The 56,077-nt window shown below is 73.1% G+C and carries 52 protein-coding genes (1 of these 52 cut by a window edge); 22 read left to right on the forward strand and 30 right to left on the reverse strand.

Features of this window, described 5'->3' with window-relative positions:
- Positions 1-340: 340 nt before the first annotated feature.
- Positions 341-1,204, reverse strand: a complete 864-nt coding sequence (locus ABZX30_RS01510) for an LLM class F420-dependent oxidoreductase (RefSeq protein ID WP_355927392.1) — start codon at positions 1,202-1,204, stop codon at positions 341-343.
- Positions 1,205-1,364: 160 nt separating this feature from the next.
- On the opposite strand from ABZX30_RS01510, the gene ABZX30_RS01515 reads away from it, so the two are divergent.
- From ABZX30_RS01515 to ABZX30_RS01525, 3 genes are all read left to right on the forward strand, one after another.
- Positions 1,365-2,930 carry a CehA/McbA family metallohydrolase gene (locus tag ABZX30_RS01515; protein WP_355927395.1) on the forward strand — a complete coding sequence of 522 codons (1,566 nt, stop codon included), beginning with the start codon at positions 1,365-1,367 and terminating at the stop codon, positions 2,928-2,930.
- A gap of 381 nt (positions 2,931-3,311) precedes the next feature.
- Positions 3,312-3,464: a Scr1 family TA system antitoxin-like transcriptional regulator gene (locus ABZX30_RS01520; protein WP_355927397.1), complete on the forward strand. Its 153-nt coding sequence runs from the start codon at positions 3,312-3,314 to the stop codon at positions 3,462-3,464.
- 10 nt (positions 3,465-3,474) lie between these two features.
- Positions 3,475-3,675: a DUF397 domain-containing protein gene (locus ABZX30_RS01525; protein ID WP_355927399.1), complete on the forward strand. Its 201-nt coding sequence runs from the start codon at positions 3,475-3,477 to the stop codon at positions 3,673-3,675.
- On the opposite strand, the gene ABZX30_RS01530 is transcribed toward ABZX30_RS01525, so the two are convergent.
- The gene (locus tag ABZX30_RS01530) at positions 3,603-4,406 is read right to left on the reverse strand and encodes a TIGR03943 family protein (RefSeq protein WP_355927913.1); all 804 of its coding nucleotides are present in this window, start codon (positions 4,404-4,406) and stop codon (positions 3,603-3,605) included. The two genes, ABZX30_RS01525 and ABZX30_RS01530, sit on opposite strands and share 73 nt — an antisense overlap.
- Positions 4,407-4,426: 20 nt before the next feature.
- Positions 4,427-5,458: a permease gene (locus tag ABZX30_RS01535; protein WP_355927401.1), complete on the reverse strand. Its 1,032-nt coding sequence runs from the start codon at positions 5,456-5,458 to the stop codon at positions 4,427-4,429.
- Positions 5,459-5,555: 97 nt separating this feature from the next.
- Between ABZX30_RS01535 and ABZX30_RS01540 the strand changes: the two genes are divergently transcribed.
- Positions 5,556-5,951, forward strand: a complete 396-nt coding sequence (locus tag ABZX30_RS01540; RefSeq protein WP_355927404.1) for a nitroreductase/quinone reductase family protein — start codon at positions 5,556-5,558, stop codon at positions 5,949-5,951.
- A gap of 42 nt (positions 5,952-5,993) precedes the next feature.
- Here ABZX30_RS01540 and ABZX30_RS01545 read toward each other — a convergent pair whose 3' ends face one another.
- The 6 genes from ABZX30_RS01545 to ABZX30_RS01570 all read right to left on the reverse strand — a co-directional run bounded on the left by ABZX30_RS01545 (position 5,994) and on the right by ABZX30_RS01570 (position 13,566).
- Positions 5,994-7,445, reverse strand: coding sequence for an aldehyde dehydrogenase family protein (locus tag ABZX30_RS01545; RefSeq protein WP_355927407.1), 1,452 nt, complete (start codon positions 7,443-7,445; stop codon positions 5,994-5,996).
- Entirely contained in the window at positions 7,442-9,172 is a 1,731-nt protein-coding gene (locus tag ABZX30_RS01550) for a D-aminoacylase (RefSeq protein WP_355927409.1), read from the reverse strand. The genes ABZX30_RS01545 and ABZX30_RS01550 overlap by 4 nt, the downstream gene beginning before the upstream one ends.
- 11 nt (positions 9,173-9,183) lie before the next feature.
- Positions 9,184-10,302, reverse strand: coding sequence for an LLM class flavin-dependent oxidoreductase (locus ABZX30_RS01555; RefSeq protein WP_355927412.1), 1,119 nt, complete (start codon positions 10,300-10,302; stop codon positions 9,184-9,186).
- A 125-nt stretch (positions 10,303-10,427) separates the two neighbouring features.
- Positions 10,428-11,198 carry a glucose 1-dehydrogenase gene (locus ABZX30_RS01560; protein WP_355927414.1) on the reverse strand — a complete coding sequence of 257 codons (771 nt, stop codon included), beginning with the start codon at positions 11,196-11,198 and terminating at the stop codon, positions 10,428-10,430.
- Positions 11,199-11,206: 8 nt separating this feature from the next.
- Positions 11,207-12,148, reverse strand: a complete 942-nt coding sequence (locus tag ABZX30_RS01565; protein ID WP_355927417.1) for an LLM class F420-dependent oxidoreductase — start codon at positions 12,146-12,148, stop codon at positions 11,207-11,209.
- A gap of 134 nt (positions 12,149-12,282) precedes the next feature.
- On the reverse strand, positions 12,283-13,566 hold the full coding sequence (locus ABZX30_RS01570; protein ID WP_355927420.1) for an amidohydrolase family protein: 1,284 nt from the start codon (positions 13,564-13,566) through the stop codon (positions 12,283-12,285).
- Positions 13,567-13,745: 179 nt separating this feature from the next.
- Between ABZX30_RS01570 and ABZX30_RS01575 the strand changes: the two genes are divergently transcribed.
- Positions 13,746-16,712 (forward strand): BTAD domain-containing putative transcriptional regulator, encoded by a 2,967-nt coding sequence (locus tag ABZX30_RS01575; RefSeq protein ID WP_355927422.1) that lies wholly within the window; start codon positions 13,746-13,748, stop codon positions 16,710-16,712.
- A 205-nt stretch (positions 16,713-16,917) separates the two neighbouring features.
- A complete protein-coding gene (locus ABZX30_RS01580) occupies positions 16,918-17,109 on the forward strand; it encodes a hypothetical protein (protein ID WP_355927424.1) in 192 nt (63 codons plus the stop codon).
- A gap of 350 nt (positions 17,110-17,459) precedes the next feature.
- Here ABZX30_RS01580 and ABZX30_RS01585 read toward each other — a convergent pair whose 3' ends face one another.
- Positions 17,460-18,110 (reverse strand): ATP-binding protein, encoded by a 651-nt coding sequence (locus ABZX30_RS01585; RefSeq protein WP_355927427.1) that lies wholly within the window; start codon positions 18,108-18,110, stop codon positions 17,460-17,462.
- Between the two features lie 120 nt (positions 18,111-18,230).
- On the opposite strand from ABZX30_RS01585, the gene ABZX30_RS01590 reads away from it, so the two are divergent.
- The 3 genes from ABZX30_RS01590 (at position 18,231) to ABZX30_RS01600 (ending at position 20,275) form a co-directional block, all read left to right on the forward strand.
- Complete coding sequence (locus tag ABZX30_RS01590; RefSeq protein ID WP_355927428.1) at positions 18,231-19,136, forward strand: helix-turn-helix transcriptional regulator; 906 nt, start codon at positions 18,231-18,233, stop codon at positions 19,134-19,136.
- A complete protein-coding gene (locus tag ABZX30_RS01595; protein WP_355927430.1) occupies positions 19,063-19,266 on the forward strand; it encodes a DUF397 domain-containing protein in 204 nt (67 codons plus the stop codon). The genes ABZX30_RS01590 and ABZX30_RS01595 overlap by 74 nt, the downstream gene beginning before the upstream one ends.
- A 220-nt stretch (positions 19,267-19,486) precedes the next feature.
- A complete protein-coding gene (locus ABZX30_RS01600) occupies positions 19,487-20,275 on the forward strand; it encodes a hypothetical protein (RefSeq protein WP_355927433.1) in 789 nt (262 codons plus the stop codon).
- Between the two features lie 417 nt (positions 20,276-20,692).
- On the opposite strand, the gene ABZX30_RS01605 is transcribed toward ABZX30_RS01600, so the two are convergent.
- The gene (locus ABZX30_RS01605; protein ID WP_355927435.1) at positions 20,693-21,259 is read right to left on the reverse strand and encodes a cysteine hydrolase; all 567 of its coding nucleotides are present in this window, start codon (positions 21,257-21,259) and stop codon (positions 20,693-20,695) included.
- 936 nt (positions 21,260-22,195) lie between these two features.
- Positions 22,196-23,902, reverse strand: a complete 1,707-nt coding sequence (locus tag ABZX30_RS01610) for a fatty acid--CoA ligase family protein (RefSeq protein WP_355927437.1) — start codon at positions 23,900-23,902, stop codon at positions 22,196-22,198.
- An 84-nt stretch (positions 23,903-23,986) separates the two neighbouring features.
- Here ABZX30_RS01610 and ABZX30_RS01615 point away from each other — a divergent pair, with 84 nt between their 5' ends.
- The 3 genes from ABZX30_RS01615 to ABZX30_RS01625 are packed head-to-tail and all read left to right on the forward strand — an operon-like array spanning position 23,987 to position 26,344.
- The gene (locus ABZX30_RS01615; RefSeq protein WP_355927440.1) at positions 23,987-25,141 is read left to right on the forward strand and encodes a lipid-transfer protein; all 1,155 of its coding nucleotides are present in this window, start codon (positions 23,987-23,989) and stop codon (positions 25,139-25,141) included.
- A 7-nt stretch (positions 25,142-25,148) separates the two neighbouring features.
- Positions 25,149-25,556, forward strand: coding sequence for an OB-fold domain-containing protein (locus tag ABZX30_RS01620; protein WP_355927442.1), 408 nt, complete (start codon positions 25,149-25,151; stop codon positions 25,554-25,556).
- Entirely contained in the window at positions 25,553-26,344 is a 792-nt protein-coding gene (locus ABZX30_RS01625; protein WP_355927445.1) for an enoyl-CoA hydratase/isomerase family protein, read from the forward strand. The genes ABZX30_RS01620 and ABZX30_RS01625 overlap by 4 nt, the downstream gene beginning before the upstream one ends.
- Before the next feature lie 205 nt (positions 26,345-26,549).
- On the opposite strand, the gene ABZX30_RS01630 is transcribed toward ABZX30_RS01625, so the two are convergent.
- Together ABZX30_RS01630 and ABZX30_RS01635 are read right to left on the reverse strand one after the other, a co-directional pair.
- Positions 26,550-28,898, reverse strand: a complete 2,349-nt coding sequence (locus ABZX30_RS01630) for a serine/threonine-protein kinase (protein ID WP_355927447.1) — start codon at positions 28,896-28,898, stop codon at positions 26,550-26,552.
- Between the two features lie 179 nt (positions 28,899-29,077).
- Positions 29,078-29,800 carry a VOC family protein gene (locus ABZX30_RS01635; protein ID WP_355927449.1) on the reverse strand — a complete coding sequence of 241 codons (723 nt, stop codon included), beginning with the start codon at positions 29,798-29,800 and terminating at the stop codon, positions 29,078-29,080.
- Between the two features lie 122 nt (positions 29,801-29,922).
- On the opposite strand from ABZX30_RS01635, the gene ABZX30_RS01640 reads away from it, so the two are divergent.
- Positions 29,923-30,570: a TetR family transcriptional regulator gene (locus tag ABZX30_RS01640; protein WP_355927451.1), complete on the forward strand. Its 648-nt coding sequence runs from the start codon at positions 29,923-29,925 to the stop codon at positions 30,568-30,570.
- Between the two features lie 186 nt (positions 30,571-30,756).
- Here ABZX30_RS01640 and ABZX30_RS01645 read toward each other — a convergent pair whose 3' ends face one another.
- Together ABZX30_RS01645 and ABZX30_RS01650 are read right to left on the reverse strand one after the other, a co-directional pair.
- Positions 30,757-31,242 carry a nitroreductase/quinone reductase family protein gene (locus ABZX30_RS01645; protein ID WP_355927453.1) on the reverse strand — a complete coding sequence of 162 codons (486 nt, stop codon included), beginning with the start codon at positions 31,240-31,242 and terminating at the stop codon, positions 30,757-30,759.
- Positions 31,239-32,426, reverse strand: a complete 1,188-nt coding sequence (locus ABZX30_RS01650) for an acyl-CoA dehydrogenase family protein (protein ID WP_355927454.1) — start codon at positions 32,424-32,426, stop codon at positions 31,239-31,241. Before ABZX30_RS01650 ends, ABZX30_RS01645 begins: the two co-directional genes overlap by 4 nt.
- A 149-nt stretch (positions 32,427-32,575) precedes the next feature.
- Here ABZX30_RS01650 and ABZX30_RS01655 point away from each other — a divergent pair, with 149 nt between their 5' ends.
- Complete coding sequence (locus ABZX30_RS01655; protein WP_355927456.1) at positions 32,576-33,748, forward strand: acetyl-CoA acetyltransferase; 1,173 nt, start codon at positions 32,576-32,578, stop codon at positions 33,746-33,748.
- Between the two features lie 45 nt (positions 33,749-33,793).
- Complete coding sequence (locus tag ABZX30_RS01660; RefSeq protein WP_355927459.1) at positions 33,794-34,462, forward strand: pyridoxal 5'-phosphate synthase; 669 nt, start codon at positions 33,794-33,796, stop codon at positions 34,460-34,462.
- 57 nt (positions 34,463-34,519) lie between these two features.
- Here ABZX30_RS01660 and ABZX30_RS01665 read toward each other — a convergent pair whose 3' ends face one another.
- From ABZX30_RS01665 to ABZX30_RS01680, 4 genes are all read right to left on the reverse strand, one after another.
- Positions 34,520-35,413: a GNAT family N-acetyltransferase gene (locus tag ABZX30_RS01665; protein WP_355927462.1), complete on the reverse strand. Its 894-nt coding sequence runs from the start codon at positions 35,411-35,413 to the stop codon at positions 34,520-34,522.
- Positions 35,414-35,479: 66 nt separating this feature from the next.
- Positions 35,480-36,082: a GNAT family protein gene (locus ABZX30_RS01670; protein ID WP_355927464.1), complete on the reverse strand. Its 603-nt coding sequence runs from the start codon at positions 36,080-36,082 to the stop codon at positions 35,480-35,482.
- 27 nt (positions 36,083-36,109) lie between these two features.
- Positions 36,110-36,520 (reverse strand): Zn-ribbon domain-containing OB-fold protein, encoded by a 411-nt coding sequence (locus ABZX30_RS01675; RefSeq protein WP_355927466.1) that lies wholly within the window; start codon positions 36,518-36,520, stop codon positions 36,110-36,112.
- Positions 36,520-36,969: a DoxX family protein gene (locus ABZX30_RS01680; protein ID WP_355927469.1), complete on the reverse strand. Its 450-nt coding sequence runs from the start codon at positions 36,967-36,969 to the stop codon at positions 36,520-36,522. The genes ABZX30_RS01675 and ABZX30_RS01680 overlap by 1 nt, the downstream gene beginning before the upstream one ends.
- A 221-nt stretch (positions 36,970-37,190) precedes the next feature.
- On the opposite strand from ABZX30_RS01680, the gene ABZX30_RS01685 reads away from it, so the two are divergent.
- Entirely contained in the window at positions 37,191-38,393 is a 1,203-nt protein-coding gene (locus ABZX30_RS01685; RefSeq protein ID WP_355927472.1) for an NAD(P)/FAD-dependent oxidoreductase, read from the forward strand.
- Positions 38,394-38,397: 4 nt separating this feature from the next.
- On the opposite strand, the gene ABZX30_RS01690 is transcribed toward ABZX30_RS01685, so the two are convergent.
- Complete coding sequence (locus ABZX30_RS01690) at positions 38,398-38,781, reverse strand: signal peptidase I (protein WP_355927475.1); 384 nt, start codon at positions 38,779-38,781, stop codon at positions 38,398-38,400.
- Positions 38,782-38,967: 186 nt separating this feature from the next.
- Here ABZX30_RS01690 and ABZX30_RS01695 point away from each other — a divergent pair, with 186 nt between their 5' ends.
- The 3 genes from ABZX30_RS01695 (at position 38,968) to ABZX30_RS01705 (ending at position 42,716) form a co-directional block, all read left to right on the forward strand.
- A complete protein-coding gene (locus ABZX30_RS01695) occupies positions 38,968-41,196 on the forward strand; it encodes an acetate--CoA ligase family protein (protein WP_355927477.1) in 2,229 nt (742 codons plus the stop codon).
- A gap of 74 nt (positions 41,197-41,270) precedes the next feature.
- The gene (locus tag ABZX30_RS01700; protein WP_355927915.1) at positions 41,271-42,077 is read left to right on the forward strand and encodes an enoyl-CoA hydratase-related protein; all 807 of its coding nucleotides are present in this window, start codon (positions 41,271-41,273) and stop codon (positions 42,075-42,077) included.
- A gap of 42 nt (positions 42,078-42,119) precedes the next feature.
- Positions 42,120-42,716, forward strand: coding sequence for a flavin reductase family protein (locus ABZX30_RS01705; protein ID WP_355927479.1), 597 nt, complete (start codon positions 42,120-42,122; stop codon positions 42,714-42,716).
- Positions 42,717-42,735: 19 nt separating this feature from the next.
- Here the strand turns inward: ABZX30_RS01705 and ABZX30_RS01710 are convergent, their stop codons facing one another.
- Entirely contained in the window at positions 42,736-44,043 is a 1,308-nt protein-coding gene (locus tag ABZX30_RS01710; protein ID WP_355927482.1) for an MFS transporter, read from the reverse strand.
- 71 nt (positions 44,044-44,114) lie between these two features.
- Between ABZX30_RS01710 and ABZX30_RS01715 the strand changes: the two genes are divergently transcribed.
- Positions 44,115-45,110: a helix-turn-helix domain-containing protein gene (locus tag ABZX30_RS01715; protein ID WP_355927485.1), complete on the forward strand. Its 996-nt coding sequence runs from the start codon at positions 44,115-44,117 to the stop codon at positions 45,108-45,110.
- 24 nt (positions 45,111-45,134) lie between these two features.
- Here ABZX30_RS01715 and ABZX30_RS01720 read toward each other — a convergent pair whose 3' ends face one another.
- The 3 genes from ABZX30_RS01720 to ABZX30_RS01730 form a co-directional block, all read right to left on the reverse strand.
- The gene (locus tag ABZX30_RS01720; RefSeq protein WP_355927487.1) at positions 45,135-46,184 is read right to left on the reverse strand and encodes a Zn-dependent alcohol dehydrogenase; all 1,050 of its coding nucleotides are present in this window, start codon (positions 46,182-46,184) and stop codon (positions 45,135-45,137) included.
- A 13-nt stretch (positions 46,185-46,197) separates the two neighbouring features.
- Entirely contained in the window at positions 46,198-47,340 is a 1,143-nt protein-coding gene (locus ABZX30_RS01725; protein ID WP_355927490.1) for an acyl-CoA dehydrogenase family protein, read from the reverse strand.
- Positions 47,341-47,475: 135 nt separating this feature from the next.
- Positions 47,476-48,387, reverse strand: coding sequence for an SDR family oxidoreductase (locus tag ABZX30_RS01730; RefSeq protein ID WP_355927493.1), 912 nt, complete (start codon positions 48,385-48,387; stop codon positions 47,476-47,478).
- 84 nt (positions 48,388-48,471) lie between these two features.
- Between ABZX30_RS01730 and ABZX30_RS01735 the strand changes: the two genes are divergently transcribed.
- Positions 48,472-49,407 carry a cyclase family protein gene (locus ABZX30_RS01735; RefSeq protein ID WP_355927496.1) on the forward strand — a complete coding sequence of 312 codons (936 nt, stop codon included), beginning with the start codon at positions 48,472-48,474 and terminating at the stop codon, positions 49,405-49,407.
- A gap of 300 nt (positions 49,408-49,707) precedes the next feature.
- Here the strand turns inward: ABZX30_RS01735 and ABZX30_RS01740 are convergent, their stop codons facing one another.
- The 4 genes from ABZX30_RS01740 to ABZX30_RS01755 all read right to left on the reverse strand — a co-directional run bounded on the left by ABZX30_RS01740 (position 49,708) and on the right by ABZX30_RS01755 (position 53,885).
- Complete coding sequence (locus ABZX30_RS01740) at positions 49,708-50,172, reverse strand: ATP-binding protein (protein ID WP_355927917.1); 465 nt, start codon at positions 50,170-50,172, stop codon at positions 49,708-49,710.
- Positions 50,173-50,681: 509 nt separating this feature from the next.
- Positions 50,682-51,545 carry an acyl-CoA dehydrogenase family protein gene (locus tag ABZX30_RS01745; protein ID WP_355927498.1) on the reverse strand — a complete coding sequence of 288 codons (864 nt, stop codon included), beginning with the start codon at positions 51,543-51,545 and terminating at the stop codon, positions 50,682-50,684.
- 7 nt (positions 51,546-51,552) lie between these two features.
- Entirely contained in the window at positions 51,553-52,686 is a 1,134-nt protein-coding gene (locus ABZX30_RS01750; protein ID WP_355927501.1) for an acyl-CoA dehydrogenase, read from the reverse strand.
- Between the two features lie 5 nt (positions 52,687-52,691).
- The gene (locus ABZX30_RS01755) at positions 52,692-53,885 is read right to left on the reverse strand and encodes an amidohydrolase family protein (protein WP_355927504.1); all 1,194 of its coding nucleotides are present in this window, start codon (positions 53,883-53,885) and stop codon (positions 52,692-52,694) included.
- Between the two features lie 188 nt (positions 53,886-54,073).
- Here ABZX30_RS01755 and ABZX30_RS01760 point away from each other — a divergent pair, with 188 nt between their 5' ends.
- Entirely contained in the window at positions 54,074-55,603 is a 1,530-nt protein-coding gene (locus ABZX30_RS01760; RefSeq protein ID WP_355927919.1) for an AMP-binding protein, read from the forward strand.
- Here ABZX30_RS01760 and ABZX30_RS01765 read toward each other — a convergent pair.
- Positions 55,582-56,077, reverse strand: partial view of an EF-hand domain-containing protein gene (locus ABZX30_RS01765; protein WP_355927507.1) — the 3' portion only. It continues 17 nt past the right edge of the window; the window shows 496 of its 513 coding nt (coding positions 18-513); the start codon falls outside the window, past its right edge — the gene reads right to left on this strand; it ends in the stop codon at positions 55,582-55,584. The two genes, ABZX30_RS01760 and ABZX30_RS01765, sit on opposite strands and share 22 nt — an antisense overlap.

Below are 56,077 nucleotides of genomic sequence, written 5' to 3' on the forward strand. Positions count from 1 at the left end.
GCACGGCCGCCTCGGCGACGTCGAGGGCGACGCCCTCACGGGCCCGTTTCAGGGCGCGACGCATGGAGTTCTCGGTCGGGCCGGTTACCGAGGTCGCGGAAGTCGTCATCCTTCGAGCATACGAGCGCGGTGATCAGGGCAAACAGGCGCCGCCCGATTCGTCCCCGGCGGATGGCCCGTACACGGGGTCACGCCCGTTGCCGCGCCCGCGCACGCCCGTGTCCGGCCGCTACCGCGCCCGGCGCCACGCCTGGTGCCACGTCCGGTGCCGCGCCCGGTGCCGCGCCCGGTGCCGCGCCCGGTGCCACGCCCGGTGCCGCGCCCGGTGCCACGCCCGGTGTCACTCCGACGAAGCGGCGGCCGTCCGGTCGCCGTACCGGTCCAGCAGCCGCAGCACCTCCGCCTCCCCGGCGGGCGGCAGCTGCACCACCACCTCCTCGATGCCGAGTCCGGCGTAGTGCGCGAGCTTGCCGGGGGTGGGCTGCACGGCGTACGGCACGACCTGGAGGGCGGCGGGGTCGCGACCGGCGTCGGCCCAGGCGGCGCGCAGCACCGGCAGCGACTCGGTCAGGCCCCGGCCGCCGATCGGCAGCCACCCGTCGGCGTACTCGGCGATGTGCGCGAACAGGTTGGGCCCGGCGGCCCCGCCGACGAGCGTGCGGGGACCGACGACCGGCCCGCGCGGCTTCTGTGCGGGCTTGGGGTGGGCGTGGCTGGCCCGCACGCCGCCGAACTCCCCCTCGTACCCGGTCGGCTCCTCGGCCCACAGCGCCCGCATGAGCGCCATCCGGTCCCGGACCAGCTCCCGCCGCGTGCGCCAGCGGACGCCGTGGTCGGCGGCCTCCTCGACGTTCCATCCGAAGCCGACGCCGAGGGTGAACCGGCCGCCGGAGAGGTGGTCCAGCGTGGCGACCTGCTTGGCGAGGCCGATCGGGTCGTGCTGGGCCACGAGGGTGATCCCGGTGCCCAGTCCCAGCCGCTCGGTCACCGCCGCCGCCTGGCCGAGCGCGACGAAGGGGTCGAGGGTACGGCCGTACTCGCGCGGCAGCTCGCCGCCGGCCGGGTACGGGGTGGTCCGCTCGACCGGGATGTGGGTGTGCTCGGGCAGGTACAGCCCGGCGAACCCGCGCTGTTCCAGCTCACGGGCGAGCCGGACGGGGGTGATGGTCTCGTCGCTGAGGAAGATCGTGACGGCGATTCGCATGTCCCAGGCGTACCGGGGGGCGGACCACCTGTCCATACCGACCCGTCGGCGCATCTCGCCCGCGGGACAAGAGCGTCCATGACAAGTTGTCAGCTCGCCCTTGCCCGGCATACGAGGAGAGTTCACGCCCCGCACCGGACGGTGACCCCATGGTGACCCCATGTGTGACGACACGCACGGCATCGGAAGGCGCGCCCTGTTCGTGACGGGAGCGGCGGCGGCGCTTACGTTGGGAAGCGTGAGCTTCGCGGCAGCGGCGGACGACCACGGCCAGGAGACCCGGACGGTACGCGGCACGCTGCCGCCCGGCTCCCCGGACTTCGTCTACGTACCCGTCGAAGTCCCCCCGGGCGTACGGGAGATCAAGGTCTCCTACACCTACGACAAGCCGTCCGTCCCGGCCGGCACCCCGGGCAACGCACTCGACATCGGTCTCTTCGACCAGCACGGCACCGAACTCGGCGGCCGGGGCTTCCGGGGCTGGTCGGGCGGCGCCCGCACCGAGTTCTTCGTCCGCGCGGACGACGCCACGCCCGGCTACCTCCCGGGCCCGGTCCGGGAGGGCACGTGGCACATCGCCCTCGGCCCCTACACGGTGGCGCCGCAGGGCCTGACGTACGAGCTGACGATCACGCTCACGTACGGCGAACCGGGCACCACGCCGCGCCCGGTGTACCCGCCCTCCCGGGCGAAGGGGCGGGGCCGGGCCTGGTACCGGGGCGACTGCCACCTGCACTCCTGGCACTCCGACGGCCGCCGCACCCCGGCCGAGATCGCGGCCCTCGCCCGGGCGGCGGGCCTGGACTTCGTCAACTCCTCCGACCACAACACGCACTCCGCCCACGCCCACTGGGCGGACGCCGCCGGGGACGACCTGCTGGTCATGCTCGGCGAGGAGATCACGACGCGGAACGGCCACGTGGTGGCCCTGGGCACCGACCCCGGCACCTTCGTCGAGTGGCGCTACCGGGCGCGGGACAACCGCTTCGCGCGTTTCGCGGGGCGCATCCGCAGGGCCGGCGGCCTGGTCGTCCCCGCCCACCCGCACGCCACCTGCGTCGGCTGCGGCTGGAAGTTCGGCTTCGGCGAGGCGGACGCCCTGGAGGTGTGGAACGGCCCGTACACACCGGACGACGAGATCACGCTCGCCGAGTGGGACAACCTGCTCGTGGCCTACGTCCGGGAGGGCCGGGAGGGCCGGGAGGCCCGGGAGGCCCGGGAGGGCGTCGGTGCGGGCGGCCGGTCGTGGCTCCCGGCGATGGGCAACAGCGACGCCCACCGCGACCCGGACCTGGTCGGCAGCCCCCAGACCGTCGTCCTCGCCGACGATCTGACCCGCCAGGCGATCCAGGAGGGCATCCGCGCGGGCCGCTCGTACGTGGCGGAGTCCAGGAACGTCTCCCTGACCTTCACGGCGACGAGCGCCCGGGGCCGGCACGCGGGCATCGGTGAGCGGCTGGCGGCCGACCCGGACACCCCGGTGACGGTCCGCCTGGAGGTCTCGGGCGCCCCGCGCTGCACGGCCCGCATCATCACCGACCAGGGCGTCCTGCTGACCAGCGACCCGTTCCCGGTCTCCGGCTCGGGCGCGGTGGAGTGGCAGACGACCCCCGCCTACGCGGCCTACGTGCGCGCGGAACTGCGCCACGAGACGGCGGCGGGCCCCGTACCGGGGGCGCTGGCCGCGTTCACCAACCCGATCTTCCTGGGACGGTGGGGCGGGTGAGCGCGACGCCGCTCGCGTAGTCGCCGTGGGGCCGCCCGCTTCTTTCGCAGTGTCGTGCTTCCACGACCCGAGCAGGACCGTGTGCTCCGTGGTGAGGCGTCCCGCAACTCGGCATGGGGCGGGCTACGTGGAGTTGGATGGTGCGGGCTGTGGGAGATCGCGAAACCGCTGATCCCGCGGGCGGTGTGTCGCGTGGGTGGAGGGTGGCGGCGTCCGATCAGGGTGCGCACGCGGGCACCAGCGGCGCATGGTCTTGGAGAGGGGGACTCGTGTGAAGCGGTGATGACTCTCCCTGACCAAAGGATGAAAGGACCCCAGCCGTGCTCGGGCTGTGCGCTCATGGTCTGCTCCTGCTGAAAGGGCATGGTTCCGATTCCCGGTATGGCCCTGATCACCGCGCCACACGGGCCCGTACTCCTCGATGCCGAAGCCCACCTCGAGAAGTACCGGCGTCTGCTCGACGCCGTCGAACGTCTCGCCCTCGCCCCGCAGAAGTCGCGGGATCTCATCCATTCCATCGCCCAGAACCTGTGAAGGAGCCGCCATGTCCGCACGCCTGGGGCAGAAGTCGTCCTACTGCCAGGAGGGGGAGGCCTGCGTCCACATATCCCGCACCGCCACCACCATCCGGCTGACCGAATCCGCCGACCCGGCCCACACCACCCTCACCACTCACTCCCCCGCCTTCGCCGCCCTCCTCGGCTCGCTCAAGGCCAGGCCCGGCAGGGGCAGCGCGTCCGAGTAGCCGTTGATCGGGCGGGGGACCTTCTTCAGGGTGTGGGCGTCGAGGGCGGCCGGGGCGGTGGGCGTGCCCAGGGTGCCGCCGGGGTGCCAGGTGCCGGTGACCGTGACCCAGGTGTCGGCGGCGGGGGCCTGAGGGCCGTAGACGCGCACCTTCACCGTCTGGGCGTCCGCCGCGCAGCAGGAGATGATGATCCGGGTCAGGTACCAGCCGCTGCCGTTGCCCGTGGGCGTGACGATCCCCGTCATCCGCACCGTGCGGGCCTTGATGGCCTGCCCCGGGTCCTGCTGGACCCGGCGGGTGAAGTCGGTCAGCGTGATCGGCAGCGGGGAGGTCGCGGGCAGCGGGTCGAAGTGCGACTGCCGGGTGACCTCCTTGGCGTCCGCGTGGGAGGCGGTGTACGCGCCGAGGGACGGCGGGGCGTACAGGAGCAGGCTCAGCGCGGGCAGGAGCAGCAGCCATGCGGCGCGCGGGATCCCCGAGTGGTCGTGCCCGTGGGCCGCGTCGCCGTGCTCGTGCCCGTGCTGCGCGTCGCCGCCGTGCTCGTGCGCGGCCGGCGTCCGCCAGGACCACGCCTCCGCCCCCGCGAGGGCGAGCAGCACCACGCCGGACGCGACCAGCATCCAGTGCATGCCCGGCCGGACGTAGCGCAGGTACAGGTCGGTGAGGAGCGACGCGTAGAGCACGCCGGCGCCGGTCAGGGTGAGGAGGACGGCCGGTACGAAGCGCTTCACGGCGGTGTTCCCAGCGGTGTTCACAGCAGTACGCCTCCGATCAGGGCGGCGCACAGGACGGCGACCACCAGCGTGGCGGCGGAGAAGCGGAGCGCGAAGGCCCGGCCGAACGTGCCCGTCTGGAGGGCGATCAGCTTCAGGTCGACCATGGGGCCGACGACCATGAACGCGAGCCGTGCGACGGGCGAGAAGCCGCTGAGGGAGGCGGCCACGAAGGCGTCGGCCTCCGAGCAGACCGCGAGCAGCACCGCCAGCCCGGCGAGGAACAGCACCGACAGCCACGGTGAGCCGGAGAAGGTGTCGAGCACGGAGCGCGGCACGGTGACGTTGAAGGTGGCCGCCGCCATGGCGCCGACGACGAGGAAGCCGCCCGCGTGCAGGAAGTCGTGCTGGAAGCCGCGCCGGAACTCCGTCCAGCGGCTGTGGCCCGGGTGGTGGCCGGTGTGCCGGACCGCCGGCCGCAGCCATTCCTCGCGGCCCCGCCACAGCCACAGCCAGCCCATGACGGCGGCGGCGGCGAGCGAGGCGAGGAGCCGGGCCAGGACCATCGCGGGGTTGCCGGGGAAGGCGATGGCGGTGGCGGTCAGGACGACCGGGTTGACGGCGGGCGCGGAGAGGAGGAAGGCGAACGCGGCGGCGGGCGTCACCCCGCGCCCGATCAGGCTGTTCGCGACCGGTACGGAGGCGCACTCGCAGCCGGGCAGCACGGCTCCGGCCACGGAGGCGACCGGGACGGCCAGCGCGGGCCGGCTCGGCAGCAGCCGGGTGAAGACCCGCGCCGGGACGAAGGCGTTGATCGCGCCGGACAGGGCCGTGCCCAGGAGGAGGAAGGGCAGCGCCTGCACGGTGACCGCGAGGCACACGGTGCGCCAGGCCTGGAGGGCGGGGCCCTCCGACCAGCGGCCGAGGAGGACGACCGCCGTACCGGGGAGCACCGCCGCCGCCACCAGCCACAGGGGCCAGAAGCGGGGCGGGCGGAGTGTGGTGGCGTCCTCCTCGGCCGTGCCGTCCCGGGCGACGGCCTCCCGCACTGGTTCCTCGGTCTGCTGCACTCCCGCTCCCGCTCCCGCTCGTCCGAAGTCAGGCTCGAACATAGCGTGGAGCTCGGCACCTTCCGGTCATGCCCGCGCAAAAGGAGTTCCGTCGCCGATGTCCCGCCTCACCGACCTCCGTTTCCGCGCCACCACCGGCTTCCAGCGCCGCGTGGGCAATCCGGTGCTGCGCCGCCTCCCCTTCCAGACGGTGCTGGAGACCACGGGCCGGGTCTCCGGGCTGCCCCGGCGGACCCCGGTGGGCGGACGCCGGGTCGGGGACTCGTTCTGGCTGGTGTCCGAGTTCGGGGAGCGGTCGCAGTACGTGCGGAACATCCGGGCGAACCCGGCGGTCCGGGTCCGGATCCGGGGGCGGTGGCACACCGGCACCGCGCATCTGCTGCCGGACGACGATCCGGTGGCCCGGCTGCGCCTTCTGCCCCGGATGAACAGCGCGGCGGTGCGGGTGCTGGGCACCGGTCTGCTGACCGTACGGGTGGATCTGGAGCCGTAGGAGCCAGGAGCCGTAGGAGCCAGGAGCCGTGAGGCGGCCTCCTCACCCCGGCCAGACGATCGCCTGCACCTCGCTGTACGCGTGCAGGGCGTACACGCCCACGTCCCGGCCGACCCCGCTCTGCTTGAACCCGCCGAACGGCGCCTCCATGTTGCGGCCGACCGTGTTGATCCCGACCCCGCCGGCCCGCAGCCGCCGGGCCACCCGGAAGGCCCTGGCCACGTCGCCGGACCAGACGTAGTCGATCAGGCCGTAGTCGGAGTCGTTGGCGAGGGCGACCGCCTCCTCCTCGTCGTCGAAGGGGACGACCGAGACCACCGGGCCGAAGATCTCCTCGCGGACCGCCCGCATGTCGTTGGTGCAGTCGGCGAGCAGGGTCGGGGCGACGTAGTAGCCGCGGTCGAGCGGCGGGCGCGCGCCGCCGGTGACCACGGTGGCGCCCTCCTTGCGGGCGAGCTCCACGTACGACTCCACCCGGTCCCGGTGGCCGGCGGAGATCACCGGGCCCACCACCGTGTCCGGCGCGGCCGGGTCCCCCACCGTCAGCCGGCCCGCGTGGGCGGCAAGCCCCGAGACGAGGGCGTCGTACACGCGCCGCTGGACGAGCACCCGTGTCGGTGCCGTGCAGATCTGCCCGCTGTAGAAGGAGAAGGTGGTGCCGATCCCGGCCACCGCCGAGTCGAGGTCCGCGTCGTCGAAGACGAGCGCCGCGCCCTTCCCGCCCAGCTCCATCAGCTGCCGCTTCATGTCCCGCCCGCACACCTCGGCGATGCGCCGGCCGACCGCCGTGGAGCCGGTGAAGCTCACCATGTCGACGTCCGGCGAGGCCACGGCCGCCTCGCCGACGGCCGTCTCGCGGCCGGAGACGACGTTCACCACGCCGGGTGGCGCCCCGGCCGCCTCGAGGGCCTCGGCCATGCGGTAGACGGACAGCGGGTCCTGCGGGGCGGGTTTCACCACGACCGTGTTGCCCATGGCGAGTGCCGGGGCGACCTTTCCGGCCGGGTTGGCCCACGGGTTGTTGTACGACGTCACGCAGGTGACGACGCCCACCGGCTGGCGCACGGCCAGCGCGCCCATCACGGCCGCCCGCCCCATCGGGCCCGCCTCGTTGATCTGCGGTGGGATCGCCCATTCGGCGGGTTCCACGCGGGCGTACCGGCGGAAGCGGGCCGCGGCGACCCCGACCTGCATCGCGCGGGCGGTGCCGGTGGTGGCGCCGGTCTCGGCGCGGGCCAGGTCGGCGTACGGCACCAGGTGGGCGCGGAGGTGGCCGGCGGCCCGGGCCAGGACCGCCGCGCGTTCCTCCGGCGGGGTGCGGGACCAGGGGCCGAAGGCCTCGCGGGCCGCGGCACAGGCCGCGCGGGCCTGCTCCCGGGTGGCCTCGGGTGCCCAGCCGACGGTCTCCTCGGTCGCCGGGTCGGTCACCGGGTAGTGGCCGGCGTCCGGCTCCACCCAGGCGCCGCCGATGAACAGCCGCTGCCCTTCGGTCACTTGGTGCTCACCGTCCGGGTGTCCCGCCCCGAGCGCAGCACCCGCCCGGGCACCGCCCCGGTCACCACGTCGTCCCGGATCGCCTCGACCCCGTTGACCCAGACGGCCCGGATCCCGATGGCCTTGGAGTCCAGCCGTGGGCTGTCACCCGGCAGGTCGTGCACCAGGGTGGCCTGGCCCGCCTCGATCCGTTCCGGGTCGAACAGGACGAGGTCCGCGTGCCAGCCCTCCTGGATCCGGCCCCGCTCGCGCAGGCCGAAGAGGCGTGCCGGGTCGTCCGTCAGCATCTTCACCGCCTGTTCCAGGCCGACCAGCCTGCGCCCGCGCAGGCAGTCCCCGAGGAACCGGGTGGTGTACGGCGCCCCGCACATGCGGTCCAGGTGCGCGCCCGCGTCGGAGCCGCCGAGCAGGACGTCCTCGTGCTGCCAGGTCTCGGCCCGCAGCGCCCAGGACGCCGGGTCGTTGTCGGTGGGCATGGGCCACAGGACCGTGCGCAGGTCGTCGGCGGCGCAGATGTCCACCAGGCAGGCGAAGGGGTCCTGGCCGCGCTCCGCGGCGATGTCCCGGACCACGCGGCCGGTGAGCCCGCGGTTGGCCTCGCTGTAGGTGTCCCCGATGACGTACCGGCCGAAGTGCGCCAGCCGCCGGAAGACGCCCGCCTCCCTGGAGTCGGCGCGGCGCAGCAGCTCCGCCCGGACCTCCGCGTCGCGCAGGCGCGCGATGCGCTCGGGGACGGGCAGGGCGAGGATCTCGCCCCAGCCGGGGATCAGGTTGAGCGCGCAGAAGGTGCCCAGGGACATGTTCATCGGGGTGAGGATCGGCATGGTGAGGGCGACGACCCGGCCGCCGGCCTCGCGGGCCCGTTCGCTCGCCGACAGCTGCCTGGGCACGCGCTCGGGGACCGCGGCGTCGACGGTGAGGACGTTCCAGTTCAGGGGGCGTCCGGCGGTGGCGCTCATCTCCACGAACAGGTCGATCTCGGCGTCGCTGAACTGGTCGAGGCAGCCCGCGACGATCGCCTCGATCTGGGTGCCCTCGTGCTCGCCGACCGCCCGGGCCAGGGCGAGCAGTTCCCCGGGGCGGGCGTGGCGGGAGGCGACGGGCCGGCCGTCGCCGTCGGAGTGCGTGGACGACTGGGTGGTGGACAGGCCCCAGGCGCCCGCGTCCATCGCCTCGTGGAAGAGGCGCAGCATCCGCTCCAGCTGCTGCGGTGTGGGCTGCCCGCCGACCGCGTCCGGGCCCATGACGTAGCGGCGGAGCGCGCAGTGCCCCACCATGAAGCCGGCGTTGACGGCGATCCGGCCCTCCAGGGCGTCCAGGTACTCCCCGAAGGTGTGCCAGTTCCAGGGCGCGCCTTCCTCCAGGGCGACCAGGGACATGCCCTCCACCTTGGACATCATCCGGCGGGTGTAGTCGGCGTCCTCGGGCCGGTCCGGGTGCAGGGGGGCGAGGGTGAAGCCGCAGTTGCCGGCGGCGACCGTGGTCACGCCGTGGTTGAGCGACGGTGTCGCGTAGGGGTCCCAGAAGAGCTGGGCGTCGTAGTGGGTGTGCGGGTCGACGAAGCCGGGGGCGAGGACGAGGCCGTGCGCGTCCTCGCTGGTCCGGGCGGACTCGGTGATCTCGCCGACGGCGGCGATCCGGCCGTCCCGTACGCCGACGTCGGCGGTGCGGGCGGGGGCGCCCGTCCCGTCGACGACGGTCGCCCCCTTGATGACGTGGTCGAGCATGCCCGGGCCCCCTACGCGGCTTCCCGGAACCGGGTGGTCCGGTGGACCGGGTCCGTGTCGATCTTCGGGATCACGTGCTCCCCGATCAGCCGGATGGTCTGGAGCGTCTCCTCCTTGGGCACCCCGACCGGCAGCCCGAAGCTGAGCTGGTCGGCGCCGGCCTGCTCCCAGCGCTTGCACTGGCGCAGCACCTCGTCGGGGTCGCCGCAGATCAGCAGCTCCTCCTCGACGAGGAGTTCGACGAACTCGGGGGTGTACTCGGGCAGCGTCTCCGGCCACTCGGGGAAGCCTTCGGGGCGCGGGAAGGTGTCGTGGTAGCGGAAGACGAGGGAGGGCAGGTAGTGCAGCCCGCCGCCGGCCGCGATCCGGATGGCCTCCTCGTGGGTCGGGGCGCAGATGGCGGTCGTCGTCACCATCACGTTGTCGTTGACGAAGTCCCCGACGGGCTCCGCGTTCACGACCGCCGTCTTGTACTGCTCCAGCACCCACTCCATGTCGGAGACCTTCTGGATGCTGAAGCCCAGCACGCCGAGCCCCTTCTTCGCGGCCATGGCGTAGGAGGGCGGGGATCCGGCCGCGTACCACATGGCCGGGTGCGACTTCCCGTACGGCTTGGGGAGCACCTTCCTCGGGGGCAGCTGCCAGTGCTTGCCCTGGAAGCCCGGGTACTCGTCCTGGAGCCACATCTTCGGGAACTCGGCGATGGTCTCCTCCCAGATCTCCTTCGTGTAGTTCATGTCGGTGATGCCGGGGAGGAAGCCGAGGATCTCGTGGGACCCGGCGCCCCGCCCGCTGCCGAACTCGAAGCGGCCCTCGCTGAGGTGGTCGAGCATGGCGACCTTCTCGGCCACCTTCACGGGGTGGTTGACCTGGGCGAGGGGGTTGAAGATGCCGGAGCCGAGGTGGATGCGGTCGGTGGCGTGGGCGAGGTAGCCGAGGAAGACGTCGTTGGCGGAGAGGTGGGAGTACTCCTCCAGGAAGTGGTGCTCGGAGGCCCAGGCGTACTTGAAGCCGGACTTGTCCGCCTGGATGACGTACTCGGTCTCCTCCATCAGTGCCTTGTGCTCGGCCAGCGGGTCGGTCTCGGCTCGCTTGCCCACGTATCCCTGTACAAAGAGCCCGAATTCCACCGCGGATCACCGTCCCTCACGTACTGACGCACCGTCAGATTGCCTGCCGCCCGACTGTTGCACCGCCCGCATGCACCGTCAATAGCTGACGATCCGTCAGCTAAATCAGCTCATACGGTCAGTCCTCAGACGACCGCGACGCCGGCCAGCCACCCGCCGTCGATCACGAACGGCTGCCCGGTGATGTACGAGGAGTCGTCGCAGGTGAGGAAGAGGGCCAGCCGGGCCACCTCGTCCGCCCTGCCGATCCGGCCCAGCGGCACGAGCCTGCGGTACAGCTCGTCCAGGGCCCGGGTGGTCTCCTCCGGGTCCGCGTCCGGGTCCAGCCGGGCCGGGTTGGACATCGCGGTGTCGATGGCGCCCGGGCAGATCGCGTTGACCCGGATCCCGCGGTGCGCCAGCTCCAGGGCGGCGACCCGGGTGAGCCCGAGGACCGCGTGCTTGGTGGCCGCGTACGTGCCGACGGCCGCCATGCCGGTCAGCGCGGTGTAGGAGGCGGTGTTGACGATCGTCCCGCCCTCGGCCAGCGCGGGCGCCACCGTCTTCACGCCGAGGAAGCAGCCGACCTGGTTGACCTGCACGACCTGCATGAACTCCTCCAGCGGCGTGTCCACCAGGGAGTTGAAGCGCAGGATGCCCGCGTTGTTGACCAGCCCGTCGACCCGGCCGTACGCCTGCCGCGCGGCGGCGAGCGCGGCCTGCCAGTCGTCCTCGCGGCTCACGTCCAGGTGGACGTACGGCGCCCCGAGCTCCTTGGCCAGCGCCTCCCCCTGGTCGTCCAGCACGTCCGACACCACCACCCGCGCGCCCTCCGCCGCGAAGAGCCGCGCCTCCTGCTCGCCCTGCCCGCGTGCCGCGCCGGTGATGATGACGACGCGCCCGTCCAGCTTGGCCATGTCTCTCCTCAGTCGAGTGCGGGGGCGACCTCGGCCCCGAAGGCGGCTATCTGATCGGTGAGCTCGGTGCGGCTCCGGCAGCGGAACCGCACCTGGATCTGGTGCACGCCCATCGCGCGGTACGCCCGGAGCGACTCGGCGAGGGCCCCGGGGGCGCCGGTGAGGGTGCGGCGGCCGGTGTCCCAGCCGGGCCGGCCGACGTACAGGGGCTCGGTGATCGCGCCGACGGTCAGGGGCGCCTCGACGCCGGCCCGCTCCCTCAGCTCCCGGAGCCGGGCGATCTGCGCGGGCAGCCGGTCCCGCGGGTCCCCCTGCGGGAGCCAGCCGTCGCCCTTGAGCGCGGCCCGGCGCACGGCGGCGGGCGAGGAGCCGCCCACCCACAGGGGCACGTGCGGCTGGGCGGGCCGGGGCCGCTGCCCGAGGCCCGCGAAGTCGTATTCCTTGCCGTGGTGCTCGGGGTACTCCCCGGCCCCCAGGGCCGCCCGCAGCGCGTCGATCGACTCGTCGAGCAGGGGGCCGCGCCGCTCGAAGTCCACGCCCAGCGCCTCGAACTCCTCCCGCACGTGCCCGGCGCCCACCCCGAGGATCAGCCGCCCCCCGCTGAGGTGGTCGAGGGTGGCGTACTGCTTGGCGGTGACGAGCGGGTGCCGCAGGGCGACGACCGCGACGTGACTGAGCAGCCGGACGCGTTCGGTGACGGCGGCGAGGTGGGCGAGGGTGGCCACCGGGTCGTACCAGACCGTGCTCATCGCGGGCGCCAGCCGGCGCGGGACGCCGACGTGGTCGCAGCAGGCGAGGTAGGCGAAGCCGGCGCGGTCGGCGGCGCGGGCGATCTCGACCAGGTCGGCAGGGCCGGCGGCGGCTTCCCAGGCCTCCGCGTAGAGGGTGCTCTGGGACTGGACGGGGAGCTGGATGCCGTAGGCGAGGCGCTGCTCGAGCAAGACGGGCACGGTGACCCCCTCCGCATGGGCTGACGGTTCGCCAGGCGACGACCGCTGGGCACATGGTCATAGCTGACGAACCGTCAGACAAGAGGGAGGCCGGAACCGGAGGAGACGGGAAACGGGGGCGGCGCGGCCCGGCGTCAACCGACGGCGGCTCCCCCGCCGGGCCACAGACCGTCCTCCGTCAGCCCCAGCAGCTCGATCGCGTTGCCCCGTACGATCCGCTCGACCACGTCCGCCGCCAGGTGCCCCATCTGGGCCTCGCCGACCTCGCGGGACTTCGGCCAGGTGGAGTCGGAGTGCGGGTAGTCGGTCTCGTACAGGACGTTTCCGAGGCCGACGGCGTCCAGGTTCCTGAGCCCGAAGGCGTCGTCGAAGAAGCAGCCGTAGACGTGCTCGGCGAAGAGCTCCGAGGGCGGCCGGTGCACCTTGTCGGCGACACCGCCCCACCCGCGGTTCTCCTCCCAGACCACGTCGGCCCGCTCCAGGATGTACGGGATCCACCCGATCTGCCCTTCCGCGTACATCACCTTCAGGTTCGCAAACCGCTCGAACTTGCCGCTCATCAGCCAGTCGACCATCGAGAAGCAGCAGTTGGCGAAGGTGATGGTGGAGCCGACGGCGGGCGGGGCGTCGGCGGAGGTGGAGGGCATGCGGCTGCTGGAGCCGATGTGCATGGCGACGACCGTGCCGGTCTCGTCGCAGGCGGCGAGGAAGGGGTCCCAGGCGTCGGTGTGCACGGAGGGCAGGCCGAGGTGCGGGGGTATCTCGGAGAAGGCGACGGCCCGGACACCGCGCGCGGCGTTGCGCCGCACCTCCTCGGCGGCGAGGTCGGCGTCCCAGAGCGGGACGAGGGTGAGCGGGACGAGCCGCCCGCGCGCCTTCGGCCCGCACCACTCCTCCACCATCCAGTCGTTGTAGGCCCGCACGCACAGCAGGCCCAGCTCACGGTCCTCCGCCTCCGTGAAGGTCTGCCCGCAGAAGCGCGGGAAGGTCGGGAAGCACAGGGCCGACTGCACGTGGTTGGCGTCCATGTCGGCGAGACGGGCGGGGACGTCGTACGACCCCGGCCGCATCTGCTCGTACGTGATGATCTCCAGCTTGATCTCGTCCCTGCTGTACCCCACGGCGGTGTCGAGGCGGGTGAGGGGCCGGTGCAGGTCCTCGTACACCCACCAGTCGCCGACCGGGCCCTCGTCGCCCGGCGCGCCCATGACGGGCTTGAACCGGCCACCGAGGAAGGTCATCTCCTTCAGGGGGGCACGGACGATCCGCGGGCCCGTGTCCCGGTATTTCGCGGGGAGCCGGTCCTGCCAGACGTGCGCGGGCTCCACGGTGTGGTCGTCGACGGAGATGATCCGCGGGAAGCCACCGGGGGCGTCGGGGGCGTCGCGGGTCTCGATCCGGGCGTCTTGGGTGTCCATGGCGCCCACGGTAGCGCTGATCTGACGGACCGTCAGCTCACCTGTAGGTGAGGAGAGCATGTGAGGGGGTTGTGGACTCCCGTGAGTCGGCCTGTGATCGGCGTCTCGCACGGCTGACGCATCCGCCCCGAACAAGGCAAACTGACGGGGTTGTTCGGGATGCCTAGGGGGACGAACGCATGGACGGTGTACCGCGAGTACCGGAGCAGCGGCGCCCCGGCTCCTCCGGGGAGCCGCCGGCGTTGCGCTTCAGCGTGCTCGGTCCGGTGCGCGCCTGGCGCGGCGACGAACCGCTCAGCACCGGCTCCCCCCAGCAGCGCGCCCTGCTCGCCGCCCTGCTGCTGCGCGAGGGCCGCACGGCGACCGCCGCGGAACTGATCGACGCGCTGTGGGGCGCCGAGCCGCCCTCGCAGGCCCTCGCGGCGGTCCGCACGTACGCCTCACGGCTGCGGAAGGTGCTGGACCCCGGGGTCCTGGTGAGCGAGTCCGGCGGCTACGCGGTGCGTTCGCCCGGCGAGGGCGCGCTGGACCTCGCGGCCGCCCAGGAACTGGCGGCACAGGCGGAGAAGGCCCGGAACTCCGGGGACCTGAGCCAGGCCCGGGACGTACTGAACCAGGTGCTGGCGCTGTGGGACGGGGAACCGCTGGCGGGGGTACCGGGCCCGTACGCGGACACGCAGCGGGTCCGCCTGGAGGAGTGGCGCCTCCAACTCCTCGAGACCCGCCTGGACATGGACCTGGAACAGGGCTGCCACGCGGAGGCGGTGTCCGAGCTGACGGCCCTCACCGCCGCCCATCCCCTCCGCGAGCGGCTGCGCGAACTGCTGATGCTGGCGCTGTACCGCAGCGGCCGGCAGGCGGAGGCACTGGCGGTCTACGCGGACACGCGGCGCCTGCTGGCGGAGGAACTGGGCGTGGACCCGCGGCCGGGCCTGAAGGAACTCCAGCAGAAGATCCTCAAGGCGGACCCGGCACTCGCCGAGCCCTCGGCACCGGTGGCGGAACCGGCGGTGGTACCGGTACGGCCGGCCCAGCTCCCGGCGACCGTGCCGGACTTCACCGGGCGGACGTCCTTCGTGACCGAACTGAGCGAGGTACTGGCGTCGGCGTCCGAGGCCGAGGGCGGCGGCCGGGTGATGGCGGTGTCGGCGCTGGCGGGGATCGGCGGCGTGGGCAAGACGACGCTCGCCGTGCACGTGGCCCACCAGGCGCGCTCCGCCTTCCCCGACGGCCAGTTGTACGTCGACCTCCAGGGCGCGGGCCCGAGGTCCGCGGAGCCGGAGACGGTACTCGGTTCGTTCCTGCGGGCACTCGGCACGGCGGACTCCGCCATCCCCGACTCCCTGGAGGAGCGGGCGGCACTGTACCGCTCGGTCCTGGACGGCCGCCGGGTGCTGGTGCTCCTGGACAACGCCCGCGACGCGGCCCAGGTACGGCCGCTGCTGCCCGGCACCGAGGGGTGCGCGGCGCTGGTGACGTCCCGGGTCCGGATGGTGGGCCTGGCCGGCGCGCACCTCGTCGACCTGGACGTGATGTCCCCCGACGAGGCCCTCGCCCTGTTCACGAAGATCGTGGGCGAGGAACGGGTGGCCTCGGAACGCGAGGCCGCGCTGGACGTGGTGGCGGCGTGCGGCTTCCTCCCGCTGGCGATCCGCATCGCGGCCTCCCGCCTCGCGGCCCGGCGCACCTGGACGGTGTCCGTACTCGCGGCCAAGCTCGCCGACGAACGCCGCCGCCTGGACGAACTCCAGGCCGGGGACCTCGCGGTCAAGGCCACCTTCGAACTCGGCTACGGCCAGCTGGAACCGGCCCAGGCCAGGGCCTTCCGGCTGCTGGGGCTGGCGGACGGACCGGACATCTCCCTGGCGGCCGCCGCCGCGGCACTGGACCTGCCCGAGGACGCGACCGAGGACCTGCTGGAGGCCCTGGTCGACACCTCGCTGCTGGAATCGGCGGCACCGGGACGTTACCGCTTCCACGACCTGGTCCGCCTCTACGCGCGTGCCTGCGCCGAACGCGACGAACAGCAACGGGGCGAACGGGACGCGGCGATGTCCCGCCTGCTGGACTTCTACCTGGCCACGGCGGCGGGGGTGTACGCGATCGAACGGCCGGGGGACCGCACGGTGGTGCACCTGGAGCCGACCAACTACCCGGGGCTCACCTTCCCCGGCCACAAGGAGGCCCTGGACTGGCTGTACACGGAGGCGGACTGCCTGCTGGCCTGCGTACGGCAGTCCGTTTCCCCGACGACTCTTCGCCGGGCCGTCGACCTGCTCCTCGCGTCGAAGGACCTCGCGGAGTCGGGAGCCAACGCGCACCAGTTCGGCACTGCGGCGACCGTCGTGCGTGATGCCGCGCAGACGGCGGGAGACGCGCAGGCCGAGGGTCGCGCCCGGACCACCCTTGCTCAGGTCCACCTCACGGCCGGCCGGTTCGACGAGGCGGAGGAAGAGGCCCAGCGCGCCGTGGAGCTGGCGGCGGACGCGCAGGATCCCTGGATCGACTGCAACGCCCCCAGCGAGCGGGGCATCGTGGCGGCCTACCGGAACAGGCACGGCGAGGCCGAGCTCTACCTCCAGCGGACCCTCGCCGCATACCGCACGGACGGCAATCTTCCGGGGGAAGCGAGCGCTCTGTGCAACCTCTCCCGTGTCCATCTGGCGATGGGGCGGGTCGAGAGCGCCGTGGAACTTGCGGAAGCTGGAGTCGACATCTACCGACACATGGGACTCACCGTCCGGGTCGCGAACGGAAGTTACGCACTCGGTCTGGCCCTCGCGCAATCCGGACGCCCGGAAGAGGCGCACAAGCAGCTCTCCGAGGCTCTGACCATCTTCCGGGACAGTCGGCAGCGGTTGTGGGAAGGCATGACGCTCTTCCGGCTGGCCGAGGTCCAACTGGCCTCGGGGCGGCCGGCAGTCGCCGCCGCCCAGGCGGAACAGTCTCTCACGGTGCTCCTGCACGTCGGAGGGGACTGGCGACGCGCCAACGTGCTCGCAATGCTGGGCAAGGCGCTCCACTCCCTGGGAGAGTCGGACCGGGCCCGGGCCTGTTGGAGCGACGCGCTGACCGTCTTCGAGCGGCTGGGTGCCTCAGAGGCGGATGACCTGCGGCGCCTGCTGACCCCGACGACGACCGGATAGGACCACCGGGGCGTTCATCATTCGTTTATCGTGCCGGAGCATGCTCTGAGCAGTCGATTCGTCGCGTCGGGGGGCAGGCGAATCGACCACGTGGCCGAGCGCCTCTGCGTGATCGGCTGTGGAAGGCCCGTCCGGAAGCCCTCGGGGGAGCGGCCGGGCGGGCCTCGCCGCCCCAGCACACCCATATCCCTATGGAGTTCAGACGATGAGCGACAGCACGAAGTCGGACAAGGTCACCACGCAGGAAAGCCACATCACCGACGGCAAGGCGACGACGGCCGAAGCGGACAAGATCACCACCCAGGAGAGCCACATCACCGGTGGCGAGACGGCCACGGCCGACGCCGACGAGGTCACCACCCTGGAGAGCCACATCACCATCGGCGACCCTCGCTAGGCCCGCTCGACGGGGGATGTTCGGCCGCGGCAGCCCGGAGGGGAGCTGCCGCGGCCGAGGTGTGCCCAACGACGAACACACGCCATTCCGTGACTGGAAGGATCCTCTTCCCTCGAAACAAGCGCTCTCGTGGCACTGGCGTCACAAGGTGTTTGGAAACACCTCTCTGTCCAGCCCGGCGACGGCGGAGGACCACGCTGGAGTGGCTCCACAGGAGAACCACGCTGGCTGATCCCACATACGACAGGCCGATGGGACCGGTTCTTACCGGTCCCATCGTCGTAGGACCCAAGGCTTCTGGAGTGGCGCGACGGCGTGAGCTTCCAGCACCGGAATTCCCCTGAGGGCCGTCACTGAGGCCGCTCGTGCCCCTGCGACTCGGCTTCCGCCACATTCAGCTCGCACCACACCGTCTTGCCCTTGCTCCGCTGCGCCACCCCCCACCGCAACGCCACCGCGTCGAGCAGAACGAGTCCTCGCCCCTCCTCATCGTCGTCCGCCGCCCGCGCGAGCACCGGCAGGGCTCGCGCGTCCGGGTCGGTGACCTCCACGCGCACGCGGCCACCGTCCATGCGAGCCACCCGTACGCGGACCGGAGTGCCCTCCCCCACATGCCGGACGACGTTGGTGACGAGCTCGGTGACGCAGAGCTGGACCTCGGCGCAGGGCACGCCCAGGTGGCGGCGTACCGTGCGACGCAGGCCCGCGAGTGCCTCGGGTACGGCCGGCAGGTCGAGGTCCAGCGCGGGCGGGCTCGGCACCCGGCCGTCGCCTCGCAGCACCGCCGCCAGCTTGTACGCGGTCACGGCATTGCAGTTGCCGAGCGCGACCAGCCCCGCGGGAGGCCGGTACTCCGCCGCGAAGCCCGGCAGGTCCACCCGAAGCGACGGCAGCGTGATGCCGTGGGCGGCGAGGGCGTCGCGCAGTTCCTCCACGCAGAGGGTCGTGTCGTAGACGCCGGAACGGGAAGTGGGGGTGGGGGTGGGGGGTTGTGGGGGCACGGTCACGCACACCTTCCTGTGCTCTCTGTGACGAATCAGTCACAGCGTGACGTCGATCCGCGTACCGTGGAAGGGATTTCGACTACGCAAGCGCAACTGGCAAAACGGCGGTGATGCTCCGTGCCCCCACGCAAGGACCCCGACGCGTCCGCGAACGTCCCCTCCTTCTACGGCGCCGAGTTGCGCTACCAACGCGAGCTGGCCGGCCTCACCCTCGAACAACTGGCGGAGGGAAGCTTCCGCGGCGTCCCGTTCCTGAGCCAGATCGAGCGCGGCGAGCGGCGCATGCCGCTGGACCTGGCCCGGCACGTCGACCAGGTGCTGAAGACCGACGGCTTTTTCGAGCGGCGTTGTGAAGACGCCCGCAGGGCACGGCAGTCGGGGCATGCCGAGTACTTCGCGGACGTGGCGGAGATGGAGCAGCACGCGGAGACGATCGAGGAGTGGGCGCCTATGTTGGTGCCGGGGTTGTTGCAGACGCAGGCATACGCGGAGGCCGTCGTTCACACTTCGCTGCCGTGGCTTCGGCCCGAGACGGTCGGCAAGCAGGTCCAGGCTCGTCTGAAGCGCGCGGAAATCTGGGGACGTGAAGAGCGTCCGGCGTTCTGGGCGGTGCTGCACGAGTCCCTGATCCGCAAACCTCTCCTCTGTCCGACGGAGATGGCGGTCCAACTGGAGCACATTGCACACGTGATCCGGTCTGCACAGGGGGTTTTGCAGATCCTCCCGGAAACGGCGCTCGCCCACCCCTTCATGATGGGCATGATGAAGGCCATGACCTTTCCGGACGCTCCGCCGGTGATCTACACCGAAGGGCTCCACAATGGCCAACTCATCGACTATCCAGCGCTCGTGAAGGACTACCGCAAGTCGTACGATCTGCTCAGGGCCGCAGCACTCGCACCAGAGGCGTCCCTGGCCATAGTCGAACAAGCTGCAGAGGACTACCGAGATGGCAAGCACCAGGATCGACCTGAGCACTGCCCTGTGGCGAAGGAGCAGCTACAGCAACGGCAGCGGCGGTGACTGCGTGGAGGTCGCCGCCCCCCACCCCGACGTGATCCCCGTCCGTGACTCGAAGAGGGCCGCGGACGGCCCCGTGTTGCTGTTCCGTCCGGCCACCTGGACCACTTTCCTCGGCTCCCTCAAGAGCTGACGACCCCACCGGGTTATCCACAGGCCAGGCGGCAGATCCGGGAATCTGCGATCTTGACCGGGTGGAACGGAGGGACTTACGGGCACTGTCGGAGAGGGGCATCCTCCTCGTCTCACGGGCCGTGGCGGCCGGGTGGCCCCGGCGGGACCTCACCCGTGCGCTACGGGCCGAGGGCTGGACGCGGCTCCGGTGCGGCGCCTGGTACGAGCCGGGGCGGAGCGTGGATCTCCGCACCCGGCTGCTGGCCGTGCAACTCCTCAAGCCCAGGCTGATCGTGAGCCACCGCTCAGCGGCGGCGATCTGGCGGATCGAGACCCTGGCCGGCGTCTCCGGCACGCCCCTGGAGTTCACGGACCCACAGCTCACCCTCCGCCGCGAAGGCAGCGGCGTGCGTGTACACCGGCTGCCACTCGGCACGCACGACGTATGGGAGCGCCAGGGACTGCGGCTCACTCCACCGACCCGCACGCTCGCCGACCTGCTCAGAGACGGCCCGAGGGACGAAGCGGTGGTCGCTGTGGACTCGGCTCTCTCCGAGCGGAGGGTCGGCGGCCTCCGCCGTCTCCCGCTCCTCAAGGCGGACGCGATCGCCGACGCCCTCGAGGCGACGTCGCCGACGTCGCCGACGTCGCGGGGTGCGGTCAGGGGCCGGGAGTGGCTGCGGTTGACGGATCCACTCGCCGGATCACCGGCCGAGACCGTAGCCCGACTGCGTATGCACGACGCCGGGCTTCACCCCGAGAGCCAGGCGGAGCTACGCACCGCGGAGGGCCGACGCCGGTACCTCGACTTCCTCTTCCGAAGGGAGGGGCTGGGGGTCGAGATCGAGGGGTACGCCTACCACGGCACCCGCGACGCCCACCGCAGGGACATGGCCCGCTTCAACCAGATCCTCCAGTGCCCGGAGGTCCGCAACCTCCTCCGCTTCGGCGCCGAGGAAGTCTTCCACCGGCCCGCTCACATGCTCCAGGAGATCCGGACGGCCCTGGGTGCACTGGCCGCCGGTTGAGAAGTGACCGTGGGGCCGCCCGCTTCTTTTGCAGTGTCGTGGTTCCGCGACCCGAGTAAAGGGCGCTCCCGTTCCGCTTCGCTCCACTCCCGCGTCGCCTTCGGCGATGGCCCTACGGGCCACCCTTGACTCGGCCCGCGGAACCACGGGGAAGAAGCGAGCGGGCAGCCCGGGGAATGGGGGCCCGGGTAGGTGTCCCTTGCGTGGGCTGGGCTGCGGGGCGGGGTCCGGGGGCGTGATCCCTTGGGCCGGCTGAGGTGTGGGCCGGGGCCGGGGGGCGCGGTCGCGCCTCGCCTGCACGCCGGGTGGGCTCAGCGGCGATCGGTGAGTGGGGGGAGGGAGGCAACTCCGGCCGACGGGGGCCACGCCGATGCCGTCCTGCCCCGCACGCGAGGGACCGGGCCGGACGGTCTGCCGCTATCGCGGTGCGATGACGCTGAGCCAGTCCTCGACGGTGAGGACGTCCGCCCACTGCGGGAACAGCTTCTCGGTGAGGATCTGGTGCACCTCGGGGTCGGTGTCGAGGCAGGCGTCCGCCAGGACGGTGAGGCCGAAGTCCAGGTCGATGGCGTGCCACAGCGTGGACAGCACCACGGCGCTGGTGGCGATGCCGGTGAGAACCAGGCTGTCGACATCGCGAGCCCTGAGTACCAAGTCGAGGTCGCTGCCCGAGAACGCGCTCCCCCGCCTCTTGGTCACCACGACGTCACTCCGCTGGGGCGCGACATCGGGATGGATCTCGGTGCCAGGGGCGCCCTCGGTGAACAGACCGGCCCGCACGACATTCGTCATCACCCTGTTGCGAGAACTGACTTCCGGATCACCCGGCCGCAACCCCATCACCACGTAGATCACGGGAATGCCGACAGCACGTGCACCGTCGATGGCCCTCCGCAAGCGCGGCAGATATCCAGAACCGTCGTGGTCGGCGATGGCCACGACGTCCCGTTGGACATCCATCACCAGAAGTGCACTCTTCGCCATGCTTGCCGTCCTCACTTTCCCTCGGAAGCCCGGAAGCCAGCACCAAGTCTGGTGGATCAACCGAGCTGGGGAGAGGGTTTCGGCCGCACAGCCGGAGTTGCGGGCATCATTGGCAGATCTGGGCAACACCCCACTCAGCGGCCTGCGGCCCAGCCGTCCACCCCGCGCCCATTTCTGCCAATCACCGAGCGGCTGTGACCCGTGAGGCCAGTGTGACGCTGGTGGTACGAATCCGTGGGAGGCGGCGGGCGGCAGCCCAGGACCTGTATCACTGCACTCCCGTGCGCCACTGCACTCCCGTGCGCCACTGCACTCCCGTGCGCCACTGCACTCCCGTGGGCCACTGCACTCCCGTGCGCCACTGCGCCACTGCGCCACTGCGCCACTGCGCCAGCCTGCACCACCTGTTCCACGTGCCGCGCTCCCCCACCCCCCGAACCCGCACCCGCACCCACTCTCCCCACCCACTCACCCCAGCCAGCCCCCACCCCCCACCCCCACACCCACCCACTCACCCCAGCCAGCCCCCACCCCCACCCCCACCCCCACCCACTCACCCCTCCCACCCCCACTCACCGCAAGTCGCCAAACCCACCCGGCGTGCAGGCGAGGCGCGACCGCGCCCCCGGCCTCGACCCCGCCCCACACCCAACCGGCCCAAGGGACCACGCCCCCTCAACCCCGCCCCGCAGCCCAGTCGGCCTCAGGGGCCACCCACCCGGGCCCCCATTCCCCGGGCTGCCCGCTCGCTTCTTCCCCGGGGTGGAGCGGGCCGGGTCAAGGGGCGGCCGTAGGCCGATCGGCGCCAGCCGACGCGGAGTGCAGCGCAGCGGAACGAAGCGCCCTTGACGCGGGCCGCTCCACCCCGACAATGCGAAAGAAGCGGGCGGCCCCACCTCAGCCTCTCAACCCCGCCCCCGGTCACCCCGCCCCCGGTCACCCCGCCCCCCGGTCACCCACCCGCAGTTCCCCCTTCACCACCTTGCCGCTCGCGTTGCGGGGGAGCGCGGCCACGAACTCGACCACCCTGGGCACCTTGTAGTTGGCCATCTCCCTCCGCGCCCAGGCGATCAGGTCGTCCGCGGTGACCACGGACCCCGGTCGCCGGACCACGTACGCCTTGCCCACCTCGCCGAGCCTCGCGTCCGGGATTCCGATGACCGCCACGTCCGCCACGTCCGGGTGGAGGCCGAGGAGTTGCTCTATTTCGGCCGGGTAGGCGTTGAAGCCGCCGACTATGTACATGTCCTTGATGCGGTCGGTGATCCGGAGGTTGCCGGCCTCGTCCAGGACGCCCACGTCGCCGGTGCGCAGCCAGCCGTCCTCCGTGATCGCCTCCGCCGTCGCCGGTTCGTCCTCGTAGTAGCCGCGCATGATGGTGAAGCCCCTGACCAGGACCTCGCCCGGGGTGCCGGCGGGGAGCGGGGCACCGTCCGCATCGGCCACCCTCACCTCCGTCCCGGGTATCGCTCGGCCCGAGGTGGACGCGATCACCGACGGTTCGTCGCCCCGGCGGCACATCGTCACGATGCCGCTGGCCTCGGAGAGTCCGTACGCGGTGAGGACCGTGCCCACGCCCAGCTCACCGCGCAGGCGTTCCACCAGGCGCAGCGGTACGACCGCCGCCCCGGTCACCACCAGCCGGAGCGCCGAGAGGTCGTGCGCGTCCCTCGCCGGGTGGTCGAGGAGTGACTGGTGGAGGGTGGGCGGGCCCGGGAGGACCGAGACCCGTTCCGCGGCTATGTTCGCCAGCGCCGTGTCCACGTTGAACACCGGCTGGGGGATCATCGTCGCGCCACGCGTCAGGCAGGCGATGACGCCCGCTTTGTAGCCGAAGGTGTGGAAGAAGGGGTTCACGATCAGGTAGCGGTCGGAGGAGCGCAGTCCCGCCAGGTGCGCCCAGATGTCGTACGCCCGCAGGGTCTGCGCGTGGGTGATCATCGCGCCCTTGGGGCGGCCCGTCGTGCCCGAGGTGAAGATGATGTCCGAGAGGCAGTCGCCGTCGACCTGGGCCGCCCGCCGGTGAACCTCCGCTTCCGCCAGCCCCTCCCCGCTCGCCAGGAAGTCCTTCCAGGTGCGGAAGTCCGGTGGGGCGTCGTCGGACAGGACCACCACCTGTTCCAGTTCCGGGAGCCCGGGCAAGGGGCCGGCACCCGGACCAGTACTCCCGCCCGCCTCCCCGCCCACCTCCCCGCCCGCCTCCCCGGCCGCCCGCCGCAGCGACGCCACGTACGACGTGCCCAGGAACGTTCCCGTCACGAAGAGGAGCCGGCTCCCGCTCCTGCCCAGCACATCCGCCGCCTCCGTCCCCTTGAAGCGGGTGTTCAGCGGTACGAGCACGGCGCCCGCCGAGACCGCGCCCAGTGCCGCGACGATCCACTCGAGGGAGTTGGGGGCCCAGATCGCCACCCGGTCGCCCACCGTCACGCCGTTCGCCATGCAGGCCGCCGCCGCCCGTTCCACCCGGGCGCCCAGCTCCGCGTACGTGATCCTCGTGCGGCCGTCCACCACCGCCTCCGTGTCCGCGTACCGCTCGGCCGACCACCGCACGAGCCGCGGGACGGTGTCCCAGTCGCTCCGATCACCCCGGCCACCCCGATCGCCCCGATCGCCCCGGTCGCCCCGGTCGTCCCCGTCACTCATAGCAGCCCCCTGCACCAATAGCTGACTGTCCGTCAGATTAGCGGTAACCTGACGGACTGTCAGCAGCAGAAGGGTGGGTGCACCATGCCAGGACCAGGGCTGAAGGACGCCACCGCCATCGTCGGCATCGGGCAGACCGCCTTCGCCAAGCGGCTCCCCGAGGACGAGAAGACCCTCGCCTGCCGTGCGGTCCTCGCCGCCCTCGACGACGCCGGGATCGCCCCCGGCGAGGTCGACGCCCTCGCCTCCTACACCATGGAGGAGACGGACGAGGTGGAGCTGGCGAAGGCCGTCGGGTTCGGTGATCTCACCTTCTTCAGCAAGGTGGGGTACGGGGGCGGCGGCTCCTGTGCGACCGTCGCGCATCTCGCCGCCGCGATAGCGAGCGGCCAGGCCACGGTCGGGGTCGCCTGGCGGTCGCGGAAGCGCGGGAGCGGGCCCCGGCCGTGGACCAACACCGCCGTTCAGCTGCCCACGCCCGCCCAGTGGACGCGGCCGTTCGGTCTGCTGCGGCCCGCCGACGAGATCGCCATGCTGGCGCGGCGGTACATGCACGAGTACGGCGCCACCCGGGACCACCTGTTCAATGTCGCCCTCGCCTGCCGGAACCGGGCGAACCAGAATCCGGCGGCCGTCATGTACGAGCGGCCGCTGACCCGCGAGATGTACATGACCGCCCGGTGGATCAGCGAGCCCCTCTGCCTCTTCGACAACTGCCTGGAGACGGACGGGGCGCTCGCCTGCGTGGTCGTCTCCAGGGAGCGCGCCCTGGACTGCCGGCAGCGGCCCGTGTACGTCCACTCCGCCGCCCAGGGCCTGCCCGCCCAGCACCACGGCATGGTCAACTACTGGAACGACGACCCGCTCACCGGGCCCGCCTGGACCGCCGCGCGACACCTGTGGAAGCAGGCGGACTTCACCACGGAGGACGTGGACGTCGCCCAGATATACGACGCGTTCACGGCCCTCGTACCGCTTTCCCTGGAGGGGTACGGCTTCTGCGGGCGGGGCGAGGGCGGGGCGTTCACGGAGGGCGGCGCGCTGGAGATCGGGGGGCGGCTGCCCGTCAACACGGGCGGGGGCGGGCTCTCCGAGGCCTATGTGCACGGCTTCAATCTGATCAACGAGGGCGTGAAGCAGTTGCGCGGGACCAGTACCGCGCAGGTGCCGGGCGCCGCCACGTGCCTCGTCACCGCCGGCGAAGGGGTTCCCACCTCCGCCCTTCTGCTGAGGAGTTGACCGTCCCGTGCTGCGTCCCGTCACCGACACCGACGGCGCTCCCTTCTGGCGGTACGCCGCCGAGGGCGAGCTGCGCGTCCAGGCCTGCGCCGAGTGCGGGGAGCCCCGCTTCCCGCCCCGCCCGTGCTGTCCGCACTGCCGGTCCTTCGCGTGCGAGTGGCGGCTCACCTCGGGACGCGGGCGCGTCTGGTCGTACGTCGTTCCGCATCCGCCGCTGCTGCCGGAGTACGCGGAGCAGGCGCCGTACAACGTGGTCGTGGTGGAGTTGGAGGACGCGCCGCGGGTGCGGCTGGTGGGGAACCTCGTCCGCCGTGCCGGGGCGCCGCTCGGCTCGTTCGATCCGCGGGAGGTGAGGATCGGCGCCCAGGTCCGGGTGGTGTTCGCGGACGGGCTGCCGCAGTGGGTGCCGGCGTGAGTTCCGCGGGGACGGAGACCGTGCGCCTCGATGTCGACGAGGGCACGGGCGTCGCCGTCGTCACCCTGGACCGGCCCGGGCGGCTCAACGCGATCGACCTGCGGATGGCGGAGGAACTGAGGGCGCTGTGGCGTCGGTTGCGGTTCGACGACCGGGTGCGTGCCGTCGTTCTGACCGGGGCGGGTGAGCGGGCGTTCTGCACCGGGATCGACCGGGACGTGGTGGTGCCGCAGCCGTCGTCGCCGTACATGCAGGACGATCCGCTGCTGACGGTCGGACCGAAGGCGAACGACCTGTGGAAGCCGGTCGTGGCCGCCGTGCGCGGGATGGCCTGCGGCGGGGCGTTCTATCTGCTGGGGGAGAGCGAGTTCGTCGTCGCCGACGCCACCGCCGTGTTCTTCGATCCGCACACCACGTACGGGATGGTCAGCGCGTACGAGTCCGTGCTGATGGCCCAGCGGATGCCGTACGGGGAGGTCGCGCGGATGGTGCTCCTGGGCAACGCCGAGCGGATCGGGGCCCGGCGGGCGCATGAGATCGGCCTGGTCTCGGAGGTCACGGAGGAGGGGCGGGCGGTGGAGGCCGCGCTGTGGTGTGCCCGTGTGATCGCCGGGGGTCCGGCCGAGGCCGTGCAGGGGACCGTGCGGGCGTTGTGGGCGGCGCGGGAGGCGGCGCGGGCGCCGGGGTTCGCGCAGGCGCCGCAGCTGATCGCGTTGGGGAACCTGCCGGGCGGGCGGCAGGCGGAGCTGTTCGCCCGCAGGGTCCGGGCGGAGCCGCGGATACGGTGAGTGACCGTCTGGCGGGGTGCGCGCACGGGGGGGGTAGCGTCTGCTGCGGGAGCGGTGACCGAGCGGGTGACCGGATCGGTGACCGTCCCTCCCCGGAGCGACGGCCGCCGTCCGCAGCCCCTTCCGTGCGACTACCGGCACGGTGGCCGTCTCCGGGAGCCGGTGCGGGTCACGTCGTCCGTCACGTCGTCCGTCACGTCGTCCGTCACGTCGTCCGTGCGGTACCGGTCCCCTTCTCCGCGTCGAGCGCGTACACGCACCGGTCCTTGCTGCACGCGTACACCACGCCGTCCTGGACCACCGGGGAGCCGGTGATCTCGCCGCCGGTGGCGAGTTTCCAGCGCAGGCGGCCGTCGTCGGCCTTGAGGGTGTACAGGAGGTGGTCGGTGGAGCCGAAGTGGATGCGACCCTCGGCGACGGCGGGCGCGCCCACCACGTCGCCGCCCGCCTGGAAGCGCCACTTGGGGGTGCCGGTGACGGCGTCCAGGGTGTACAGGCCCTTGCCGCTGCCGACGTGGACGTGGCCGGCGGCGACGAGGACGGGTTCGACGGAGGCGCGGGCCTCGGTGGCGATGCGCCAGCGGTCGCGGCCGTCGGTGGCGTCGAGGGCGTAGACGGTGCCGAGGTAGTCGGCGAGGTAGACGCCGCCGCCGGTGACCGCGGGGCCGGGGGCGAAGGTGGGCGGGCTGAGGAAGGCGGCGGGGGCCTCGAAGTGCCAGCGCACCATGCCGCCGGCCACGTCGATGGCGAGGACGCGGGTGCCGGCGGAGACGTACACGCAGCCGTCGGGGGCGTGGGTGAGCCGGACCGGTACGCCGCCGCAGGAGGCCGCGTCACCGATGGGGTACGACCAGCGTTCCTCGCCGGTGCGGGCGTCCAGGGCGCGCAGGCGGGCGTCCTGCCAGAGGTAGACGGTGCCGTCGTGCAGGGCGGGTCCGGCCTCGGGGGACTCGAAGTCGGTCTGGCAGCCGGTGAGCTCCCACAGCTTCTGGCCGGTGGAGGCCTCCCAGGCCTGGACGCCGCCGCCGCGGGTGCCGGTGACGACGGTGCCGCGGTCGGCCTTGAGGGAGTACACCCAGGCGTCGGTGGACAGCCGCCACAGGTCGGTGCCCTGGCGGCAGTCGAGGGCGAACAGGGTGGGCCCGTCGGAGGCGTGGATGCGGCCGTCGGCGACCGCCATGGACCAGGCGACGTCCCGGCTCTTGAAGCGGCGGCGGCCGGTGGCCACGTCCAGGGCGTGCACCTCGAAGGAGGTGACGTAGACGAGGTCGCCGTCGACGGCCGGGGTGCCCCAGACGTCGTTGGACATGCGGAAGCGCCAGGGCCGCCAGCCGGTGCCGGTCTCCGGGGGCGGGGCCGCGGGTACGGCGGGGTCGGCGCCGCCCATGCCGGGGCGCGGGCGGGACCAGCTGGCGACCAGGCCGGCCTCGGGCGGGGGTGCCTTGACGGCGGCGGCGCGGGCGTCGGAGACGCGCGGGCCGGGGCCGATGGGCACCTTGGCGCCGGCCAGCCGGACGGGGCCGGTGTCGGGGGTGCCCGTGGGAGCCGGCGCGGGGACGGGGCCGGGGGCCGGCACGGCGGGGTCGTACGAGGGCGGCGGGGGCAGCACGGGGCGGCCGGCGCTGCGGGCGCCGGTCGGGGACGGCCTGGCGGCCGGGCGGCCGCCCCGGCGGGACTCGATGAGGGCGACCGCCTTCTCGGGGAGCCAGGCGGAGGCGGTGCCGCTGTCGTCGGAGCCGGAGCCGAAGAGGTGGGGGGCGAGCTGGGCCTGGAGGTCGGCGGGGTTGGGGCGGGCCGTGGCGTCCATCTGCATGCAGGACTCGATCAGCGGGCGCAGCTCGTCCGGGAGGCCTTCGAGGTCGGGGCCCTCGCGCAGCAGCATGAAGACGGTCTCGACCGGGTTGGCGCCGTGGAAGGGCGGGTGTCCGGTGGCGGCGAAGACCAGCATGGAGCCGAGCGAGAAGACGTCGCTGGCGCCGGTGACGCTGCGGGAGTCCTTGGCCTGCTCGGGTGACATGTAGGCGGGGGTGCCGACGGCCACGTTGGTCATCGTCAAACGCGTGTTCGAAACACCGGACGCGATGCCGAAGTCGATGACCCGGGGGCCGTCCTCGACGACGAGCACGTTGGACGGCTTGAGGTCGCGGTGCACGAGCCCGGCGCCGTGGATGGACTGCAGCGCCTCCGCGACGCCCGCCGCGAGCCAGCGCACCGCCTGGGCCGGGAGCGGCCCGCAGTCGTTCACTATCTCCTCGAGGGAGGGCGCGGGGACGTAGGCGGTGGCCAGCCACGGCACGGCGGCACGCGGGTCGGCGTCGACGACGGCGGCCGTGTAGAAGCCGGAGACCGCCCGGGCCGCCTCCACCTCACGCGTGAAGCGGACGCGGAACAGCTGGTCCTCGGCGAGCTCCGTGCGGACCGTCTTGATCGCCACGCGCCGGCCGGACGCCGAGCGCGCGAGATAGACCAGCCCCATGCCGCCGGCCCCCAGCCGGCCCAGCACCTCGAACGGCCCGATCCGCCTCGGATCGTGCTGTGTCAGCTGATCCACCACTTGCCTGCCACCTCCCCGTACGAGCCACGTCACCCACATATGTACGCGACCCCGTGCAGCGTCTCACCACCGAACCGCCACGGCGGCACGCACCCCGATTCTTCCTGGCCCGGGTCGATGGTGCGAACCCGGTGACAAATCGGGGTGTCTCCCTATAAGGAGAGCAAAAACTTTCGATCTCAGCGGTGGAGCAGCGCGAAGGACGCCCCCTGATTGTCGGTGACGACGGCCACGGTTCCGTACGAGGCCTCGAAAGGCCCCGCCTGCACCCGGCCGCCGAGCCGCTGGACCGCCCCGAGGGCCTCCCCGAGGTCCTCCACCCGGAAGTGGACGAGGAAGTGCGGGGGCATCTCGGCGGGGAAGACGGCGGAGACGGGGGCGCGGCCGAAGTCGGGTTCGGCCTCGGTGCCGAACAGGGCGTCGTGGAAGAGGCCGCCGTAGAAGGCGTTGGCCGCCTCGGTGTCCCGGGCGTACAGCTCGGCCCAGACGAAGGTGCCGGGGGCGTGGCGCAGGACGAAGCCGGGGTGCTCGCCCGGCTGCCACAGGCCGAAGACGGCGCCCTCGCGGTCGGTGGCCAGCGCGGCCGTGCCCAGGTCGCCGACCGGTACCGGCGCCGTGACGATCTGCCCGCCGGCCACGAGGATCCGCCGGCACAGGGCCACGGCGTCCGGGGTGGCGAAGTACACCGTCCAGACGGTGGGCATGCGGCCGTCCGTCTTGGGCGTGAGGGCGGCGACGGGTTCGCCGTCCAGCCGCGCCCATACGGTGGTGCCGTACGCCTCCTCGAAGGCCCAGCCGAAGAGTTCCCCGTAGAACCGCTCCCCGGCCGCCACGTCGGGGAGCTGCGCGTCCACCCAGCAGGGGACGCCCTCTCCGTACACCGATGCCCTGTTTTCGGCCATGTCGCCAAAGTAACCGCGTCGCGCGCACCGCGCAGACCAGGGACACCACCCCTCTCACGCCCGTGCACCCCATTTGCAGTCGGCCGAATCGCGCTGGGATCCCCCCTCGGTAAGCTGACGACATGACAGGACAAGTGCGTACCGTCGACGGCCGCGTGGCCGGTCGGCGTGGGCAGGCGACCCGGCAGAAGCTGCTCGACTGCCTCAGCGAAATGCTCAGCTCTTCCCCGTACCGGGACGTCAAGGTCATCGATGTTGCCCGGAAGGCGGGCACTTCGCCCGCGACCTTCTACCAGTACTTCCCGGACGTCGAGGGTGCCGTCCTGGAGATCGCCGAGGAAATGGCCGCGGAGGGGGCCGGGTTGACCGATCTGGTCGCCGGGCGGAGCTGGGCCGGCAAGGCGGGCTGGCAGACCGCGCAGGAACTCGTCGAGGGATTCCTGGAGTTCTGGCGGAAGAACGATGCCATCCTCCGTGTCGTGGACCTCGGCGCCGCCGAAGGGGACAAACGGTTCTACAAGATCCGTATGAAGATTCTGAACTCGGTGAACAATTCACTGGCGGAATCCATCACGGAGTTGCAGTCCAAGGGCAGGGTCGACAAGGACGTGAACCCCGCGGCGGTCGCGGGTTCCCTGGTCGCGATGCTGGCCTCGGTGGCCGGGCACCAGAAGGGCTTCTCGTCCTGGGGTGTCAAGCAGGCCGAACTCAAGCCGAATCTGGCGCTGTTGGTGTACCTGGGCGTGACGGGCAGGAAGCCGACGAAATAGGCCGTTCAGCGGCACTCCTCTTTGGCACCCATTCTCCGGCACGAAGTCCTGTCTGGCAGGCGGTGGTTCACGCGAGTGGACCACCGCCTGTCGTGCTGTGCGGCCCGGCAAACGCCTACGCCGGCAGGGGCCGGTCCTTCAGCGGCTCGCATCGGCGCGTTCCCGCCGGCGGAGCGGCCGGCGCCGCTACCCGCGGCGCGTGAGCCGGAAGACCCGGATCTCCCGTTCCACCCGTGCCTGGTACGTCGCGTACGGCGGCCAGAACTCCAGCAGCGTCTTCCAGGCCGCCGCCCGCTCGTCCCCGGTCAGCAGGTGGGCCGTGACGGGGATGTCCTCGCCCTTCCAGCTGACGGAGGCGTCCGGGTGGGCGAGCAGGTTGGCGGTCCAGGCCGGGTGCTCGGTGCGCCCGAAGTTGGAGCCGATGAGCAGCCAGCTCCGGCCGTCCGCGCCCGCCTCCGGCATACAGGCGAGCGGTGTGCGGCGGGGCAGCCCGCTGCGGGCGCCGGTGGAGGTGAGGAGGACCCCCGGCAGCATCTGGGCGCTGAGCAGCACCCGGCCCCGGGTGAGCCGGTGGACGGCCCGGTCCAGGGCCGGTACCACGTGGGGGGCGAGCTTGGCGAAGCCCCGGGTGGACGACACCTTCTGCACCACGCGCACTCCGACGGCGGTCATCGCACCGTCACCTCCTCACGCTCGAAGAGCCGGGCCGCCTCTGCCGCCCGCGCCCGTAGCCGGTGCACCGGCCCGAAGAGCAGATCGTCTCCAGCCGCCCGCTTGAAGTACAGGTGCGCCTCGTGCTCCCAGGTGAAACCGATCCCGCCGTGCAGCTGGATCGCCTCCCCCGCCGCGCTCCGCAGCGCCTGAAGGGCCTGCGCCAGCGCGAGCCCGCCGGCCCGCTCCCCCTGAGCGGTCGCCCAGGCGGCGTAGTACGCGGCCGACCGGGCCGCCTGCACCTGTACGTGCACGTCCGCGAGACGGTGCTTGACCGCCTGGAAGGAGCCGATCGCCCGCCCGAACTGCTCGCGCTGCCCGACGTACTCCACGGTCCGCTCCAGCGCCCGGTCCGCGGCCCCGACGGCCTCGGCGGCGAGCACGGCGGCGACGGTGTCGCCGAGGGCGGCGAGGGCGGCGAGCACGTCGGCGTCCTCGTCCCCGAGCAGCTCGGCCGGCACGTCCCGCAGCTGGACCCGCCCCTGCGGCCGGGTGGCGTCGAGCGTGGTCCGCCGGGTCCGTACGACCCCTGCCGCGTCCCCTTCGACCAGGAAGAGGAGGGTCCGGGAGCGTGCGAAGCCGCCGGTGTGCGCGGCGACGACCAGCAGACCGGCCCCGTGCCCGTCCAGCACCTGGTCCACCTCCCCGTACAGTCGCCACCCGCCCCCGTCCCGCCGGGCCTGCACACCCCCGGCCCGGCCCCCGCCCGCCCACTGGCCGGCGTTGCCGCCGGTCAGGGCGAGGGCGGTGGCGAGGGCGGGGCCGGGGACGGCGAGGGCGGCGGTGAGCGCGCCGGAGGCGAGGCGGGGCAGCAGGCCGGCGCGCTGGGCGTCGGTGCCGAGGGCGAGGATCAGCGGGGCGGCGAGGACGGCGGTGGCGAGCAGGGGCGAGGGGGCGAGCGCCCGCCCCACCTCCTCGCAGGCGAGGACGAGGTCGGTGACGGGGCAGCCGACACCGCCGTACGCCTCGGGGAGGGCCAGGCCCGGCAGGCCGAGCCGGTCGGCGAGGGCGGTCCACAGGGCGGGGTCGTGCCCGGCCGGGCTGTCGACGGCGGCCCGTAGTTCCGCCGCCCCGCAGCGCTTGTGCAGCAGCTCGCGCAGGGTGCGGCGGATCGCGTCCTGCTCGGCGGTGAGGCGCGTGTCCATGGCTGATCCCTCCCGGCCACTATCTGACGGTCCGTCATGTTAGGGCGGAGCGGCACAGATGCCCAGGGGTACGCCGGACCGTACGCCGGCCTCGGCCCACAGGTGCGCGGCCTGCCGCGCGCCGGCCGATCTGATGTACCGTCAGATTCATGACGCGAGGGAGCCGGAAAGTCGCCGTGGTGGGTGCCGCCCTCTCCGACTGCGGCCGGGTGGCCGACGCGACCGCGTACACCCTGCACGCCCAGGCGGCCCGCCGGGCGCTTGCGGACGCGGGACTGGACCGGGCGCACGTGGACGGCTTCGCCTCGGCGGGGCTCGGCACACTGGCCCCGGTGGAGGTGGCGGAGTACCTGGGCCTGCGCCCCACCTGGGTGGACTCGACCTCCGTCGGCGGCTCCACCTGGGAGGTCATGGCGGGGCACGCGGCGGACGCGATAGCGGCGGGCCACGCGAACGCCGTCCTGCTGGTGTACGGCTCCACGGCACGCGCGGACATCAAGGCGGGCCGGCGGACCGGCGACCTGTCCTTCGGCGCCCGCGGCCCGCTCCAGTTCGAGGTCCCCTACGGCCACACGCTGATCGCCAAGTACGCGATGGCGGCCCGCCGCCACATGATCGAACACGGCACGACGATCGAGCAGTTGGCCCAGATCGCGGTGCAGGCCAGGGCGAACGCCTCGCTCAACCCCGAGGCGATGTTCCGCGACCCGGTCACCGTCGACGACGTCCTGTCCGGCCCCGTGATCGCCGACCCCTTCACCAAGCTGCACTGCTGTCTGCGCTCCGACGGCGGCGCGGCGGTGCTGCTGGCGGCCGAGGAGTACGCGCGGGACAGCCGCGCGGCCCCCGTCTGGATCCTCGGCACCGGCGAACACGTCTCGCACGCCACCATGTCCGAGTGGCCCGACTTCACCGTCTCCCCGGCCGCGGTCAGCGGCCGGCTCGCCTTCGAGCGGGCCGGCGTCCGCCCCGAGGAGATCGACTTCGCGGAGATCTACGACGCCTTCACCTACATGACCCTGGTGACCCTGGAGGACCTCGGCTTCTGCGGGAAGGGCGAGGGCGGCGCGTTCGTCGGGGAGGGACGGCTGCTGGTGCGGGGCGGGGAACTGCCGGTGAACACCGACGGGGGCGGCCTGTCGGCGCAACACCCGGGCATGCGCGGCCTGTTCCTGCTGGTGGAGGCGGTACGGCAGCTGCGGGGCGAGGCCGGGGAGCGGCAGGTGCGCCGCGCGGGAGGCGCGTTGCCGCGCCTGGCGGTGGCGTCCGGGACCGGGGGGTGGTTCTGCTCGTCGGGGACGGTGGTGCTGGGACGGGACTGAGGGCGGGGCCCGCCGGGGCGGGGGCGGAACCGGGATACTCGGCCCATGGCAGCAACCGATCTCCACGAGATTCTGAGGTCACTGCGGGTCTGGGACCCCGAGGTCACGGAGCTATCCGCGTTCGACCCGGCGACCGCGCCCCCCACCCCGCTCCCCCTGTTCACCGCCTGGTTCGCGGAGGCGGTGGCCGCCGGGCAGACCGAGCCGCACACCATGTCGCTGGCGACGGCGGACGAGGACGGCCGTCCGGACGTGCGGATCGTCGTGCTGCACGGCGCCGACGCCGACGGCTGGTCCTTCGCGTCCCACGCCACCAGCCGCAAGGGCCGGCAGCTCGCCGGCCGCCCGTACGCGGCGCTCGCCTTCTACTGGCCGGTGCTCGGCCGCCAGGTCCGGGTGCGGGGCCAGGTCACGGCGGCGCCCTCGCAGGAGAGCCAGGCCGATCTGCACGCCCGCTCGACGGGCGCGCTCGCGGCGGCCCTGACCGGCCGGCAGAGCCAGGTCCTGCCGTCGCTGGAGGAGCTGCGGTCCGCCTCGCAGGCGGCCTGGGCACAGGCCCGGGAGAACCCGACCGCACCGTCCCCGACGTGGACGCTGTACCGGCTGCGGCCGGAGGAGGTCGAGTTCTTCCAGGGTGATCCCGAACGGCGCCACGTGCGGCTCGCCTACCGGCACACGGCGTTCGGCTGGGAGCGGACCCTGCTGTGGCCCTGACCCGGCCCCTCTGCTGTGGCCCTGCCCCCGGCCCTGCTGTGGCCCTGACCCCGGCCCTCACCGCGGCCCCGCCCCCGGCCCCGGCTGCGGCCCCGACGCGAACCGGTACACCGCGAAGTCGGCCACCGGCCGGTAGCCGATGCGCAGGTAGAGCCCGTTGCTGGTCGGATTGGCGAGGTCGGTGAAGAGCAGCACCTCGGTCCCCGCGTCGCGCGCGACCCGGCTCACCTCGGCGGTCGCGGCGCCCGCGTAACCACGTCCACGCAAGGGGGCGGGGGTGTAGACGGGCGCCACCCGGACCTGCCCGGCGACCTCGGGGGTCACCCCGGCCATGGCGACGGGGGTGCCGTCGGGGGTCTCCCAGAGGGTGACGCCGCCGTGGGCGATGCGGGCGTCGGCCCAGGCACCGGGCTCCTGCGACCGGGACTGGCCGACGGCGTCGGCGAACTCCTCGTACCAGCGCGCCAGCAGCTCCCGGTCCGCCGTCCCGGCGACCCGCGCCCGCCCGTCGGGCACGGGCTCCGGCACCACCAGGTCGCCGAGGCGGTACAGCCGCTGGCGCTGCTCCAGTGCGCCTCGGTCCCCCGTCCGCCGCTCCCAGGCCGCCGTGAACGCGGCCGCGGTCTCCCGCTCGGCCGACACACCGGGCACGGCGTGACCGAGGGCGAGCAGCCGGGCGGCGAGGGCGTCGGCCTCCCCGGCGGTCACCGCGGTGATGTTCAGCGGGTGCGGAGGCGTCCGGAACAGGGCCGCGCGTACCGGGCCGCCTGGTTCCGCCAGCCATCCGAACGCGGGGGCCTCGTCGCCGTAGAGGCGCGGGCCGCGCCTGCGCAGCGCGTCGGTCACGGTCAGCGCCACGGTGTGCGGCGCGGGCCGGGCGCGCAGGAAGTCACCGGCGCGGGAGAGGAAGTAGTCGAGGTCTTCGGTGAGGTGCCAGTCGTCGGGGCGCATGCCCCATGTTCCCGTCCCGCCCCCGTGCCCCGCCTCCCGTTTATCCCACGGCCGGCCCCGGGTCCGTCATCCCAGGGCCGGCTCCGGGTCCGTGGCGATCCGCGCGTGCAGGTGCACGTCCCGGAACGCGTCCTGCCGCCCGGCCCCGAACATCGCCCCGCGCAGGGTCCCCTCGTACCGGAACCCGCACTTCTCCGCGATCCGGCACGACGCGTCGTGGCCGATGGCGTGCCCCAGTTCCAGCCGGTGCAGGCCGAGTTCGGTGAACGCCCAGCGGCTCGCGAGGGCCAGCGCCCGCGCGGCGGCCTGCTGCCCCCGGGCCTCCGGGAGGACCCAGTAGCCGACGCGGGCGACGCGTATGACCCGGTCGATGGCGTTCAGCCCGATGTGGCCGAGGGTGGCGCCGGTGTCCGCGTCGGTGATGCGGAAGGGCGCGCAGTCACCGCCGGCGGCCCTCGCCAGCTGCGCGCGCAGGGAGTCCCGGGCGCCGTCGAGGTCGGTGACCGGCTTGAGCGGGGTGTTCCAGCGCCGGAACTCCGGATCCCCCAGGCCGCGCAGCCAGGCTGCCGCGTCGGCGTCGGACTCCGCGTCCCAGCGGCTCAGGCGCAGGCCGTGACCGTGCGGCTCGGGGGCGGGGTGGGCGGTGGACTGCTCGTTCATAGAGGCCATGACAAACATGCAACCGCGTGCGCCCGCTCACCCGGCCGCCGGCCGGAAGACCGGCACTCCCGCCCGGAACGCCACGTCGACGGGCATGCCCGGGCGCAGTTCCCCGGCCGGGCAGTCCACCACCTCGGTCATCATCCGGGGCCCCTCCGCGAGTGCGACGACGGCGGCGACGTAGGGGGTGCGGTCGCCGAACGGGGGCAGGTCGTTGCGGTGGACGACGGACCAGGTGTAGAGGGTGGCGCGGCCGGTCGCCCGCTGCCAGGTGACGTCGTCGCTCCAGCAGTGGGGGCAGAACTCGCGCGGGTAGTGGTGTGCCCGGCCGCAGGCGCCGCAGCGGCGCAGGAGGAGCCGGCCCTCGGCCGCCGCGTCCCAGTAGGCGCGGGTGAAGGCGTCGGGTTCGGGGAGGTCGAACCGTACCGCTCCGGCCGGAACGCCCATCAGAACCATCCCAGGGCGTGGTCGACGGACCACACCTGCCAGGACATCCCGAACAGCGCGACCAGCGAGATCAGCGCCATCATCGAGTTCTGCCCCTGCTCGGCCCAGTCGTGGATCATGAGGGTGAGGTAGAGGAGGTTCAGGAGCAGGCCGCCGGCCAGGGCGGCGGGCGTGAGGAAGCCGGCCACCAGCCCCAGGCCGAGGGCGAGTTCCGCGTACACCACGACGTACGCCATCGCCCGGGGCCGCGGCTCCACCACGACGCGGAAGCCGGAGCGGACCGCGTTCCAGCGGTGCTTCGCCGCGACGTCCGCCGCCCAGGCGATGCCGGTGCCGCGTTCGAACCAGCCCTTCCTGTCCTTGTGCCGCCAGCTCTCCAGCCACCACAGGCCGAGCCCGATGCGGAGCACGGCCAGCCACTCGGGACCGCTCAGCCAGATCGCGTCCATGACATCTGACGGTACGTCAGATGTGCCGGAAAGCCGAGGGCCGGGCCGGGAAATCCTGTGCGCCTTCTCCGCGTCGCGGTTTCTCCGCGTCGCGCCTTCTCCGCGTCACGGACTCTTTCCGCACCGGTCCTGCCCACACCCCCCACAGCCGTGACCAATCCGCAACCAATTCCGGTCTTGACCGATACCCATCAACCCAGTGCGTGATTACGCTCGCGCTCATGGCCGACTCTCCCCCCTCCGTGTCCCCCTCCGACCGCCCCGTCTACGTCATCGGCGCCGGTCCCGGCGGCCTGGCCGCCGCGTACGCGCTGCGCGCCCGGGGGATACGCGCGGTCGTGCTGGAGAAGTCCGACCGGGTCGGGGCGTCCTGGCGGCGCCACTACGACCGGCTGCACCTGCACACCACCCGCCGCCTCTCCGCGCTGCCCGGACTGCCGATGCCGCGCCGGTTCGGGCGGTGGGTGTCCCGGGACAACGTGGTGCGCTACCTGGAGAAGTACGCCGAGCACCACGGCCTGGAGATCGTCACCGGCGTCGAGGTCTCCCGGATCGAGCGGCAGGCCGACGGCACGGGCTGGCTGCTGCACGCCTCCGGCGGGCGGCAGCTCACCGGCGGCGCGGTCGTCGTGGCCACCGGGTACAACCACACCCCCCGCGTGCCCGACTGGCCGGGCCTGGAGGGCTACGGCGGCGAGTTCCGGCACGCCGGCGAGTACCGCAACGCCGAGCCGTACGCCGGGCGGGACGTGCTGGTCGTCGGGGTCGGCAACACCGGCGCCGAGATCGCGGTGGACCTGGTGGAGGGCGGCGCCTCCCGGGTGCGGCTCGCGGTGCGGACCGCGCCGCACATCGTGCGCCGGTCGACCGCCGGGTGGGCGGCGCAGTACACGGGCGTGCTGGTACGGCGGCTGCCGGTCGCCCTCGTCGACCGGCTGGCCGGGCCGATGGCCAGGCTGAGCGTGCCGGACCTGTCCGCCCACGGCCTGCCCCGCCCGGACACCGGCCTGTACAGCAGGGTCCGCCAGGGGTCGATCCCGGTGCAGGACGTCGGGCTCATCGACGCCGTGCGCACCGGGAAGGTGGAGGTCGTGGCGGCCGTCGAGGGGTTCGAGGACGGCAAGGTCGTCCTCGCCGACGGTACGCGGCTGTCGCCGGACGCGGTGATCGCCGCGACCGGGTACGTCCGCGCCCTGGAGGGCCTGGTCGGTCACCTCGACGTGCTCGACGCCCGCGGCAGGCCGGTCGTGCACGGGCCCCGCGCCCCGAAGAACGCCCCCGGCCTGCACTTCACCGGTTTCACCAACCCCATCAGCGGCATGTTCCGCGAGCTGGCCATCGACGCGGAGCGGATCGCGAAGGCGGTGGCGAAGCGGGGCGCGGGCCGGCTGTCGAGGCTGCCCGGCGGTGACAGAACCGCCTAGGAGCCTAGGCGAGCGCGGAAGGCTCCCGTGTCACCGCGTAACCGGGCACGGACGGCCAGCGGACCGTCATCACCACCGAGTCCTCCTCGGCGAACCAGGAGTGGTCGACCCCGCGACCCCACACGACGTAGTCGCCCTGCTCTTGCAGGACGACGCTGCGACCGGGGAGTTCGACGCGGAAGCGACCGCTGACGAGCACGAGGAGGGCCGTTCGCTCCTCCCCCCGCACCCACGCCGCTCTCTCGTCGCCGCGCGGGTGGACACCCCACTTGACCTCCACGGCCTCGCTGTGCCGGGGATCGCCGACGTCCTTGAAGTGGCCCAGGAGCCACCCTCGGTCCAGCGCCGCGTCCTTGCCCGCGTTGCCCACGTACACACCGTCGCTCACCGCCTGGACGCTACCAGCCGCCCGGGCCATCCTGGAGCGTGTGACCCGCTCGGCCGCTCGCCGGGGCCCCGGCTCGCCCGTCCACGGCATCTTTGCCCGCATGAGCCATTCCTGACATTGCGTCAGTTCAGTAATCTGACAGAGCGTCAGTTATGGAATGGCTGTCACACAGGAGCGGGCGGACCGATGCTTGGATCAACCCACGGCACCCTCACCACCGACTCCCGCCGGGCCCGGGTCATCGCCTGCGGCGAGCCCCGGCCCGGACCCGCCGTGCACGGCCGGGCGGCCGACACGGACGAGCTGGACGTCAGCGGGCGGCCGCTGCACCGGGACGTACCCGATCTCGACCGGTTCTTCCGGCCCGGGTCCGTCGCCGTGATCGGCGCCTCGGACGCGGAGGGGCGGCCCAACACCGGCATCACGAGACAACTGCTCGCCTGGGCCGAGCGGGTGGGGGCGCGGGTGCATCCGGTGCACCCCAGCAGGCCGGCCGTCTTCGGCATCCCCTGCCGCCCGTCCGTCGCCGACCTGCCCGAGCAGGTGGACCTGGCCGTGCTGCTGGTCGCCGACCCGCTGCCGGTGATCGAGGAACTCGCCGAGGCCAAGGTGAGGTTCGCGGTCGCCTTCGCCTCCGGGTTCGCGGAGACCGGCGAGGAGGGCGCCCGCGCCCAGGCCCGGCTCGCGGCGGCCGCCCGGCGCTCCGGCCTCCGGCTGCTCGGGCCGAACACCAACCTCAACGCCTTCGAACGGTTCCGGGACGACCTGGACGGCCCGGCGATCGCCCTCATCACCCAGTCCGGGCACCAGGGACGGCCGGTGTTCGCGCTCCAGGAGCTCGGCGTCCGGCTCTCCCACTGGGCGCCCACCGGCAACGAGGCCGACCTGGAGACCGCCGACTTCCTCTCCTACTTCGCCGAGCGGCCGGAGGTCGGCGCCATCGCCGCCTACGTCGAGGGCCTGAAGGACGGCCGGTCCTTCCTGCTCGCCGCCGACCGGGCCGCCCGCCGCAAGGTCCCGGTCGTCGCCGTGAAGGTGGGGCGCACCGAGGCCGGGGCCCGTACCGCCGCCTCCCACACCGGCAAGCTGACCGGGGCCGACGACGTGGTGGACGCGGCGATGCGGCAGTACGGCGTGATCCGGGTCGACGGGCTCGACGAACTCCAGGACACCGCAGCCCTGCTGGCCCGCGCCCGGCCGCCGCGCGCCGACGGGGTCGTCGTCTACTCCATCTCGGGCGGCACCGGCGCGCACGTCGCCGACCTGGCCGTCGGGGCGGGGCTCAGGCTGCCGGTGCTGTCCGAGGGCAGGCAGGCCGCACTGCACCAGTGGATACCCGAGTACCTGAACGTGGCCAACCCGGTGGACAACGGCGGTCACCCGGTCGGCGACGAACGCGGCCGGAAGATCATCGACGCGATCCTCGACGATCCCGAGGTGGGCGTGCTGATCTGCCCGGTCACCGGGCCCTTCCCGCCGCTGAGCGACCGGCTCGTGCGGGACCTGGTCGACGCGGCGGAGCACACGGACAAGCTGGTGTGCGTGGTGTGGGGGTCACCGGTCGGCACCGAGCCCGCGTACCGGGAGGTGCTGCTCGGCTCCTCCCGGGTCGCCACCTTCCGCACCGTCGGCAACTGCCTCACCGCCGTCCGCGCCTACCTCGACCACCACCGCTTCGTGAGCGCCTACCGCTCCCCCTTCGACGAGGCGCCCCGCACGCCGTCGCCCTCCTTCCGCAAGGCGCGCATGCTGATGCGGCCCGGCCGGCAGCTGAGCGAGCACGCGGCCAAGCAGCTGCTGCGCGCCTACGGCATCCGGGTGCCCCGCGAGCAGCTGGTGACCAGCGCGGCGGCGGCCGTGCGGGCGGCGGGCCAGGTCGGCTACCCGGTGGTGATGAAGGCCTCCGGCGCGCAGATCGCCCACAAGACGGAGCTCGGCCTGGTGAAGATCGGCCTGACCTCGGCCAGCCAGGTCCGGGACGCCTACCGGGAGCTGACCGACATCGCCCGCTACGAGGGCGTCTCGCTGGACGGCGTCCTGGTGTGCCAGATGGTCGAGCGGGGCGTGGAGATGGTCGTCGGCGTCACCCACGACGAGCTGTTCGGGCCGACCGTGACGGTCGGGCTCGGCGGGGTGCTCGTCGAGGTGCTGCGGGACGCGGCGGTGCGCGTGCCGCCCTTCGGGGAGGACCAGGCCCGCGACATGCTGGCAGAGCTGCGCGGACGGGCCCTGCTGGACGGGGTCAGGGGCCGCCCGCCGGCCGATCTGGACGCGCTCGTGGAGGTCGTGCTGCGGGTGCAGCGGATGGCGCTGGAGCTGGGGGACGAGCTGGTGGAGCTGGACATCAATCCGCTGATGGTGCTGGACCGGGGGCAGGGCGCGGTGGCGCTGGACGCGCTGGCGGTGTGCCGCTGATGGCCGAGACACGGGTGGAGGAGACGCGGGTGGAGGAGACGCGGGTGGAGGAGACGCGGGTGGAGGAGACGCGGGTGGAGGAGACGCGGGTGGAGGAGACGCGGGTGCTGCACGAGCGGGCCGGTCACGTCGCGCGCATCACGCTCAACCGGCCCGAGGCCCTCAACGCCCTCACCCCCGGCCAGCGGGAACGGGTCATCGGGCTGCTCGCGGACGCCTCGGCCGACCCGGAGGTACGGGCCGTGGTCGTCACCGGGACCGGGCGCGGGTTCTGCGCGGGGGCCGATCTGCGGGGCGGTGCGGGGGCGGGCGAGCGGGTCGCCGGTGACGTGGCGCGCGTGCTCCGCCTCGGCGCCCAGCGGCTGACCGCCGCCGTGCTGGACTGCGAGAAGCCGGTGATCGCCGCGGTGAACGGTACGGCGGCCGGCCTCGGCGCCCATCTCGCCCTGGCCTGCGACCTCGTGCTGGCGGCGGAGTCGGCCAGGTTCGTCGAGGTGTTCGTGCGGCGCGGGCTCGTCCCCGACGGCGGCGGCGCCTATCTCCTCCCGCGGCTGGTCGGCCCGCAGCGGGCCAAGGAGCTGATGTTCTTCGGTGACGCGCTCACCGCCGCCGACGCCGAGCGGCTCGGGCTGGTGAACCGGGTGGTGCCGGACGGGGAGCTGGCGAAGACGGCCCGCGCGTGGGCGGAACGGCTGGCCGCCGGCCCCACCCGTGCGCTCGCCCTGACCAAGCAGCTCGTCAACGCCTCCCTCGACGCCGACCGCGCCACCGCCTTCGCCGCCGAGGCGGCCGCGCAGGAGATCAACATGACGACGGCGGACGCGCGGGAGGGGCTCGCCGCGTTCACGGAGCGCAGGAGCGCGCGGTTCGGGGGGCGGTGAGGGTTCCCATCTGACGAGGCGTCAGCTTCAATGGGTGACGTGATGGGACACGCAGGGGCGGCCGCCGCCGCCGTCCGTTACCTGAGGTCGGCCGGGGCCCCGGCCGCCGTGGAGGCGCTGCCGCGCCCGGAGTTGCGCTGCGTCGGCGAGGACGAACGCGCCCCCGTCGACCCGGCCGAGTTCCGGCGCGTCCTCGGCACCTTCGCCACCGGCGTGACCGTGATCACCGCGCCGCCCGCCGACGGCGCCTCCTCGCCCGCCGGCTTCGCCTGCCAGTCCTTCTCCTCCCTCTCCCTCGACCCGCCCCTGGTCGCCTTCATGGTCGGCCGCGCGTCGGCGACCTGGCCGCGCATCGCCCGCGCGGGCGTCTTCTGCGTCAACGTCCTCGCCGCCCACCAGGGCGAGGTGTGCCGCGGCTTCGCGGTGAGCGGCGCGGACAAGTTCGCGGGCGTGGCGTACGACGCGGCCCCGGTCTCCGGCTCACCGCGTCTGGCGGGCACGGTCGCGTGGATCGACTGCACGGTGCACGCGGTGCACACCGGGGGCGACCACCTCATCGTGGTGGGCCGGGTGGACGCGCTGGGGACCGGCGACCGGGACGGAGCGCCCCTGCTGTTCCACCGGGGGCGCTTCCTCTGAGCCGGCGCCGGACGGGTCCTCAGGCCGCCGCCGGCAAGGTGACGGCCGGCCGCCGCCGGATCACCAGGGCCATCAGGGCCGCCGCGGCGCACAGGGTGCCGGCGGCGTACCAGACCATGTCGTAGGAGCCGAAGACGTCCCGGCAGACGCCGCCGAGGTAGGCGACGAGGGCCGCGCCGACCTGGTGGGAGGCGAGGACCCAGCCGAAGACGATGGCGCTGTCGTCGCCGTAGTGCTCGCGGCACAGGGCGAGGGTGGGCGGGACGGTGGCGACCCAGTCGAGGCCGTAGAAGACGATGAAGAAGATCATCGGCGGGTGCACGCCCGGCGCCAGCAGCATGGGCAGGAACAGCAGGGCGACGCCCCGCAGCGCGTAGTACACGGCGAGCAGACGGCGCGGTTCGAAGCGGTCGGTGAACCAGCCGGAGGCGATCGTGCCGACCACGTCGAACACACCGACGACCGCGAGCAGCGAGGCCGCCGCCGTGACCGGCATGCCGTGGTCGTGGGCGGCGGGCACGAAGTGGGTCTGGACCAGGCCGTTGGTGGAGGCGCCGCAGATCGCGAAGGTGCCGGCGAGCAGCCAGAAGGGGCCCGTGCGCACGGCCGAGGACAGGACGCTGAGCGTGCGGCGGGCGGCGCCGGTGACCGGGGCCGGCTTGGGGACGAACTCCTTCGCGCCGTAGGGCTTCTGGCCCACGTCGGCCGGGTGGTCGCGCAGCAGCAGCCAGACGAACGGCACGACCGCGAGGGCGGCGAGCGCCACCGTGACGGCGGCGGGGCGCCAGTCGTGGGTCTCCACGATCCAGGACAGCAGCGGCAGGAAGATCAGCTGGCCGGAGGCGGAGGCGGCGGTGAGGATGCCGCTGACCAGGCCGCGGCGCTCGGTGAACCAGCGGTTGGTGACGGTCGCGGCGAAGGCCAGCGCCATGGAGCCGGAGCCGAGGCCGACCAGCAGGCCCCAGCACAGCAGCAGCTGCCAGGCCGCGGTCATCCACACGGTCAGGCCCGAGCCGAGCGCTATCACGGTCAGTGCGACGGCGACGACCCGGCGGATGCCGAAGCGGTCCATCAGCGCGGCGGCGAACGGCGCGGTGAGCCCGTACAGCGCGAGGTTGATGGAGACGGCCGCGCCGATGGTGCCGCGCGACCAGCCGAAGTCCTGGTGGAGCGGGTCGATGAGCAGTCCGGGCAGCGAGCGGAAGGCCGCCGCCCCGATGATCGTCACGAAGGTGACGGCGGCGACGAACCACGCCCGGTGGATCCTGGGGCGGTCGGCGGACGGGGTTTCCCCTGCGGTGGCCACGGCCTCGGTTGTCTGGGTCACGCCATAGATCCTGCGGCGCGGACCGCGACCCATCGAGTGGCCCGAAGGACAGCATTCGCTAGGATCGGGCCATGGAATCGGCCACGGGCTTCCGTCCGCACCGCGTCGTCGTCCTCGCCCTGGACGGCCTGCTCCCCTTCGAGCTGGGCATCCCGCACCGCATCTTCGGCCGCCCCAAGGACGCCGCGGGCCGGCCCCTGTACGAGGTCGTGACCTGCTCGGTCCGGCCGCCCGGCCCGGTCGGGACCGACGCCGACTTCGCCATCCACGTCCCGCACGGCCCCGAGGCGCTGGCCACCGCCGACACGGTGATCGTGCCGGCCTCGTACGAACTGGGGCCGCTCTTCGAGGAGGGCGTGCTCACCGGGGAACTGGCCGCCGCGCTCGCCCACGTCCGGCCCGGCACCCGGCTGGCCTCGATCTGCACGGGTGTCTACGTCCTGGCCGCCGCCGGCCTCCTCGACGGCCGCCCGGCCACCACGCACTGGGCCGACGCCGAGCACTTCCAGCGTCTCTTCCCGCGGATCGAGGTGGACGCCGACGTGCTGTTCATCGACGACGGCGACATCCTCACCTCGGCGGGCGTCGCCGCCGGCATCGACCTGTGCCTGCACATGGTGCGCCGTGACCACGGCACGGCCGTCGCCAACGACGTGGCCCGCCGTACGGTCGTACCGCCGCACCGCGACGGCGGGCAGGCGCAGTACATCGAGCGCCCGGTGCCCGACCCCCAGCAGGCCACCACGACCGGCGCCCGGGCGTGGGCGCTGGGCCGGCTGCACGAGCCGATCCAGCTGCGGGACATGGCCGCGCAGGAGTCGATGTCGGTACGCACCTTCACGCGCCGTTTCCGGGAGGAGGTCGGGGTCAGCCCCGGCCAGTGGCTCACCCGGCAGCGCGTCGAGCGGGCCCGGCACCTGCTGGAGTCCACCGGCCTGACCGTCGACCAGGTGGCCCGGGACGCCGGGTTCGGCACGGCCCAGTCGATGCGGCAGCACCTCCAGGCGGCGCTGGGGGTGACGCCGACCGCGTACCGGCGGACGTTCCGGGCCGCGGCGGGCAGGTGAGCGGCCGGACCGGCACGTGCGCGGTCAGAAGGTGAGCACCGCCCGCGCCACCCGCCCGGCCTCCGCGTCCGCCCGTGCCTTCTCGAAGTCCTCCACCGGGTAGGTCGCGGTCACCAGTTCGTCGAGGAGCAGCTCGCCCCGGCGGTACAGCTCGGCGTAGAGCGCGATGTCGTGCTGGGGGCGGGAGGAGCCGTAGCGGCAGCCGAGGATCGCCTTGTCCAGGTACATCGAGGAGACCAGGAAGGACGCCTCCGCCGTGGCCGCGGGGACGCCGAGCAGGATCGCCTGGCCGTGCCGGCCGAGCAGGTCGATCGCCTGCCGGATCAGCTCGGTACGGCCGACGCACTCGAAGGCGTGGTCGGCCCCGGTGGGCAGCAGCTCGGGCACCCCCTCCGCCGAGGTCAGGAAGTCGGTGGCGCCGAACTGCCGGGCCACCGCGTCCTTCGCCGGGTTGGAGTCCACGGCCACGATCCGCAGGGCGCCCGCGAGCCGCGCCCCTTGCAGGACGTTCAGCCCGATGCCGCCGGTGCCGATCACCACGACGCTGTCGCCGCGCCGCACCCGGGCCCGGTTGAGCACGGCCCCCACCCCGGTGAGCACCGCGCACCCGATGAGCGCGGCGGAGGGCAGCGGGACGTCCCCGGGGACGCGGACCGCCTGCACCGCCTTCACCACCGTGCGCTCGGCGAACGCGGAGTTGGAGGCGAACTGGTACAGCGTCTCCCCGCCCCGGGTGAACGGCCGGCCCGGGCGCCCGATCGCCTTCCGGCACATCGTCGGGCGGCCCCTGTCGCACTCCGCGCAGGTGCCGCAGTTGGCGAGCGTGGACAGGGCCACGTGGTCGCCGGGCGAGACATGCGTGACGCCCGTGCCGACGGCCTCCACCACCCCGGCGCCCTCGTGCCCCAGGACCACGGGGACGGGGAAGGGGATGGTCCCGTTCACCACCGACAGGTCGCTGTGGCACAGCCCGGCCGCCGAGATCGCCACCCGCACCTCGCCGGGCCCCGGATCCCGTACCGCCAGATCGTCCACGAGCCGTACCCGTTCGCCGTCGAACACCACACCGCGCATCGCTCGAGCCCCCTCAGCCCTTCGGTTCCCTCGGCAGACCGAGCACGCGCTCGGCGATGATCGTGCGCTGCACCTGGTCCGAGCCGCCGTAGACGGTGTCGGCCCGGGAGAACAGGAACAGGTGCTGGAACGCGTCCAGTTCGTACGGCGCCGACGGCGACCAGTCCGCCGGGCCCGCGCTCGCCGCCGCCCCGCGCACCGCCATCGCCAGCTCGCCGAGCCGCTGGTGCCAGCCCGCCCACAGCAGCTTGGCCACGCTGGGGGCGCCCGGGTCGCCCGAACCGCCCAGCGTGCGCAGGGCGTTGAAGCGCATCACCCGCAGCTCGGCCCACTGCCGGACCAGCCGGTCGCGTACGACGGGGTCGTCGGCGGCGCCGGTGTCGAGGGCCGCCCGGACGACCTGCCCCAGCTCCTCGGCGAACCCGATCTGCTGGGCGAGCGTCGACACCCCCCGCTCGAAGCCGAGCAGGCTCATCGCCACCCGCCAGCCGTCCCCCTCGCCGCCCACGACGTGCTCCACGCGGGCACGGGCGCCGTCGAAGAAGACCTCGTTGAAGTCGCTCGTGCCCGTCATCTGCCGGATGGGCCGCACCTCGATCCGGCCCGGCTGGTCCATCGGCACCAGCAGGAAACTCAGGCCGCGGTGGCGGCGGGAGCCGGGATCGGTACGCGCGAGCACGAAGCACCAGTCGGCCTCGTGGGCGAGGGACGTCCAGATCTTCTGGCCGGTGATCCGGTACTCCGCCCCCGCACGCACCGCCGAGGTGCGCACGCCGGCCAGATCGGACCCGGCGCCCGGTTCGCTGTACCCCTGGCACCACAGCTCCGCACCGGCCGCTATCGGCGGCAGGAAGCGCGCCTTCTGCTCGTCGGTGCCGTGGGCGATCAGGGTGGGCGCGAGGAGGTTCTCCCCGATGTGCCCGGAGCGCGGGGGCGCCGCCGACCGCGCGTACTCCTCGGCCCAGGCGACCTGCTGGGTGAGCGTGGCGGTCCGGTTGCCGTACCCGGACTCGGCCCATCCGAGCCCGATCCACCCGGCGGCCCCGAGGGCACGCTCCCAGGCCCGGCGGTCCCCGGCATGTCCGGCGTGCCGGGAGAGCCACGCCCTCGCCTCCACCCGGAACGCCTCATCGCCGGCGGTGCATCCAAAGTCCACGAGGTTCTCCTTCACGTGCCGCTCGAGTACGACCCGCCCAGGGGCGCGGTACTGTGCCGGCCTGCGGCTCGGCCGCGTGAGCGCGAACAACCGCGACGAACCCGCAGCCGCCGGACCGGAAGCAGCCCCGCGCTCTCAGGCGTTCGGCCGGGAACCATCCCGCGCCGCACTCTCCATCGCCGACAGCTGGGCCAGCATCGGCATCGGATCCACGCCCACGGAGCCCGGCAGGAACTCCGCGATGGCCTCCGGGGTCCACCCACCGGCCGCATAAGCCGAGCGCAGCTCACGCGGCTGCGCCCACACCGCCAGCTTCGGCCCGGCGATCGTGTACACCTGCCCGGTGATCCGCTGTTCCCGGGCCCGCTCCGACAGCAGGTAGACGACCAGCGCGGCCACGTCCTCCGGCTCCCCGATCTCCTTGAGCTCGACGGGGACGCCCGCGGACATCCGGGTGCGCGCCACGGGTGCCACCGCGTTGGCGGTGACCCCGTACTTGTGCAGGCCGAGGGCGGCGCTGCGGACGAGCGAGATGATGCCGCCCTTGGCGGCGCTGTAGTTGGCCTGCGAGACGGAGCCCTGGTGGTTGCCGCTGGTGAAGCCGATGAGCGTGCCGGACCTCTGCCGGCGCAGCACCGCGGAGGCCGCGCGGAACACGGTGAAGGTGCCCTTGAGGTGGGTGGCGAGGACCGGGTCCCACTCCTCCTCGGTCATGTTGAACAGCATCCGCTCGCGCAGGATCCCGGCGACGCAGACGACCCCGTCGAGGCGCCCGTACGCCGACAGGGCGGTGTCGACGACCCGTTGGCCGCCCGCCATGGTGGAGATGTCGTCGGCGACGGCGACGGCCTCGCCGCCGGCCGACTCGATCTCCTTGACCACGGCGTCGGCGATCTCGCTGCTCGGTGAGGTGCCGTCGGCGGCGACCCCGTAGTCGTTGACGACGACCCGCGCGCCCTCGGCCGCCGCCGCGAGGGCGACCGCGCGGCCGATGCCCCGTCCGGCGCCGGTCACGGCGACGGCCTTGCCTGCCAAGAAGTTCCCCACGCCCGGCCCCTTCCTCAGTTTCTGACGGACCGTTAGATTTTATGGCGCGCCGGACGCGCGGAGACAAGCCCCGGGAGGACCGAGATGTCACTGGCCGCACTCCATCCCGAGTTCGACGACATCGCGGGGCGCGTGAACAACTGGGGGCGCTGGGGGGCCGACGACGAGATCGGCACCCTGAACCTGATCACGGACGAGGTGGTGCGCGAGGCGGTGGCCACCGTCCGCACCGGGCGCCGGATCCCCCTGGCACTGCCGCTGCGGCAGGACGGCGTGCAGACCGGGATGATCCCGGGGCGGGTCAACCCGCTGCACGCGATGGTGCAGATCAACCAGGAGCTGTTCGGCCCGGGGACGGTGGCGTGCAGCGACGACGCCGTGACGATGGGGCTGCAGGCGGGCACCCACTGGGACGCGCTGCCCCATGTGTCGCACTCGGGGAGGCTCTACAACGGCCGCCCCGCCGCAAGTGTCACCGCGCACGGCGGCGCCGAGTTCGGCGGCATCGACAAGGCGCGGCACATCGTCTCGCGCGGGGTGCTGCTGGACGTGGCACGGGCGCGCGGGGTGGACCGTCTGGCGGGGGGCCACGCGGTCACCCCGGAGGATCTGGAAGCGGCCGAGGAGTTCGCCGGCACGCGGGTGCGGGCGGGGGACGTCGTGCTCGTGCGGACCGGGCAGGTGCAGGTGTACCTGGCGGGGGACAGGCACGGGTACGGCTACCCGTCGCCGGGGCTGTCGGTGCGCACGCCGGAGTGGTTCCACGCGCGGGATGTGGCGGCGGTGGCCAACGACACCCTCACCTTCGAGATATTCCCGCCGGAGATCGAGGATCTGTGGCTGCCCGTGCACGCCCTGGATCTGGTGGAGATGGGGATGCTCCAGGGCCAGAACTGGAATCTCGAAGAGTTGTCCACAGCCTGTGGAGAAGTCGGGCGGTACGCGTTCCTGCTGTCGGCGATGCCCGAGCCGTTCGTCGGCGCGACCGGTACGCCCGTGGCACCCGTCGCCGTCCTGTGACGCCGCTGGAGGCGTCCGGCTGGCGGCGCACCGGCACCCGTCCCGGGCACGGTCCCGCGCGCCGCCATCCGGCCCCCGACCCACACTCGCCGAGGGTCCCGTCCCCCGGGGGCCCTCGCCGTCCCCTCGCGGCGAATCGATGAACACCAGCGTGATCAGATGGTGACGACGCGTCAACACCCGTACGGGGATTTATTGCTTACGCCCCCTTGGCGGCGGGCGCGCACGGATGCACACCCGGCGCACCGCCGCGAGGGCACGGCGGCCCGCCGGTGCCGCCCGCACCCCCGTGCACCGGGGCTACACCGCCTCGAAGGCGAGGCCGTCGAACGCCGTGCGCCCGCCCCGGCACGCCACCGCCGCACTCCGCCCGGGCCGCTCACAGCGGTCCAGTTCGCACCAGATGCGCTTGCCCGCGCCTTCCGGGCTCCAGCCCCAGCGGTCGGCGAGGCCGTCCACGAGGGCCAGGCCCCGGCCGCCGGTGGCGTCGTCGTCGGCGCACCGGGGCACGGGGGCACGGGTGCTGGTGTCGGCCACCTCCAGGCGCACGGTGGCCGGGACCGCCGCCGCGCCGGGCAGGGAGAGCCGCAGCACGGCCGGGCTCCCGGTGTGCACCACGGCGTTGGTGACGAGCTCGGAGACGAGCAGGATCAGCGTCTCGGCGAGCGGCTCGTCGTCCGCCATCCCGGACCCGGCGAGCCGGGAGCGCGCCCACTGCCTGGCCCGCCCCACCTCCGCGGGGTCGGGCCGGATCTCCAGCTGCACTTGAAGCACCTGCACCGCTCACACCATCCGAACCGGCGGACACATGACCCCGCGCCGAGCGCGCGCCACGACGGGGGTCGCGACGAGCACCCCGACGGGGGCCACGATCGTAGCCATTTTCTGCATGGCCAGGACAACAGCCAGGGCAGGGGTCACGGAACGTGATCCCCTTGGAAGACAGCATGGTTGACGTACAGTCACCTCAACAAGCGCTTCGGGCATATTCCAGCGCGAAGGAGTACGTGTACGGCATACTGTGCGACGGTCGCCTCGTGGAGTCGAACAGGCCGAATCCGGGGCCATTTCAGGGGCCTCACCGGCACGGTTCGAGTTGTGGGCCTCTCGCATTCCACACAAGGTACCGGAGCACCCGCCGACTCCGAGGGGTGACGAGGCGCGCCCAGAGCACCCTCCGTGATCAACTCTCCGTGATCACGTTGTGCCACGATCCGTGACATCTCCCGACGGCGGTTCGTCGACCTCCCGGCACAGGCATGCGTGCGGCCGCCTCAGCCGAGAAGGTCGACGGCGAGGATCTCCTCACTCTCCGTGACTCCACCGGCACGCTGGGCCCGCACCCATGTTCGCTTCAGATGCAGGTGCACCTCTGCCTCCCAGGTGAAGCCCATGCCACCGTGCACCTGGAGGCAGTCGCGGGCGCCACGCACGGCCGCCTCGTCGGCGAGCAGCCGGGCCGCCGCGATCTCCACGGGATCGGCGGTGACGGCCGCCGCGTACACGGCGGCCCGGGCGGTCTCGGCCCGCACCAGCATCTCCGCACACAGGTGCTTGACCGCCTGGAAGGCTCCGACGGGCTGCCCGAACTGCTCTCGCGCCCGGGCGTGTTGCACCGCCAGCTCGCACACGCGCGCGGCCGTGCCCAGTTGTTCGGCGGCGGTGAGGAGCACGGCGACGGGGTCCGGCGCGCGGACCGCGGGAACGCGGTGCAGCGGGGTCAGCGGGTCCACCGAGCGCAGGGGCACGGCCCCCGAGGCGTCCCCCAGCACGGCGTCGGCCTCGGCCAGCCACTCCACCAGGCCGCCGTCCACGGCGGTCACCACCGTCTCCCCGGTGGCCGCGCCCGGCACGCTCCCGGCGGCGAGGTGCGTGGCCACCAGCGGGCCGGGCAGCAGCGCCCGCCCGGCCTCCTCGAAGGCCAGCACCGCCTCGGGCAGCCCCGCTCCCACCCCGCCGTCCGCCTCCGGCAGCCGCAGCGCGAAGAACCCGGCCTCCCCCAGCTCCCGCCACAGCGCCCGGTCCAGGCCGCCTTCCCGGGCCGCCGCCCGCAGCGCCGCCGCGCCGAAGCGCCGGGCCAGCAGCCGCCGCATCCCGTCCCGCAGGTCCCGCTGTTCATCGGTCGGTCGGAATCGCACAGCCGGCTCACCGCCCCTTCGGCAGCCCGAGGATCCGTTCACCCACGATGGTCCGCTGGATCTGCGAGGTACCGGCGGCGATCGTGTACGACAGGGAGGAGAGCCGGTCGAGCACCCAGGGCCGGTCGAGGTCGAGGCAGTCCGGGCCGAGCACGTCGGCGGCGGTGTCGTACAGCTCCTGACGGGCCTGCGAGTACCGCAGCTTGAAGACCGAGCCCCCGGCTCCGGGGACCCCGCCGCTCGACTCCGCCTCGCTGACGTTCCACTGCGTCAGCCGCCACAGCGCGCGGAACTCGGCGTTCAGCCGCCCGAGCCGCCGCCGCAGCACCGGGTCGTCCCACCGGCCGTCGCACCGGGCCCGGCGGGCGAGTTCGCCGAGGACCCGGCGGCAGGCCACCACCTCGCCGGCGAACGCCGTGCCGCGTTCGAAGGACAGCGTCACCATGGTCACCCGCCAGCCGTCGTTCTCCGCCCCGACCCGGTTGGCGACCGGCACCCGCACCTCGTCGAGGAACACCTCGGCGAACTCCGCCGACCCCGCCAGCGTCCGCAGCGGCCGTACGGTCACGCCCGGCGCGTCCATCGGCATCGCCAGCCAGGTGATCCCCCGGTGCTTGGGCGCGTCCGGGTCGGTGCGGACCAGCAGTTCGCACCAGTCGGCGACTTCGGCGTGCGAGGTCCAGATCTTGGACCCGGTCACCACGTAGTGGTCGCCGTCCCGCCGCGCGCGGGTGCGCAGCGACGCCAGGTCGCTCCCGGCGTCCGGCTCGCTGAACCCCTGGCACCACACCTCCTCGCCGCGCAGGATCGGCGGCAGCCAGCGCGCCCGCTGCCCGGCCGTCCCCTCGGCGGCGATCGTCGGCCCCGCGTGCAGCAGCCCGACGAAGTTGGCGCCCACATAGGGGGCGCCGGCCCGCTCCGTCTCCTCCAGGAAGATCAGCCGCAGGGTCGGCGAGGCGTCCCAGTGGACGTCGGCGTACCCGGCGTCGTACAGCATCCGCTGCCAGCCGAGGTCGTGGGCGCGGCGGCCCGGCCAGTCGTCCGGGGAGGGCTTCGGCCCGAGCGTGGGCAGCACCGTGCCCAGCCACTGCCTGAGCCGGGCCCGGAACTCCTCCTCCTCGGGCGTGTACGTCAGGTCCACGGCGGCTACTCGTCGAGGTCCAGGGACAGCATGCGGATCGCGTTGCCCCGCATGAGCTTGTGGACCGTCTCGTCGTCGAGGCCCTTCACATGCTCGAGGGCGACCTCCTTGGTGTGCGGGAAGGTCGAGTCGACGTGCGGGTAGTCGGTCTCGAAGGTGGCGTTGTCCCGGCCGACGACGTCCAGGGACGCGACCCCGTGCCTGTCGCGGAAGAAGCAGCAGAAGATCTGCCGGTAGTAGTACGTCGACGGCGGCTCCGGGATCAGGTCACGCACCCCGCCCCAGGCCCGGTGCTCCTCCCACACGTCGTCGGCGCGCTCCAGGGCGTACGGGATCCAGCCCATCTGGCCCTCGGAGTAGGCGAGCTTGAGCTGGGGGAACCTCACCAGCACCCCGCTGAAGAGGAAGTCCATCATCGAGGCCATGGCGTTGTTGAAGGACAGCGAGGCCTGCACGGCGGGCGGCGCGTCCGGGGAGGCGGCGGGCATCTGCGAGCTGCTGCCGATGTGCATGTTGACGACCGTCCCGGTCTCCTGGCAGGCCGCGAAGAACGGGTCCCAGTAGCCGGAGTGGATGGAGGGCAGGCCCAGGTGGGTGGGGATCTCGGAGAAGGTCACCGCCCGCACCCCGCGGGCCGCGTTGCGGTGGATCTCCTCGACGGCCAGCCGCACGTCCCACAGCGGGATCAGGCACAGCGGGATGAGCCGTCCGCCGCTGTCCCCGCACCACTCCTGCACCATCCAGTCGTTGTAGGCGCGCACACAGGCCAGCGCGACCTCCTTGTCGTGCGCCTCGGCGAAGGTCTGCCCGCAGAAGCGCGGGAAGGTCGGGAAGCAGAGGCTGCCCTCGACGTGGTTGAGGTCCATGTCCTTCAGCCGCGCGACGGGGTCCCAGCAGCCGCGCCGCATCTCCTCCCGGGTGATGCCCTCCAGCGTCATCTCGTCCCGGTCGAAGCCGACGGCGGCGATGTTGCGCTTGTACGGGAACTTCAGGTCCTCGTAGATCCACCAGTCGGTCGGCGGGCCGTCCGGGTCCATCGTGATCCGGTACTTGCCGCCGACGTAGGCGAGTTCGCCGATGCCGGCGGTGAGCGGCTTGGGGCCGCGGTCGCGGTACTTGGCCGGCAGCCAGGTCTCGAAGAGGTGCGCGGGCTCGATCACGTGGTCGTCGACGCTGATGATGCGGGGCAGTTCGGTCATGGTCCCCTCCGCCTGAGCAGTGCCCGATGAATCCGATGAATGAATCTGATGAAGCGTCAGATTGGGCTCGCGTCCAGCAGGCTAGTCCGCACCCCCTGGACCGACAAGGCGCACAGCCCTACGCTCTGCGGCACGATCTGACACATCGTCAGTATGAGGGGGCTCGCGACGTGAACGACGTGAACGACGTGAAGGACACCGCGTACGCGCTCAGTGCCTCCCGCACCCTCTGGGAGCTGGTCGACCGCCGCGCCGACCTCACCCCCGACCGCCCGGTCCTGCTCCAGGACGACGGGCCGGACCACCGCGTCCTGACCTTCGGCGGGCTGCGCGAGGGCGCCGAGCGGGTGGCGGCGGGCCTGTACGGCATGGGGGTACGCCCCGGCACGGTGGTCGCCTGGCAGCTGCCCACCCGGATCGAGACGGCCCTGCTGTCCTTCGCGCTGGCCCGGCTCGGCGCCGTGCAGTCGCCGGTCATCCCCTTCTACCGGGACCGGGAGGTCGGCTTCGCGCTGCGGGAGTCGAAGGCGGAGTTCTTCGCCGTGCCGGGGACCTGGCGGGGGTACGACCACACGGGGATGGCACGGCGGCTCGGCGCGAAAGGCGTCTTCGAGGCCTACGACGACCTGCCCGACGGCGATCCGGCGGTGCTCCCCGCCCCGCCCGCCGAGGGCACCTCCGTGCGCTGGATCTACTGGACCTCGGGCACCACCTCCGACCCCAAGGGCGTGCTGCACACGGACCGTTCGCTGATCGCGGGCGGCTCCTGCCTGGCGCACGCGCTGCACCTCGCGGCGGACGACGTCGGCTCGATGGCCTTCCCGTACGCGCACATCGCCGGGCCCGACTACACGGTGATGCTGCTGCTGTACGGCTTCCCGGCGGTGATGTTCGAGCAGTTCGCGCTGCCGGACGCGCTGGAGGGCTACCGCCGGCACGGGGTGACGGTGGCCGGCGGGTCGACGGCGTTCTACTCGATGTTCCTGGCCGAGCAGCGCAAGCGGCCGGGGACGAAGGTGATCCCGACGCTACGGCTCCTCGCGGGCGGCGGGGCGCCCAAACCGCCGGACCTCCAGCACGCCGTGACGCGCGAGATGGGCGTGCAACTGACCCACGGGTACGGCATGACCGAGGTGCCGATGATCACCATGGGCTCGCCGGACGACACGGCGGAGAACCTGGCGACGACGGAGGGCCGGCCTCCGGCGGAGATGGAGATACGGATCGTCGACGGGGAGGTCCGGCTGCGCGGCGAGGCCGTGTGCCAGGGCTATCTGGATCCGGCACAGACGGCGGAGGCCTTCGACGAGGAGGGGTTCCTGCGCACCGGCGACCTCGGGCACCTGACCGGGACCGGGCACCTCGTGCTCACCGGGCGCCGCAAGGACGTGATCATCCGCAAGGGGGAGAACATCTCGGCGAAGGAGATCGAGGACCTGCTGCACGGGCATCCGGCGGTGGGCGACGTGGCGGTGATCGGACTGCCGGACGCCGAGCGCGGGGAGCGGGTGTGCGCGGTGGTCGAGCGGGCGGCACAGGCCCCGGGGGCCGAGGAGCCGACGCTGGCCGCCGTCACCTCGTACCTGCGCGCGAAAGGGCTGTCGGTGCACAAGCTGCCGGAGCAGCTGGAGGTGGTGGACGCCCTGCCCCGCAACGAGACGCTGCGGAAGGTGCTCAAGTACAAGCTGCGCGAGCGCTACTCGGGGACGGTGAAGTAGCGGGCGAAGGCGGGGACGATCTCCGCCTCGTCCACCCTGCCGTCGCCGTCGGGGTCGAGGCCCGCGGCGATCGTCCCGGCGAGGTCCTCCGGGACACCCAGCACCCGCAGTACGCGCGCGGTGTCGGTGACGGTGGCCGCGCCGTCCCCGTCGGTGTCCGCCACGTGCAGGGCGGCGTGCAGGAAGGGGCGGGCGATCTCCGCGAACCGCTCCGGGTTGTCGCGCAGGCGCTTGACCGCGCCGGTGACGAACTCCTCGCGGGTGATGCGCTGGTCGCCGTCCCGGTCCGCGATCCCGGCCATGCCCTGCCAGAACGCCTCCGCGCCGGCGTACAGGGCCTGTCCCTTGTCGGAGCGGGCCGCCACGCCGAACTCGGCGAGCAGCGCCTTGGCCGCGCCGCTGAAGTCCAGCCCGTCGATGTATCCGTTGCCGTCCTGGTCGAAGGTGGCGAACCGGGCGGCGATCCTGCGCTCG

The sequence above is a fragment of the Streptomyces sp. NPDC004542 genome (genome assembly GCF_040610035.1).
Taxonomy (GTDB): domain Bacteria; phylum Actinomycetota; class Actinomycetes; order Streptomycetales; family Streptomycetaceae; genus Streptomyces.

Coding starts and splice junctions, on each gene's coding strand:
- ABZX30_RS01510 (WP_355927392.1), bottom strand. CDS start 1,204: ATGCGAATCGCCGTCACGATCTTCCTCAGCGACGAGACCATCACCCCC.
- ABZX30_RS01515 (WP_355927395.1), top strand. CDS start 1,365: ATGTGTGACGACACGCACGGCATCGGAAGGCGCGCCCTGTTCGTGACG.
- ABZX30_RS01520 (WP_355927397.1), top strand. CDS start 3,312: ATGGCCCTGATCACCGCGCCACACGGGCCCGTACTCCTCGATGCCGAA.
- ABZX30_RS01525 (WP_355927399.1), top strand. CDS start 3,475: ATGTCCGCACGCCTGGGGCAGAAGTCGTCCTACTGCCAGGAGGGGGAG.
- ABZX30_RS01540 (WP_355927404.1), top strand. CDS start 5,556: ATGTCCCGCCTCACCGACCTCCGTTTCCGCGCCACCACCGGCTTCCAG.
- ABZX30_RS01550 (WP_355927409.1), bottom strand. CDS start 9,172: ATGCTCGACCACGTCATCAAGGGGGCGACCGTCGTCGACGGGACGGGC.
- ABZX30_RS01560 (WP_355927414.1), bottom strand. CDS start 11,198: ATGGCCAAGCTGGACGGGCGCGTCGTCATCATCACCGGCGCGGCACGC.
- ABZX30_RS01570 (WP_355927420.1), bottom strand. CDS start 13,566: ATGGACACCCAAGACGCCCGGATCGAGACCCGCGACGCCCCCGACGCC.
- ABZX30_RS01575 (WP_355927422.1), top strand. CDS start 13,746: ATGGACGGTGTACCGCGAGTACCGGAGCAGCGGCGCCCCGGCTCCTCC.
- ABZX30_RS01580 (WP_355927424.1), top strand. CDS start 16,918: ATGAGCGACAGCACGAAGTCGGACAAGGTCACCACGCAGGAAAGCCAC.
- ABZX30_RS01595 (WP_355927430.1), top strand. CDS start 19,063: ATGGCAAGCACCAGGATCGACCTGAGCACTGCCCTGTGGCGAAGGAGC.
- ABZX30_RS01605 (WP_355927435.1), bottom strand. CDS start 21,259: ATGGCGAAGAGTGCACTTCTGGTGATGGATGTCCAACGGGACGTCGTG.
- ABZX30_RS01610 (WP_355927437.1), bottom strand. CDS start 23,902: ATGAGTGACGGGGACGACCGGGGCGACCGGGGCGATCGGGGCGATCGG.
- ABZX30_RS01615 (WP_355927440.1), top strand. CDS start 23,987: ATGCCAGGACCAGGGCTGAAGGACGCCACCGCCATCGTCGGCATCGGG.
- ABZX30_RS01635 (WP_355927449.1), bottom strand. CDS start 29,800: ATGGCCGAAAACAGGGCATCGGTGTACGGAGAGGGCGTCCCCTGCTGG.
- ABZX30_RS01640 (WP_355927451.1), top strand. CDS start 29,923: ATGACAGGACAAGTGCGTACCGTCGACGGCCGCGTGGCCGGTCGGCGT.
- ABZX30_RS01645 (WP_355927453.1), bottom strand. CDS start 31,242: ATGACCGCCGTCGGAGTGCGCGTGGTGCAGAAGGTGTCGTCCACCCGG.
- ABZX30_RS01650 (WP_355927454.1), bottom strand. CDS start 32,426: ATGGACACGCGCCTCACCGCCGAGCAGGACGCGATCCGCCGCACCCTG.
- ABZX30_RS01655 (WP_355927456.1), top strand. CDS start 32,576: ATGACGCGAGGGAGCCGGAAAGTCGCCGTGGTGGGTGCCGCCCTCTCC.
- ABZX30_RS01660 (WP_355927459.1), top strand. CDS start 33,794: ATGGCAGCAACCGATCTCCACGAGATTCTGAGGTCACTGCGGGTCTGG.
- ABZX30_RS01665 (WP_355927462.1), bottom strand. CDS start 35,413: ATGCGCCCCGACGACTGGCACCTCACCGAAGACCTCGACTACTTCCTC.
- ABZX30_RS01670 (WP_355927464.1), bottom strand. CDS start 36,082: ATGGCCTCTATGAACGAGCAGTCCACCGCCCACCCCGCCCCCGAGCCG.
- ABZX30_RS01675 (WP_355927466.1), bottom strand. CDS start 36,520: ATGGGCGTTCCGGCCGGAGCGGTACGGTTCGACCTCCCCGAACCCGAC.
- ABZX30_RS01680 (WP_355927469.1), bottom strand. CDS start 36,969: ATGGACGCGATCTGGCTGAGCGGTCCCGAGTGGCTGGCCGTGCTCCGC.
- ABZX30_RS01685 (WP_355927472.1), top strand. CDS start 37,191: ATGGCCGACTCTCCCCCCTCCGTGTCCCCCTCCGACCGCCCCGTCTAC.
- ABZX30_RS01695 (WP_355927477.1), top strand. CDS start 38,968: ATGCTTGGATCAACCCACGGCACCCTCACCACCGACTCCCGCCGGGCC.
- ABZX30_RS01705 (WP_355927479.1), top strand. CDS start 42,120: ATGGGACACGCAGGGGCGGCCGCCGCCGCCGTCCGTTACCTGAGGTCG.
- ABZX30_RS01715 (WP_355927485.1), top strand. CDS start 44,115: ATGGAATCGGCCACGGGCTTCCGTCCGCACCGCGTCGTCGTCCTCGCC.
- ABZX30_RS01720 (WP_355927487.1), bottom strand. CDS start 46,184: ATGCGCGGTGTGGTGTTCGACGGCGAACGGGTACGGCTCGTGGACGAT.
- ABZX30_RS01735 (WP_355927496.1), top strand. CDS start 48,472: ATGTCACTGGCCGCACTCCATCCCGAGTTCGACGACATCGCGGGGCGC.
- ABZX30_RS01755 (WP_355927504.1), bottom strand. CDS start 53,885: ATGACCGAACTGCCCCGCATCATCAGCGTCGACGACCACGTGATCGAG.